Source organism: Halorientalis salina (genome assembly GCF_005049285.1).
GTDB lineage: Archaea > Halobacteriota > Halobacteria > Halobacteriales > Haloarculaceae > Halorientalis > Halorientalis salina.
Genome location: NZ_SOSC01000004.1, coordinates 110,577 through 166,067 on the forward strand (window position 1 = coordinate 110,577; position 55,491 = coordinate 166,067).

The window sequence follows — 55,491 nt, forward strand, 5'->3', positions numbered from 1 at the left end:
ACGCTCGGCCGCGTCGGCAACTGAGCCGTCACTCGAAGTGGCCCTCCTCTTTGTACTGCTGGCCGTGTTCGACGTACAGTTCGTGGACGCGGCCGATTTCGGCTCGCTGAGCGTCGGTGAGCGGCTTCGTCTCGGCCGGCGCGCCGTAGGCGAGGTGGCCCTCGGGAATCGTCTGGCCTTCGGTGACCAGGCTGCCCGCGGCGACGAGACAGTCCGACTCGACGGTCGCGCCCTTCTGGACGGTGCTCGACATGCCGACGAGCGAGTGGTCCTCGACGGTCGCGTAGTCGACGACGACGTTGTGGCCGATGGTCACCTCGTCGCCGACTGTCGCGCCGTGGAGCATCGAGAACTCCTGGACGTTGGTCTCCGCGCCGACGGTCGTCGGGCCGCTGTCGCCGCGCAGACAGACGAACGGCCAGAGGCTCGCGTTCGGGCCGACGGTCACGTCACCGACGAGGTAGGCCATCTCGGAGACGAAGGCTGTCGAATCCGTTTCGGGGGTCGTGGCTGCCAGTGAACGCTGCATGCCGCCGAATTCGGCGCTCCCCGGATTAACAGTTTCGGGGCGACTGCTGCCGTCAGTCGGCGGCGCCTGCCGTCGGTGCCCCTCGGTCGACGCGGCGTTTCGACGCGGCGACGACCAGCGCCAGCGCGGCCATGGCGAGAATCAGCAGTCGCATCGCGGTCGTGATCGCGTACTGGTCGCTGACGACGCCCATGATCACCGGAACGACCGACAGGCCGAGGAAGTTCGCACTGATGGCGATGGCGTTGACGGGGCCGCCGTGGTTCGGCACCGTATCGATGCCGAAGGCCGAAAGCGTCGGAAAGAACCCGGAGACGAGGAATCCGATCACGAAGACGCCTGGGAGCAGGCCGTAGCCGTCGCTGGCGAAGAAGACGAACGCGAGGGCCGGCATCGCGGCCAGCGCGAGCGAGAGAACCAGTGTGAGTGGCTCGATCCGTCCCGCGAGCCGACTGTAGACGAACCGTCCGGGGATGTACGCGACCAGAAACCCGGAGAGCACGACGTTGGCGGTCGTCTGCGGGACGTACTGGCTCGCGTAGTAGGGCAACCAGGTGAAAAAGCCGCCCTCGATACCCCCGCTGAAAAAGAGTGCCAGCGCCATGCCGGCGATTCCGGGTCTCCGGAACAGCCCCCTGAGTTCGCTCAGCGAGAACGGGTCTCCCTTCTCTCTGGTCGACGGGAGTTCGAGTCGGGTGATGAGGCCAAAGGCCGGGAGGAAGACGGCCGCCAGTATCAGGAAGGTCACGCGCCAGTCGCTGGTCGTGAGGACCTGGTTGACGAACAGCGGGCCTGCCGTGGCACCAACGGCCCACGTCAGGGCGTAGAGATTGAACAGTCGTCCGCGATTCTCCGGGTAGAGGGAACTCAACAGCGGCCTGTCCAGGCCGCGGAATATCCCGATCGTCGCGCCCTGCCCGAGCAGGAAGACGAGCAACAGCGCGTACGTGGGGACCTGGCTCAACAGCGCCAAAAACAGCACCGTCCCGCCCGCGCCCAGCAGCAGGAACCGACGGGTATCGAGCCGACTCGCCGCGAACCCGACGGCCACTGCCGCGAAGAGATAGCCGAGCGTTCCGGCCGGCGCGACCAGCCCCAGCAGACTGTCCGACACCGTGAACGACTCCTTGATACTCGGCAGCAAGGCGCCGCGAACCTGCGTCGTCATCCCGTCGCCGACGACGAACAGGAACAGCGCCGCTGCCCACAGCCTTCGCTTACCCATGTCGCTACGATACATCGTAGCGCCTGGGATAAAAAGTGATACGGCCCCGTCCTCGTCCGGGGTTTCACTCATTCAAAGTCGCACGGCCGTAATTATCAAAAGAAAAATATTAGGCCTACTTTAGACACCTCCATTTCGTATGCGATTAATGATTGGTTTGGCACGCGATTCGCAGTCGTCTCGTAGCGTCTTTCGAGGCTAAGGAGCCTCTAGAGTGAAATATACGTGGGAATCGAACCGGACATCTCTTCCGATCGGTTCGCACTGCCGGTGTTCGGTACGGAATCTAACATATCTGCGTCAAACGCCATTATTATGGGCTTTCGAGGGGGAATAGGGCGAGAACGGGGGTGGTGCTGATTCAGCACACGACGATACATGTCGGAACGAGGATAATACGTGGAGCTGACATATTCTCCAACTGAAGAAACAGTTAGATATAATAAATGATGGCCACTTTCATCTACGGGAGTGGGGAATCTAGTTGCGTCACGTGACCGTGGTTATCCCCGTGCTGAGGGCACGTCCAGCGGAACAGCGACCAGGTCCCAACCTGGAGTAGTATTGTGGTAAAAGAAAAATACTACGACACAGTATAACATCGATACGTCTGTATAAGGCCTAATATATCGCTATCATTGTTTGAGTCTGGAACGAGATTTCGATAAAACAACAATATCGACCCAACGTTTATTGCTGCTCGGCCCGCCTACTCTGGCAAGAACATGTCGAGTGTCACGGAGATAACGCCCGAGGAACTGTACGCGAAGATGGAGGCGGGCGAGTCGGTGACGGTCGTCGACGTGCGCCAGCCCCACGAGTTCGAGAAGTGGCGCATCGAGGGGCCGAGCGTCGAGACGATCAACGTGCCGGACCGGAAGCTGACGCGGACGGACCCGGCGGACGTGCTGGCGGACGTCCCGACGGAGACGGTCGTGACGGTGTGTGGCACGGGCAAGATCAGCCGGGGCTCGGCGCGACACCTCCAGCGGGCCGACGTCGACGTCAGGAACCTCGCCGGCGGGATGGAGGCGTGGGCCGACCTCTCGGCGGCCACGGAGCTGACGACGGACGCGGCCGCGACGATCGTGCAGTTCCGCCGGCCCTCGAGCGGGTGTCTCTCGTACCTCGTCGTCTCGGCGGGGGAGGCGGCCGTGATCGACCCGCTACTGGCGTTCGCCGACGAGTACGTCGACGCCGCGGCCGAGTACGGGGCCGACCTCACGTACGCCGTCGATACGCACGTCCACGCTGACCACGTCAGCGGGGTCCGGGCGCTCGCCGAACACACCGACGCGACGGCGGTCGTCCCCGTGGCGGCGACGGACCGCGGCGTCGAGTACGACGCTCCCTACGAGACGATCGGGGACGGCGAGGCCCTGGCGGTCGGCGAGAGCACCATCGAGGCGATCCACACCCCCGGCCACACGTCGGGGATGACCGCGTACTACGTCGACGAGGCGGTCTTGTTCACCGGTGACGGCCTGTTCGTCGAGAGCGTGGCACGCCCGGACCTGGAGGCCGGGTCGGAGGGCGCGCCGGAGGCGGCCACCCAGCTGTACCACTCGCTGCAGGACCGCGTGCTGTCGCTCCCGGACTCCACGGTCGTCGCCCCCGGCCACTACAGCGACGCCGCCGAGCAGGCGGCCGACGGCAGCTACACGGCGACGCTCGGTGAGGTGGCGGACGCGATGGACGCCCTGTCGATGCCGGTCGACGAGTTCGTCGAGTCGGTGCTCGCGGACATGCCACCGCGACCCGCGAACCACACGCAACTCATCGCGAGTAACCTCGGGCAGCGTTCGCTGTCCCGCCAGCGCGCCCTGCAACTCGAACGGGGGCCGAACAACTGCGCCGCGACGACGGACGCGATGACGGAGTGACGCCCCTGGCCGCCGGCGTCACTCGTCGCTTCCCGCGCGGACCGAGAGAACGGGGGCTTCGGCAGTCCGAACTACGTGTTCGGTGACGCTTCCCAGGAGGTACCGGTTCAGCCCGGTGCGGCCGTGTGTGCCCATCACCACGAGATCGACGTCGTGGTCGGTGACGTAGTCGCGGATCGCCGTCTCGGGGTCGCCGCGGCCGACGCTGCCCTCGATGGCGTCGACGTCGGCGGCCTCGGCGCGGAGGATGGCGTTGTCGAGGATTTCCTTCCCGGCGTCGTCGAGTGCCGCCTCGTCGACGACCGCGGTCCAGGGTTTGCTGGTGTCGACGAGCGTGATGAGGTGGAGCGTCGCACCGGTCTCGGCCGCGAGGTCGATCCCGCGGGCGACGGCGGCATCGGCACTCCGGCTCCCGTCGGTCGGGACGAGCACGTCGTCGAGAGCCAGGTTCTCCGGGAGGCCGTCGCCCTCGTGGACAGTCAGTACCGGCACGTCGGATTCCCGGAGGGTCCGTTCGGTGACGCTCCCCAGGACCAGTCGGTCCAGGCCCGTGCGGCTGTGGGTCCCCATGACGACGAGGTCGCTGTCGTGGTCGGTGGCGTGGTCGATGATGGCCTCGTGGACGGGTCCGCTCGATTCCACGATCTCCGCGTCGACGTCGACGCCGGCCTCGCTGGCCATGTCGGTGATCTCGTCGACGGCGCGCTCGCCAACGGAGGCCAACGCGTCCGTGCCGTCGACGTCGGCTCCGGGCGGCAACTCGTCGAGTCCCAGGACGTACAGGGCCTGGACGGTCGCGTCGAAGCGGCTGGCGAGTCTGATGGCGCTCTCGGCGGCGTTCCGTGCGATAGCGCTCCCGTCCGTCGGCACGAGAATCCTGTCGAACATACCTGTACAAACGACCGCCGGGGATTTGAGTGCGGGGGCTGTCGAGCGGCCAAACCCACATTTAACAGCGGGCGCGGTGACTACCCGTCCATGACCGAACACATTCTGGTCGCCGTCGACGGCAGCGATGGCCAACCCGTCGCGATGGCTCACGCACTGGCGGTGGCGACCGCCACGGGCGCGACAGTCGACGTCGTTCACGTGATCGACCGCGGACTGACCGCGCTGGTCTCGATGACCGACGAGGGGACGCTACGCGAGCGGGGGCGCGAGATCCTCGCCAAAGCCGAATCGCAGGCGGCCGACGCCGGCGTGTCAGTCGAAACCCATCTCACCGACGGGACGCCCAGCACGGCGATTCTCGAGTTCGCGGCCGACCGGGACAGCGACCTCGTCGTCGTGGGTCGACACGGTCCACACGGCGTGCGGGAGCGACTGCTCGGGAGCGTCGCGGACAAGGTCCTCCGAAAGGGGTCCGTCCCGGTCCTGACCACGTCGTACGACGACGAGACCGACCCCGAGGCCGTGGCCATCGAGCGGGTGCTCGTCCCGACCGACGGGAGCGAGGCGGCGGCCGTCGCGGCACCGACCGCCGCGACGTTCGCTGGGCGGTTCGACGCGACGGTCGACGTGGTGTCCGTCATCGACCTGCTCGTCGAGGCCGGCCCCTTCGACGCCGGCGGCGTCTCCGAGGAGTTCGTCCAGAAGCTGGAAGGGAACGCGGCCGACGCCGTCGAGGGCGTCGCCGATCGGCTCCGCGACACCGACCCCGACGTCGGCGTCGAGACCGCCGTGACTCGCGGTCGGCCCCACGAGGAACTGAGCGCGTACGTCGCGGACAACGACATCGACCTGGTCGTGATGGGGTCGCACGGCCACTCCGGCGTCAGTACGGGGTTGCTGGGGACCGTCACGACGCGGCTCCTGCAGTCGGTCGGCGTGCCCGTGCTCGTGGTTCCGCCCGAGGCGTGACGGGTTCCGGCACCCGAACACTAATCGGGCGCTCGCCCCTCCTTCGGTCTGTGACAGCCGATACCAACAGACAGTGGATTCTTGACAGTCGCCCCACCGGTGAACCGACGATGGAGAACTTCGAACTCGTCGAGAACGATGTTCCCGACCCCGGCCCCGGCGAGGTGCTGGTCGAATCCCGCTATCTCTCGGTCGACCCGTACATGCGTGGGCGGATGCGCGACGCCGAGTCCTACGCCGAACCGTGGGACGTGGGCGACGTAATGAAAGCCGCCGTCGTCGGCGACGTGGTCGAATCGAACCACCCCGACTTTGAGTCCGGCGACGTGGTGACGGGCGAACTCCGCTGGGCCGAGTACGCCACCGCCGACGGTGACGCTCTCCAGCCCGTGGACCCGGACCTGGCCCCCGTTTCGACTGCGCTCGGCGTCCTCGGAATGCCGGGTCGGACGGCCTACTTCGGCCTGCTCGAGGTGGCCGAGCCCAAACCCGGCGACACGGTGCTGGTCTCGGGTGCGGCCGGGGCCGTCGGATCTGCCGTCGGCCAGATCGCGAAACAGAACGGCTGTCGCGTGGTCGGCGTCGCCGGGGCCGAGGAAAAGACCGACTGGCTGACCGACGACCTGGGCTTCGACGCCGCGATCAACTACGAGACCGCCGATAACCTCTACAGCGCCGTCGGCGAGGCCTGTCCCGAGGGCGTCGACGTCTACTACGACAACGTGGGCGGCGAGATCACCGACGCCGCCTTCGCGAACCTCAACGAGTTCGCTCGCGTCGCGGTCTGTGGTCAGATCTCCCTGTACAACGCCACCGAACAACCCGTGGGACCGCGGAAACTCGCCACGCTCATCGAGAAGAAGGCCCGCGTCCAGGGGTTCATCGTCAGCGACTTCGCTGTGCACTTCCGCGAGGCGACCGAGCGACTCGCCCAGTGGGTCGCCCAGGGCGACCTCCAGTACGAGGAGACAGTAACGGAGGGCTTCGAGAACATGCCCGAGGCGTTCCTCGGCCTCTTCGAGGGTGTCAACATCGGCAAGCAGCTCGTGAAAGTCGAGGACTGAGAGGACAGCCAACACAAAGTCTTTACCGGGACGCCACATCCGGTTGCCTATGCAACATTTCTGTCGTCGCCGTACCCTTGCGCTCGTCGGTGCTGGGCTCGGAACAGCGATTTCCGGGTGTCTCGACGGCGACGAAAGCGGGGGATCGACGCCTGGAGCCCTGTCCGGGCACGTCAGGCCGGACGGTGACCCTCCGGCAGTGCCGCCAGCGCTGACCTGTGAGGACGAGGGATTCGAGCGGCTTCAACAGTCGTATTTCAGCGAGCAGTCGCTTTCCTGGGGCGACACTAGCACGGAAGATGAAACGCCCCAGTTTGCGCTTCGGGTCGAGCGACTGGAATACGACTACGGCGAGACAGCGACGATCGAATTCACCAACGTCAGCGACGAGGTGCAAACGACCGGGAATCGCCACAAGTACAGTATCGAAGTCAAGACTGAAGCTGGCTGGCAGGACGTGCGGGGAAAAACGAGTGACCGCGGGTTTGAGTATAATGATCTGGGCATCGAGCACCAGCCAGAGGAGGGCTTCGAGTGGACGCTCGAACTCACCGAGGACGGCGTCATGGCCGGACACACCCACGAGGACCGACTCACGGTCTGTCCGGACCTGCCCGCCGGCCGGTATCGCTTCGTCTACTGGGACCCGGCCGTCGCCGTGGCGTTCGACCTGATGCGCTGATCCCGGGTACCGGCCCGTCTCGCCGCGACCACCGAACCCTTGTCCGGACGACCCCTCGATTCCCTGATGACTGACGACCTTTTCACACCGCTTTCCCTCGCCGAAACCGAGATTCCGAACCGCGTGATGGTGTCGCCGATGTGTCAATACTCCTGCGATGACCGGAACGGCCTCGCGACGGACTGGCATTTCCAGCATCTCACGAGTCGCGCCGTCGGCGGGGCCGGCGTCGTGATGACGGAGGCGACCGCCGTCGAGCCCCGCGGGCGCATCTCCCCGGAGGACCTGGGCATCTGGAGCGACGAGCACGCCGACGCGCTGGCCGACACGACGGCGTTCATTCGCGACCAGGGCTCCGTTCCCGCGATTCAGCTGGCCCACGCCGGGCGGAAAGCGTCGACGAGCCGACCCTGGGAGGGGCACGACCCGCTCCAACCGGCCGACGGCGGCTGGGACGTGGTCGGACCGACCGACGAGCCCTACCCCTACGAGGGCGACGTGCCGACGACGCAGGCGATGACGACCGAGGACATCGCGGACGTCCGGGAGTCGTTCGCGGACGCGGCCCGTCGGGCACGCGATGCCGGCTTCCAGATCGCGGAGGTCCACGCCGCACACGGCTATCTCCTCCACGAGTTCCTCTCGCCGGTGACCAACACTCGCGACGACGAGTACGGCGGGAGCTTCGAGAACCGCGTCCGGTTCCCGCTGGAAGTCGTCGAAGCCGTCCGAGAGGTCTGGCCGTCGGACCTGCCGGTGTTCGTCCGCATCTCCGCGACCGACTGGCTGCCCGATCGCGAGTCCTGGACCGTCGAGCAGTCGATCCGCTTCGCCGACCGCGCCGCCGACGCCGGGGCGAACCTCGTCGACGTCAGTTGCGGGGGCATCCACCCCGAGCAACAGGTCCCGTCGGCGGGACCGGGCTACCAGATCCGCTACGGGCGACAGATCCGGGAGGGCGTCGAGTCGGACGTGGCCGTGGGTGCTGTCGGCGGCATCACGACGCCCGAACAGGCCGACTCGCTCGTTCGCAACGACCGTGCGGACCTGGCAATCGTCGGCCGCGAACACCTCCGTGACCCCTACTTCACGCTCCACGCCGCCCAGCAGTTGGGTCGCGAAGACGAGGTCGAGGTGCCGCCCCAGTACCACCGCGCGTTCTGACGCGTCCCGGCGAGCAATCGCGACTGCGGGGCCGAACGCCGGACGGGCGGCCCGCGAACAGGTATTTACCGCTCCCGTCCCTAGCCGAAGTGATGTCGAGGCCGACAGCCTCCGTCCCGAGTAACCTCCCGGATCCGGCTGCGTTGACTGACGCGTTTCACGTCTACGAGGTGGAGGTCGACGACGGAAACGTCCGCTACTACGGGGAGCCACTGGACGGCGAGGACACGGTCGTCCAGCGGCTGGCTCCCCGCTTTCGCGACCGGGGGTACCGGATCGACCTGCGTTACGAGACCGGCGAGCACGTGCTGGTCGCGACCGAGCGCTCGCTGGCCGTCGACACCGTTCCGTGGACGAACGTCGTGCTGTTCCTCGCCACCGTCGCGACTACGCTGCTGGCCGGCGCGCGCTGGTACGGCCTGCCGGTCTCCGACGCGCCGCTGCGCGTCCTCGAAGCGTGGCCCTTCGCCCTCGCCGTCCTGTCGGTGCTGGCGATCCACGAGTTCGGCCACTACGCCCTGAGCCGCCACCACGAGGTCGAGGCCTCGCTGCCCTATTTCATCCCGGTCCCGAACCTCCTGGGGACGCTCGGGGCACTCATCCGCATGAACGACCACATCCCCGATCGGGAGGCGCTGTTCGACATCGGCGTCGCCGGACCGCTCGCCGGACTGGCAGCGACCGTCGTCGTCACCGCGATCGGCGTCTCGCTGCCGCCCGTCGAGGTGGCCGGCTCGGAACTCGTCCAGCAGACGGAACTGGGCTATCCGCTCCTCATCCAGGGGATCGCGGCGGCGCTCGGCCAGCCGCTCGCGTACAGCGACCCGTCGCTGATGGTCAATCCCGTCGTCATCGGCGGCTGGGTCGGCGCGTTCGTCACCTTCCTGAACCTGCTGCCGGTCGGGCAACTCGACGGCGCACACGTCACTCGCGCGCTGGTCGGCGACCGGATGGACGTCGTCGGGAAACTCGTGCCCGCGGCGCTGTTCTCGCTGGCCGGCGGGTTGCTGGTGTTCGCCGACGGACAGGCCGCGTTCATCTGGGTCGTCTGGGGCTTTTTCGCCCTGCTGTTGGCCCGCGTCCCCGGCGCGGAACCGATCGACCAGTCGTCGGTCGGTCCCGGCCGGCAGGCGATCGGCGCGCTGACGCTCCTGCTCGGCCTGCTCTGTTTCACGCCGATTCCCATCGTCGTCTCGGTGTGAGACCCGGACTGCCCGGAAACCCCCGATGCTCTTGTGGGATCCGACAGTCGTGTTAACCCGAGCTATGGCAGCGACTGACAGGAGCGCGGTCGTCATCGGCGCGTCGTCGGGGATCGGCGAGGCAGTCGCCCGTGAACTCGCCGCGGAAGGATACGAACTCGGACTGACCGCCCGCCGGCAGGAGAAACTGGAGGAACTCGGCGACGAACTCCCCACGAAGGCCTACGTCGCGCGGATGGACGTAACCGAACCCGAGGCCGCTCGCGAGGCCTTCGTCGACCTGGTCGAGGCGATGAATGGGGCCGACCTCGTCGTCGTCAACGCCGGGATCGGCCGCCAGAACCGCGACCTCGACTGGGAACCGGAACGGGACACCATCGACACGAACGTCCGCGGGTTCACCGCGCTGGCGACCGCCGCCATGACCCACTTCGAGGACCAGGGCCACGGCCACCTCGTCGGCATCTCCTCGGTCGCCGCCCACGCCGGCGACGGCACGATTCCGGCCTACAACGCCTCGAAGGCGTTCGTCTCGAACTACCTCGACGGCCTTCGCTACCGGGCTCACTCCCGCGATGCGGACCTCACGGTCACGACGATCGAACCCGGCTTCGTCGACACGAAACTGGCCGGCGGGGACTTCTGGAAGGCCTCGACGGAGACGGCGGCCAGACAGATCGTCGACGCCATCGAGGACGGGAAGCGCCACGCCTACATCACCCGTCGCTGGCGACTGGTCGCGCTCGCCGTCGACCTCATGCCCGATTTCGCCCTGAAACGGGTGTTCGGGTGACCTACAGTTTGTACCCGATGTCCGCGGTGAGTTCCACGTCGCTCTTCCGGAAGGTCCCGGTCCCGCGGGCGAGTTCGTTGCCCTCGTCGTCGTAGGCGACCGCGCCCGCGACGAGTTGACTGGGGTTGTCGTTGAGCACCTCGCCCTCGGCGCGGATCGTACCCTCCGAGACGGGTCGTTCGAGGTAGAGGTTGAAGTCGGTCGTCAGGACGAACACGTCCTCCACCAGCGAGTTCGCCGCGAAGAAGGCCGCGTCGTCCAGCGCCTTGAAGTAGTACGACCCGTGGACGCCGCCGAGCGCGTGGTAGTAGTCCTCGGAGATCGGCAGTTCCAGGGTCGCGCCCCCCTCCCGGACGCTCAGGTCCGCGGGGACGTGCTCGTTGACGTTCGTCGCGTGGTACATCGATTCGAGTTTCCGGTAGTGGTCCTCGTTCATGGGAGTCCCTCCGCGAGTCGCTCGGCGTCGTCGGAATCGTGGCCGCAGTACACGTCGGCGTCGTGTCGGCGCTCGATGTCGCGAAGCCAGCGCAGGCTCTCCTGCCAGTCGCGTTTGCTCCAGAGCAGATCGCCGCCCATCGGGTGGCCGTCGTCGTAGTTCTCCCGGACGTACGCCTGGTCGCCGGCGAGGACGACCGTGCCGTGGCCGTCGAGGTCGAGTTTCGTTCCCAGGAGTCCCGGCGTGTGGCCGGGCAGGTGCAGGAACTCGACGTCCTCGAAGTGGGTTTCGCGGTCGCGGTGGATCACCTGCCAGTTTATGTCGTGGTCGAAGTCCGCGCGGACGTACGCGTCAGAGCCGTGGTCGGTGCTGGCGCTGTAGTAGGCGTATTTCAGTTCGGCCTCGTGGACGTAGACGGGCACGTCGGTCCCGGCGAAGTTGTGCAGGCCGCCCGCGTGGTCCAGGTGCAGGTGGGTCTGGACGACGGCGTCGATGTCGTCGACACCGTACCCCGCGTCGTCCAGTGCGTCCGGCAGCGCGTGGTCGTCGGCGTCGAAGTGCTCGAAGGCCGCGTACAGCTCGGCGGGCCAGTAGCCGTCGCCGGCGTCGGGATGGGAGCCGGTGTCCCAGAGGATCGTCGCTTCGGGGTGGTCGATGACCAGGTTGTACACCGGGCCTTCGCCCCGCAGCAGATCGGGGTTCGGCTCGTCGGCGGTCCCCACGACGGCGTTTTCGAGCATGAAGTTCGCGTCCGCTCGGATCGTCCCTCTGTCGACGAGCGTCACCGTCGCGTCTACCATGGCCTGTACGTCTGGTGACGGTCTGTTAAGCTTTGCTCCGATCTGCCGACCAGCTTTTTATAAGCGGCGGCTGAACGTGTGTATCGTTACCGATACGATCGGACGAGATTACCAATCTATGACACCTGACCGCCTCGACGCATACCGGTTCGACGAACGCGAGTGGGAGAGCTACGACCAGCTGCTGGAGGCCTTCGAGTGGGAGGTCCCCGAGCAGTTCAACATGGCCACGTACGTCTGTGACCGCTGGGCATCGGAGAAGGGCCGGGTTGCACTGTTCGGCGAGAACGCCGCCGGCGAGACGGAGACGTACACGTACTGGCAGTTCCGCAACGTCACGAATCGGCTGGCCAACTACCTCCGCGAGCGGGGCGTCGAGCGGGGCGACCGCGTCGGCGTGAACGCCCCACAGCGCCCGGAGACGATGTTCGCCCACGTGGCCTGCTGGAAACTCGGAGCGATGTCGGTGCCGCTGTCGACGCTGTTCGGCCCCGACGCCCTGCAGTATCGCCTCGACGACTGCGATGCGGTGGCCGCGATCGTCGACGAGACGAACGTCGACAACCTCCGCGAGGCGCGCGCGGACCTCCCGGAACTGGAGACCGTCCTGACCGTCGGGGACGTCGACACGCGTGACGACGAGGCCGACCTCTGGAGCGCTATCGAGGGGTACTCCCGGGAGTTCGAGACGGTCGCGACCGACGCCGAGGACGACGCCATCCTCATCTACACGTCGGGGACGACGGGTGACCCGAAGGGGGTGCGACACGTCCACCGGATGTTGCTGGGGCACCTGCCGCTTTTCGTCACCACGTTCGGGAACATGGAACTGCGGGACGGGGACGTCTACTGGACGCCCGCCGAGTGGGCCTGGATCGCCTCGCTGTTCGACGTGGTCGTCCCGGCGCTGTACTACGGGAAGCCGGTCGTCGCGTACAACGGCGGCCAGTTCGATCCCGGCGTCGCTTTCGAGGTCATCGAGCGATACGGGGTGTCGAACTTCTTCGCCCCGCCGACGGCGCTGCGGATGATGATGCAGGTCGAGGACACGGACGGGTACGACGTGGGCACGCTCCGGACCATCGCCAGCGGCGGGGAGTCGCTCGGCCAGTCCATCGTCGACTGGGCCGAGGACGTCTTCGGCGGCGCGACCGTTCACGAGGGCTACGGCCAGACCGAAGCGAACGTCCTCGTCGGCGGCTGTACCGCCCTCACTGAGTTCAAAGAGGGCTACATGGGCCGTCCCGCACCGGGCCACGAGATCGCCATCGTCGACCCCGAGACCGCCGAACCGACGGTCGACCGCGGCGAGGTCGGCGAGATCGCCGTCCGGTACGAGGGCGATCCGGTCTGTTTCAAAGAGTACTGGAACAAGCCCGAGAAGACCGCCGGGAAGGTCCGGAACGGCTGGCTCCTCACCGAAGACCTCGGCGTGATGGACGAGGACGGCTACGTCGCCTTCAAATCGCGCAAAGACGACGTGATCATCTCGGCCGGCTACCGGATCGGCCCCGAGGAAGTCGAGGACTCCGTCGCGGGCCACGAGGCGGTCGCCGACGCCGCCGTCATCGGCGTGCCCGACGACGAGCGCGGCCAGGTCCCCAAGGCGTTCGTCGTGGCGTCGGGCGATCGGGACCCCGACGACGACCTCCGGGAGTCGATCAGAGCCCACGTCCGCGACCGACTCGCCAAGTACGAGTACCCACGCGAGATCGAGTTCGTCGACGCCCTCCCAAAGACCGCGACCGGGAAGGTGCGGCGGGCGTCCCTGCGCGACTAGCCCCACGCGCGACGGGCACGTCGCCGCGATGCCGACGCCTCACTCCCCGAAGCGGGTGACCTGCTGGAGTTCGGACTCGTCGACGTCGGCAAAGGCCTCGCGGGCGATGGTGCGCTTGTGGACCTCGTCGGCCCCGTCGACGATGCGGAACTGGCGGATGTCCTCGTAGAAGTCCGCCACGGGAAGGTCCTTGGCGATGCCGTTGCCGCCGAGGAACTGCAGGGCCGTGTCGACGGCCTCCTGGGTGACGTTCGCGGTGAAGACCTTGCTCATCGACACCGCTTCGCGGGCCTCCTTCCCCGCCGAGATCTGATCGGCGGCCTGCCGGACCAGCGACCGGGCGGCCGCCAGTCGCGTCTCCTGTTCGGCGATCTCGAAGCGCGGGGCCTGCTTGTCGGCCATCGACGAGCCGAACCCGTCGCGTTCGTGCATGTACGCCTTCGTGATGTCGAGTGCGCGCTCGGCCATCCCCGAAAAGCGCATGCAGTGGGTCAGCCGGGCCGGACCCAGCCGCTCCTGGACGTGAGCGAAGCCCTTGCCCTCCTCGCCGAGCAGGTGTTCCTCGGGGACTCGGACGTCGTTGTACTTGATCTCGGCGTGGCCGACGCCGTGGACGTCGCTGCCGACGTGGGGGATGTTCCGGACGATCTCGACGCCGTCGGCTTCCTTGGGCACGAGGAACACCGAACACCCCTCGTAGGGGTGAGCCTCCTGGTCGGTGCGGGCGAACACGAGCAACACGTCGGCCTGAATGCCCTTGCTCGTCCACCACTTGTGGCCGTTGATGACCCAGTCGTCGCCGTCCTTTTCGGCGGTGGTCTGGAGCATCTTGGGGTCCGAGCCGCCGCCCTGCATCGGCTCGGTCATCGAGAAGCCCGACGCGATCTCGCCTTTGACGAGGGGTTCGAGGTACTGCTCTTTCTGTAACTCCGAGCCGTGGAGTTCCAGCAGGTGCATGTTCCCCTCGTCGGGGGCGTCGACGCGCATCGCCATCGCGCCCAGCAGCGACCGACCGGCTTCCTCGAAGGTCGGGAGGGTGTCGCGGAAGTCGTAGCCCATGCCGCCGTATTCCTCGTCGATCTGTGGCGCGTAGACGCCGTACTCGCGGGCCGCCTCCCGGAGCTCGCGGATGGTACCGTCCGAAACGGTCATGCCGGGGTCGAGTTCGCGCTCGGCCGGGATGACCACCTCTTCCATCAGGTCGTGGGCCCGGCCTGCCAGTTCTTCCGCCGCCGCCGAGTCGCTAAAGGATAGCATGTCTGCCAACTGTTCAGTCCCGACGGTAATAAGAATCGGGGCAAACTCTCACAATGTTAGAATATGGCTGCCCCACTCTCACGATGTTAGGGGCTGGTGGCACAACGCATTTCTCGGCCGCGGTCCAGCCCCCACCTACCGTGTCGAAGGACGCTCCCCGGACCCGCCCCGAACTGCTGGACCGAGCGGCCGCCTACGCCGAGACGGTCGACGTCGACGTGCCCGTCGAGGACCTCGAATGGACGATTTCGGAACGAGCCAAGCGCCGGGCCGGGGGCTGTCGGTACGATCCCGAGACGGGCGACATCACCGTCGTCCTGACCTGGGATGCCTACCAGGCGTTCGGCTGGGCGGAGTTCACCGGGACGATCCGGCACGAACTCGTCCACGCCTGGGAGTTCCACCGCTTCGGCGAGTCGGGCCACGGCGAGCGCTTTCGCCGGCAGGCGGACCGACTCGACGCGCCGCGGCACTGCCGGACGTTCACCGACGGGCGACTCGAACTCGTCTGCACCGCCGCGGACTGTACGTGGCGACCGGACCGCCACCGCGCCTCCAAACCGGTGAAGTTCCCCGACGATGGGTACCGGTGTGGCGAGTGCGGCAGCGCCTACGAGGTCCGCCACGTCGACTCGGGCCGCACCTGGCGGACTCACGAGGGGTACCGGCGCGCACGCGACGCACTGGGCGACGACTGGTAATAAGATTGACAGGGAACGATACAGTACCGCTCCGGAGACTATAGGGGGTCGTTTCGTGAGCGTTCGCTGCTGCCGTCAGTGGCCTCTCGTCTAGCGGTTCTCGACCCGAAGGGAACGGGTTCGAACCCAAGCGTTACAACCGTGCTCCCGAAACTGTCGGTGTGAGTGACACTGCGAGACTCGACGGTGACGTGGCCCTCGTGACGGGGGCGTCTTCCGGAATCGGACGAGCAACTGCCCAGGCGCTGGCCGCCGAGGGGGCGGCAGTCGCCGTCGCCGCCCGACGCGAGGAGCGACTCGCCGAACTCGTCGACGACATCGAGGACGCGGGCGGGACGGCACTCGCCGTTCCGACGGACATCACCGAGACCGACGAGGTCCGCGAGATGGTCGAGACCACGCGCGAGGAACTCGGCGGGCTGGACATCCTCGTCAACAACGCGGGCGTGATGCTGCTGGCACCCGTCATCAGGGCTGACGTCGCGGACCTCCAGCAGATGCTCGACGTGAACCTCAAGGGTCTGATGACGGCGACCAGGGAGGCCCTGCCCGGACTGCTCGACCAGGACGAGGGTCATATCGTCAACATCTCCTCGGTGGCCGGTCGGACGGCGAACGAGGCCTCGGCGGGCTACTCGGCGACGAAGTTCGGCGTCAACGCCTTCTCCGAATCCCTTCGCAAGGAGGTCACGGACAGCGGCGTTCGCGTGACCGTCGTCGAACCCGGGGCAGTCGAGACCGAACTCGGCGAGCACATCCCCGACGAGCAGGTCCGCGAACGGTTGTCCGAGATGGTCGGGGAGATGACGGTGCTACAGCCGGACGACATCGCGTCGGCGATCACCTACGCGGTCACGCAACCGCCCCGCGTCAGCGTGAACGAACTCCTGATCCGGCCGACCGAACAGCAGTAACTCGTACTGCCGGACAGCAGTCCCTGAAGCGTCGACTGCATAGACTGGGTGACGAGCCGCTGTACGTAGCCCGTCTGCGGATTCGGCTGTGATAACTTCTGTCCGGCAGTATCAGAACGGCCCCAGACCGAAGTAGAGGACGACGCCGAAAAACAGGGCGGCCAACAGCAACAGCGCCATGAGGTAGTCGAACAGGCCGGAGGGATCGGTGAGGCTTGGGAGGTGCATGGTACTGATACCACCTCCACCGTCATTGCCCTCCGGATGTTACCACTCACTTTCATTTCTGCCGACGGGCCTGGCACGTGCCAGCAGTCGACGTATCATCCGGTCCGATCAAACGCCCCCATGGCAAGTGTGCGGATCGGCTCGGTACTCGGTATCCCGATCAAACTCGGACTGTCCTTCCTGCTCGTCGTGCCGCTGCTCGCCTATCTCATCGGGACCCAGATCGAGATGACGACGACGCTGCTCAACGGCCTCCTGGGGGGCACCATCGACCCCACGCCGCTGACGGTCGGATTCCTGCCCTGGCTGCTGGGGCTCGCTGCCGCCCTCGGGTTGTTCGCGGGCGTTTTGCTGCACGAACTCGGCCACTCGGTCGTCGCCCGCGGATACGGCGTCCACATCGAGGCCATCACCCTCTGGTTTCTGGGCGGCCTCGCGCAGTTCGAGGAGTTCCCCGACCGCTGGACCCAGGAACTGGCCATCGCCATCGCCGGGCCGATCGTCAGCCTGGTCGTTGGCGTGGCCTGCTACGGCGGGTTCGCCCTGTTGCCGGCCGAGTTCCCGGCCACCCGGTTCGTCCTGGGCTATCTCGCGGTGTTGAACGTCGTCCTCGCCGGCTTCAACCTGCTACCCGGCTTTCCGATGGACGGCGGGCGCGTCCTCCGGGCGCTGCTCTCGCGCAACCGCTCGCGCCTGGACGCGACCCGCATCGCCGCAGGAGTCGGCAAGGCCTTTGCCGTCCTGCTTGCATTTGCAGGCATCCTCAGTTTCAACGTCTTCTGGATCGCCATCGCCTTCTTCATCTATCTCGGAGCGACCAGCGAGACCCGCCAGCTCATCATGCAGGATGCCTTCGAGGGTATCGACGTCGAGGACATCATGACGCCCGTCGCCGACCTCGATACCGTGACCCCTGAGACCACCCTCTCGGAACTGCTCGAACGGATGGTGACGGAGCGCCACACGGGGTATCCGGTCGTCTCGGGCCGCGATACGCGACACGGTGAGATTCGCGGACTCGTCACGCTCGAAGACCTCCAGACGGTCGACCCCGACCAGCGCGACGCGGCCACGGTCGGAGACGTGATGTCGACGGACCTGGAGACGGTATCGCGGACTACCGACGCCGAGGACGCCGCCACCCGGATGCAGCGACGCGGCGTCGGTCGACTGCTCGTGACCGACGACCACGGCGAGCTGGTGGGACTGATCTCGCGGACCGACCTGATGACGGTGTTCGAGATCCGACAGACCGGGCGGTCCGAGGAGGCGGTCGAGCAGGCGATCCCGCGGTAGGGCTTTCAGGACGTTCGGACCCAGTTTGGGGATCGATTCTTGCTGAACGCAGTGAAACAGTGGTTTCTGGCTTGTGTTACGACCTCACGTGATGAATACATGGCTCAAATGTAAAATTTTGTACACGAGGATGGGGGTCGTCTGATTCGGTCTGTACAGGTAACAAGCGTATCGCTTGATCTGTTGCATCTACGTCAACTCTTTAATTTCTAAACTACCGAATTGCGACGACCCGAACTGCGTGGTCCCAAACTGACCAATGTACTCGAACTTACCGAGGATGAACCCTGCCCGTGCCAGTGTGACTACAAGATTAATGACCCAGACAACAACGGCTAGCGCTACACCTTCACCGTATCCGATATACTCTATTATCTCCTCAGCTCCTTGTCCAAGCTCATCTGTTACAACATCGAAAACAGGATCGGTGGAAGTGTCAGAGAAGTACTGGTAAAGCGGTTCTAAAATATCATACCAGTCTTTGTGAAGGAGTACTCGTTTTGGACTGTCGTCAGGAATCTTAATTGGTGGCCGATTCATTTTCATATGTCTCGCTTTGGGATCAAATTAGAAATATCTGTTTCGAGTAGATAATTTATCTGCAGTTCTGCTGACTGGCCGATTTCTCGAAATCGGTGTGAAACCAACGATGGTCAACTGCTGACTTCATGCTCTCTATTCTGCAGCATGCTCCTGACAGAAGTTAGGCAGATGATTAGATCCGCCACTAAGTCTCAAACGTGTATGAGCACGAACCGACTCGGTTGGAGACAGCACTACACCCAGCATGATAGCTCCCGCGTGCCCGGGGCGCGCCGTCCAAGGAGTGTAGTGAGCAAGCGTCCGCCGAACGAGCGGAGCGAGTGAGGCGGTTCTCCGGACGCGAGCGAACGGAGTGAGCGAGTCGTCCGGCAGTTTTAGTCCAGGTTTTGCGACCGAGTGGTTCCCGCAACGAGTGCCGAAGGCACGAGTGAGGAAACCCGAGGGAGTAAAAAGTGGGAACCCTGATGTAGGCGGCGGTACCAGAGTGGGTAACGGCGAATTCGATGTCGCGGAGATATGATCACTCGCGGGTGCAGGAGTACTGGCAACACGTCTGGGATCGGGAGGGCGTCTACGACTGCCCGGACGACGCGGACGATCCGACGTACGTCCTCGGGATGTTCCCCTACACGTCGGGCGCGCTCCACATGGGCCACGTCCGGAACTACGCCATCACCGACGCGTACGCGCGCTACCGGCGGATGTGTGGCGACGACGTCCTCCATCCGATGGGCTGGGACGCCTTTGGCCTCCCCGCGGAGAACGCCGCCTTCGAGCGCGACACGGACCCCGAGTCCTGGACGCGCACCTGTATCGACCGGATGCGCGACGAACTGGAGACGATGGGCTTTGGCTACGACTGGTCCCGGGAGATCACCACCTGTGACCCCGAGTACTACCGCTGGAATCAGTGGCTGTTCACCCGCCTCTACGACGCCGGACTGGTCGACTACGAAGCCGCCACGGTCAACTGGTGTCCCGACTGTGAGACCGTGCTGGCCGACGCCCAGGTCGTTTCCCACGAAGGCGACGACGCCGATGTCTGCTGGCGTTGCGAGACGCCCGTGGGTCGGCGCGAACTCGACCAGTGGTTCTTCACCATCACCGACTACGCCGCGGAACTGCACGCCGGCCTGGACGACCTGGAGGAGTGGCCCGAGGGCGTCCGGGACATCCAGCGCAACTGGATCGGCCGCCAGGAGGGGGCAGCAGTCACGTTTGCAGTTGAAGGTCGTGGCAACGTGGACGCCTTCACGACCCGACTCGACACCGTCTTCGGCGCGACTTACGTCGCGCTTTCGCCGGGCCACGACCTCGCGGCGACCATCGCCGAGGACGACGAGACGGTCGCAGAGTACGTCGCGGACGTTCGCGAGAGCGACCCCGGCGACGCCGGGATGTCTGGCGTCGACACCGGCCTGACCGCGACCCATCCGCTGACCGGCGAGGAACTGCCGGTGTACGTCGCGGCCTACGTCCTGGACGACGTGGGGACGGGCGCGGTGATGGGCGTGCCCGCTCACAACGAGCGCGACCACCGCTTTGCCGCCGAGCAGGACCTCCCCGTCCGGGAAGTCGTCGAGCCCATCGGCGAGACAGACGAGACGGCCGCCGCCCCCTTCACCGGCGACGGGATGCTCACGAACAGCGGCGAGTACGACGGCCTGGCGAGTTCGGCCGCCCGCGAGCAACTCGTCGACGCCAGCGACGCCATCGAATCGGACGTGACCTACCGACTCCGGGACTGGCTTATCTCCCGCCAGCGCTACTGGGGGACGCCCATCCCGATGGTCCACTGCGACGACTGCGGGCACGTCCCGGTTCCCGACGAGGACCTGCCCGTCGAACTGCCGGAGTTCGTCCAGACGACGGGCAACCCGCTCGAAGCCAGCGAGGCGTTCGTCGAGACGACCTGTCCGGAGTGTGGCGGTCCCGCCGAGCGCGAGACCGACACGATGGACACCTTCGTCGACTCCTCGTGGTACTTCCTGCGGTACCTCTCGCCGGACTTCGAGGAGGCCCCCTTCGACAGCGAGACGGCCGACGAGTGGCTCCCGGTCGACGTGTACGTCGGCGGCGAGGAACACGCCATCCTGCACCTGCTCTACATCCGCTTTTTCACGCGGGCGCTGGCGGACCTGGACCTGCTGGACGTTCGCGAACCGGTCGAGCGGCTCGTCAACCAGGGGACGGTCCTCCACGGCGGCCAGAAGATGTCGAAATCGAAGGGCAACGCCATCGCGCCCCACGAGTACGGGGCCGAGACCACTCGACTCTTCGTCCTCTCGGCGGCCCATCCACAGCAGGACTTCGAGTGGACGGTCAAGGACGTGAAACAGTCCTACGAGTTCCAGCAGGAACTCTACCGGATGGTGATGGCCTTCGCCGAAAACGAACACGAGACCCGGACGGAGAGTACGAGTCACGACGCCTACCTCGAACGGGAGATCGACCGGACCGTCGCGGCGGTCACCGAGGAGTACGAGCGGTTCCGCTTCCACCAGGTCGTCAACGAACTCCAGCGCTTTGCCCGCCTGTTGCGCCGCTACCGGGAGTACGACGCTCCCTACCGGTACGCCTACAGCCGCGGGCTGCGGGCGCTGTCGGCGATGGTCGCGCCCATCGCGCCCTACCTGGGTGAGGAACTGTGGAATCACCTCGGAGAGGACGGACTGGCCGCCGAGGCCGACTGGCCGACGCCGCTGCACGACGTCGACGACTACCGCGTCGAGCGCGGCCTCATCCGGCGGACCCTCGACGACGTGCGCGACATCACCGACGTCGTCGACATCGAGGACCCCGAGGCCATCGAGATCGTCGTCGCCCAGAACTGGAAGTATCGGGCTTACGACATCGCCCGGGAGGCCGACGCCGAGACGGCCGTCGTCGGCGAGATCATGGACGACGACGTGGTGGGCGAGCACGGCGAGGCGGCCGCCGACTTCGCGGCCGACCTCCAGGAGCGCCAGGCGGAACTCGAACCGACGATGGACGCAGAGCGCGAACTCGAGATCTTGGAGCAGGCCGCCTGGCTCTTCGAGGACGAGTTCGGCGCTGCCGTTACGGTACGGACGGCGACCGACGGCGACGACCTGGCCGCGAAGGCCAAGCCGAACAAGCCCGCGATCCACATCAGCTGATCGGCACCTATCATAATCGATAACTATTTTTGTCGACTGGACGAGTGCCCGTGTGACATGGCAGTCTCGGTTCGCGGCACGGTTCGGGGCATGGGTACACGGGCGAATCCGGCGTTCGCCGTCGGAGCCGTTGCGATTCCGGTCGCGGCCCTCGCATACGCGCTGACGGCCGGGACGCTCCAGCAGCACACCTACGTGCACGTCATGGCCGGCGCGCTGTGGACGGGGATCGACCTGTTCATGGCGATGGTGCTGGGGCCGGTGCTGGGCGGCCTCGCCGTCGAGGAGCGGTCGAAGGTCTTCCAGCGGTTCACGCCGAAGATGACGTTTCTCCTGCCGACGCTGGCGCTCGTTACTATCGCCGGCGGCATCACGCTCGCCTTGCGTGGCCCCTGGGCGTTCCCGCACGCCCACGTCTGGCTGGCGCTGCTCACGGCCGCGACGCTCCTGCCCGCCCTCCTCCTCATCGGCCGGCAGTTCGACGCCTTCCGCGACTGGCGGTGGCTCGCCCTCTTCGGTGTTGCCCTCGTGGGAAGTGGGGCGTACCTCGCGGCGACGCTGCCGGACTTCGCCATGACGCGACCGGTCTTCGTCGCCACGCTCGCGATCATCACCGTGCTCTCGGTGGTCGGGTTCGGCGTCCTGATGCCGGGAGAGATCCGGATGTATCTGGAGATGCGCTCTCCCGACCCGGATCACGAACTCATCAGCAAGATCGGGATGCGAAACGCGAAACTCAGCGGTATTCAGGGCCTGTTCCAGTTGGCTATCATCGCCGTGATGGTCTATCTGCGCTGGGGCGGGTTCTAGCAGGGGTTTTATTTCGTCCGGCGCGTCCGACATGTCATGGACCGTGAACGGACGCGTCGCGGTGTGCTCGCCGCCCTCCTGACCGGCGGGATCGCCGGTGCCGTCGGCAGTCCCGCCCGCGGGTATCTCGACCGCTTCGCCCCGTTTAGCGGGGACGTCTGGGACACGGTCGGCGATCCCCTCCCCAGCGACGTGGAGAGTCCCTACGGGTCGGCGACGGTGCGATACGACGACCGGGGCGTCCCGCACGTCGAGGGCGATAGCGAACGAGCGCTGTACTTCGCGGCCGGTTACGTGCAGGGTGCCGACCGCCTGTTCCAGATGGACCTCCAGCGCCGGCAACTGCGCGGCGAACTCTCGGCCGTGGTCGGCGAAGCGACGCTGCCCTCCGACCGGTTCCACGTCGCGATGGACTTCGCCGGGGCCGCCGAGGCGACCTGGCGACGCACCGAGGGGTCCGAGACCGCGGCCCTCGTCTCGGCGTACGTCGACGGGGTCAACCGTCACGTCGGCGGCTCCCGGCCGCTGCCGATGGAGTTCGACCTGCTCGACTACGAGCCCGAGCCGTGGACGCCCGCCGACGTCTTCCTGGCGGAGAAACAGATCGGGTGGACGTTGACCGGTCGGTTCCGGTCGCTCCGTCGGGAGACGGTGGCCGCGGCGCTCGGGGCCGACGCCGCCGAAACCCTGTTTCCCGAGCGCATGGACCACGACGCCGCGATCCTTCGGGATGGAGGCTCCCAGGCGGCCAGCGGTGACGGGACGCGGTCGGCGGTGGGCGACGGGTCGACGCAGACTCATCCCGAACTGACCGACTGGCTCTCGTCGTTCGAGTCGCCCGCCGGTGTCGGCTCGAACTCCTGGGTGGTGTCGGGCGAACACACGGCCTCGGGGTCGCCCATCGTCGCCAACGACCCGCACCTCTCGCTGATGGCACCGCCGGTCTGGTACGAGATGGGCCTCTCGGGACCGGACACGAACGTTCGGGGGGTCACGTTCCCGGGCGTCCCGTTCGTCGTCATCGGGGAGAACGACGCCGGTGCCTGGGGCTTTACGAACACCGGGACGGACGTCATCGATTTCTACGAGTACGAGACGCGCGACGGGGCGTACCGCTACGGCGACGAGTGGCGGGCGTTCGATACCGAGGAGCGGACCATCGCGGTCGCCGGCGGCGAGGACCGCACCGTGACGGTCCGGAAGACGGTCCACGGGCCGATGCTCGGCATCGAGGCCGACGGAGACGAGTTACGGACGGAACTGGGCGTCGCCTGGACTGGCCTGGCCGCCACGCGAACCATCGAAGCCATCAGGGGACTCAACCGAAGCGAGGGGCTCGCGGACGCACTCGATGCGGTCCGGAAGTTCGATCTACCGACCCAGAACTTCGTCTACGCCGACGGCGAGGGCAACACCCACTACCGCGTTGTCGGGAAGGTACCCATCCGTCGAACCGGGACCGAACAGGTGCCCGCCGACCGCGTGTTCGACGGCTCAGCCCGCGAGGGCGAGTGGGCCGGCTACACGCCATACGACGAGACCGAGTGGGACGGCGAGGGGTTCATTCCCTTCGAGGAGATGCCGCGCGCCGACCAGCCCGACTCCCTCGGCACTGCGAACCAGCGCATCCTCGACGGCGCCGACTACCCCTATTACTTCGAGTGGCCCTACTCCGCCCCGTTTCGCGGCATCCGGCTGTGGGACCGACTCGACTCGCGAACGGCCAGTTCGGACCCGGTCGACCCCGAGTTCATGCGGGCCGTCCAGCGCGACACCTACGACGAGCGTGCCGCGCGGTTCGTCCCGGTGCTGCGGGAGGCTCGCGAGGCGGTCGACGACGACGCTGCCCGGTCGCTGCTCGACGACCTGGAGGGGTGGGACTACCGGATGGACCGCGATTCCCGGGCGGCGCTGGTCTTTGCGCGCTTCATGTCTCACTACGCCGACGAGGTCTTCGAGCCGCGACTGCAGGAGTCCCTGGGCGACCGCCGTGACCTCACGGAGTACTACGGGAACGACTGGGTGCTGCTCACGCTCCCCGAGGACTCGGCGTGGTTCCCCGACGGCCGGGACGCCGCCATCGCGGCGGCCCTCGCGACGACGGCGACGGAACTCGACGAGGAGGGCTGGGAGACGTACGGCGACTACAACACGACGACTATCGACCACCCCTTCGACCGCTCGTGGCTGAACTACCCTCGGTATCCGACCGACGGCTCCGCCGCGACGCTGAACAACTTCCGCAAGGCGTCCGGGTTCGGCAGCAGCTGGCGGATGGTCTGTCCGATGGACGACTCGACCCGCTCCACGGGCGCGTTCCCCGGCGGCAACGACGGCTCGGTGTTCTCCGATCACTATGCCGACCAGCTGCGGGCGTGGGCCGACGGGGAGTACAAACCGCTCCCGCTCGACGCCGGGGGCGACGTGATCGTCCGCTTCACGGAGGGCGACGAATGAGCGACGGACCCGGGGTTGGCGCACGTCTGGAGGGCCTCCGGGCGGACCGGTTCAGGCGACGGCTCGCGACCGCAGGGGCCGTTGTCGTCGGGCTCGCGACGGTCTGGCTGCACTGGGCCGGCCTCGTCGTCGGCGGGGCGCTCGTCGCGTTCGTCCAGCCGACGGTCCGGCGGGGACTCGTCGCCGGCGTCGGCTTCGGCGTCCTCGCGTGGCTCGCCTTCGCCGGCTGGCTCGCCTCGGCGGGGTCGCTCGACCTGTATCTCGGCATGGGGCAGGTGTTCGCGGTCAGCACTGCGATCACGCTGGCCGGGAGTCTCCTCGGTGCGCTCGCCCGCGGCGTGCGCTGACCGCGAGCCCCGCCAGTCCCGCTGCTATCATGTATCACTACGGCTATAAGACGGTTCGCGACCTACGAGGTGTATGGTATTCGAGAACGTGACGCTGTTCGAGGTACACGTCGACGGGACTGAACTGGATGCGTTCTTCGGTGGTGGCGAGGACGTCGAGGGCGACGCGGTGCTGGCCGAAACGGACGGGACTGGCGTCGACGACGCGACCGAGGTCGCCGAGGGGAAACCGGGCGCGAGTCGGAAGCGACGGTACGTGGCCGTCCTCGGCCTGGCCGTCGTCGGGGGCGTCGCGGCACGTCGACTCCGCCGCCGTCGCGCTGGTCGCGCGGTCGGCGTCGATGTCGAAGCGGCCGAGTCCGACGGGACCGGCGGTGCCGTCGCACCCGGGGAAGCGGTCGAACAGTAATCGACACGTCCTCGACCCCTTCGTTTCCGCTCGAAACGCCGACCCTTCTCCGACTTTCACCTTAGCTGACACCCTGTTTCGGGCGGGCGTATCGGGCGACCCTTTTTACCGAGCGGTCCCCAGGTATCCGTAGGCGCTGGCCTGGGGTGACACTGAATCGATGTCGGATATCAGCTTTCGTCGTGCGACGCCGGCCGACGCGGGGGAGATCCTGGGGATCAAGCGGACGGCCATCGAGGAGTTGGAACACTGGCAGTACAGCCCCGAGCAGATTCAGGCGTGGGCACCCAAGGAGAGTTATCGCGACACGTTCGAGCAGGCCATCGACGACGAGCAGTTCGTCGTCCACGTCGCCGAGGCCGCCGGGACCATCGTCGGCTACGGGGCGTTGAACGTCCCCAGCGAGCGCATCGACGCGGTGTACGTCCACCCGGACCACCACGGCAACGGCATCGCGACGGTGCTGGTCAAACACCTGGAACTGTCCGCCGAGTTCCAGGGTGTCCTCGAACTCGACATCATGGCGGCGCGAAACGCCGTCCCGTTCTACAGGTCCGTCGGCTACTGGCGACTCGACGCCGAGGTGACGACCATCGACGACGTCGACCTCGAATTCGTCCGGATGCGCAAACGACTCGACGAGACCGACCCCGACGAGTGGTTCGACGCCGACTTCGCGGACCTCCCCGCCGAACCGGCGGCGTGGGTCGACACCGACGCCGGCGAGGACGGTGAATCGTTCGATACGGAGGCCGCCGACGAGGGCGAGGGGTGGTTCACCGCCAAAGCCGTCAGCGACCCCGACGAGTGGTTCGGGAACTGACCGGCGGGTCGGCGGTCGCCGTGAGACGCTTGGACTCCCTACTCGTCTCGAAGCACTGCGGCGATCGCTTCGAGTTCTGCCTTGCGGAACGGTCGTTGGGCGTCGGCCGGGTCGTCGTGCTCCCGTTCGTCGATCTTCCAGAGGATTCCCGCCCGCATCTGCGGTTTCGGGGGCAGGGTCTGGTGATCGATGTCGTACTCGACGGCGTCACAGATGGCGGCGAGGGCCTCCTTCGTGAAGGCGGTCGATTCGACGCGCTCGTATCGCCCCACGGCCTCACGTATCTCGTTGCGGAGGTCGTCGACCGTCGGCGTCATGGTTCGGTCCCCGCGACCGGTTCGAAGACGTCGGCGTGCAGGCGGTCGACGACGGTCTCCGAGAGGTCCTTGAGGTTGACCGCGTCCTCGCGGTTGTAGGAGACGAGCGTCTCCAGGGAGCCGTCTTGCCCGCGCTCGTGTTCGCGCCAGAGCCGCACCGCGTCCCGGCCGGAGATGTCCGGACGGTCGCGCTCGATGCCGATGTCCTGTTCGATCTGTTTGAGGCCCCCGGAGAGGCCCAGTTGCTTGCAGGGGTACATCAGATCGAGATGCGGGTGATCGAGCGAGAGGTCGAAGGAAGTCTCCAGGAAGGGCACGTCGAAGCGCGCGCCGTTGAAGGTCACGAGGAGGTCGGCGTCGGCGAACATCGCCCGGAGGTTCGCCGCCGAGAGGTCGTCGCCGCGGACGAGCGTCGTGGTCTCGCCGGCCTGGTGGGCGCTGACGGTCGTCACCGTATCGCGGTGTTCGTCCAGCCCCGTGGTCTCGATGTCGAAAAAGCAGGCGCTCTCGCGGAAGTTCTCGTAGAGCCGCCAGCGCTCGCCCGAGGGGAACGCCTCGTCGAAGTAGCGAGCGTCGTCGGCGGCGAGACGGTCCCGCGCGGTGTCGATGAACGACTCGATGCGGTCGGCCGTCTTGGTTCCGACTGCCCGGCCCTCGAACTCGTCCCAGTGGGTCACGCCCGACTCCCAGAGCGTCCGCTCGGTCTTTTCTCCCACGCCCCGAACCGGGATGAAACTGTTCTCGATGCGCACAGTGGGACTCGGGCGGCCGCTCCTCTAAAGCGTATCGTTGCCGCGGGCAAAAACCGAGAGTGAGATGGCAGCCGGATTCGGGGGGTGGGGGGTGGGTGAATCCGCTGCCAGTCACGGACCACCGCCAAATGGGGTGACTGACGCATCCGAGTGGTCGCGGTACCGATACCGTCCGTGACGTGATAAACTTGGGTCGACAGACAAAAGGTTGTTCCGGTTCGGGGTGGCGCGACCGCAGCGGCGGTCGGGACAACTGGTTTGGCCCTGCCGGCCCCAGTTCCGGGTATGACCACGTATCTCGTCGCAACGGCGTCGGTCCACACCACGGCGGCGGCCTGTGACTACCTGGGCGAGCGGGTCACGCCCGACGACACCGTGTTCGTCGTCAGCGTCAGCGAGGATGGGATGGAAGCGCGTGATGCGGGCGACGCGACGAACGTCGCGCGCACGCGGCTGGTCGAACCAACAGTCGAGACCATCACCGCAGAGGGCCGACCGAGCGACGTGGTCCAGGACCTCGTCGCCGAGCGCGGCGTCGACGTGGTCCTCATCGGGCCACGTCGGGGCGACCCCGACGCCGCGCCGGGGCTTGGTGGGACCGCCGCGGACCTGCTCGTGAGTCTGGACGTCCCGGTGGTCGTGGTGCCGCTGCCGGACCTCGACTGAGGGGTTTCGAGTGCCGTACGCTTAACACGGAGGACGATGGAGTGGGGGGTATGTCGGGGTCAGAGCTGGCAGCGCGGGTGACGTCGGTCCTGGACGTCGACGCCGAGGCGTTCCAGGCCGAAGCCGAGCGCGAGGCCGAGGAACTCAAAGCCGAGGTCGTCGACGGCACGTTCGACAACGCCCAGTCGATCATCGGACTGGAACAGGAGCTGTACGCCGTCGACGACCGGACGGACGCGCTGATGCGCGTGCCGCGCCGGCTGCTCGACCGCATCGGGTTCGAGAAGGAACTCGGCCTGCACAACGCCGAGATCCAGACCTCACCGGTCCCCCTGTCGGCGTACGGCCTGAAAGCACAGGAGGCGGAACTGCGCGCCCACATCGACGCCGCCGAACAGGCGGTCCAGCGCGAGGGTATCCAGCTGGTCAGCGACGGGCTCTGGACGGTCCCGCCGCTGGGCGAGACGGCGACGGACTACCTCTGTGGCAACATCGAGGCCGACGGGATCCCCGCGAGTGAGGCGAGCGGGGGCTCGAAAGACGAGCGAAGCGAGTCTTTCGGTGTTCGTGTTGCGACCAACATGAGTGACAGCGTCCGCTACCACGCGATGGCCAACACCGATTACCCCTCGGGGCTGCGCGTCGACGCCCCACACGTCACGCTCGAAGCCGAGACGGTGATGCCCGAGAGCCTCATCACCTCGATCCAGCCCCACTACCAGGTCCCCCACGCGCCGGACCTGCCCGAACACTTCACCTACGCGCTGCGGGTGGCGGGGCCGCTGGCGGCGCTCGGTGCCAACTCCCCGTTTTTCCCGCCCCAGATGTACGACGACGTACCGGCGGGCCAGATCCTCGCCGACGCCTGGATGGAACACCGCATCACCGTCTTCGAGGACGTGCTCAATCCACAGACCGGGGACGGCGACCCGAAGGTGTGTTTCCCGCCGGACTTCGAGACCGTCGAGGACGCCATCGACGACATCGCGGCCGACCGGACCATCGTCCCGATGGACATCCCGGAGGGCCAGCGCTTCGACGACCGCTTCCGGCACTTCCGGCACAAACACGGCAGCTACTGGCGGTGGGTCCGACCGGTGTTCGACGGCCCCAGTCGCTCGTCGGCCAACGCCCGCATCGAGTTCCGCCCGCTCTCGGCCCAGCCGACGGTCCGCGACGCCGTCGCGTTCCAGGCCGTCTTCGCCGGCCTGATGGAGAGTCTGCCCCGCCGCGAGCACCCGGTCAAGCGCCTGGACTGGCAGACCGCGAAGGCCAACTTCTACGCCGCCGTCTGTGACGGGCTCGACGCCGAGTTCACCTGGATCAACGCCGATTCCCAGCGGACCCAGTCGGTCGACGAGATGTACGGCGAACTGTTCGAGTACGCCCGCGACGGCCTGGAACTGGCCGGCCTCTCGACCGAGGAGGCCCACGAGTACATCCGCCCGCTCCGCGAGCGCGCCGACCGCCGGACCACGCCCGCCCGCTGGAAACACGATCACGTCAGCGAGGCCGTCGAAGCGGGCACGCCCCTGACGGAGGCCATCTGGGGCATGCAGGCCGAGTACGTCCAGCGGCAGGACGAGACACTCGTCGAGGGCTCCTTTGCGGACTGGCTATGAATCCGCTCTATCTCCGACTGTGTGCCCTCGGGTCCGCGCTCGCCGGCATCGCACACCTGCTGGTTCCCACGCTGTTGCTGGATCTGGCCAGCATGGGCTACGATCGCGTGCTGGCGGTCGACTTCGAACCCCGCGAGAACGCGACTGCGCGCGTGCGACTCCTCGGCGTCGCGTTTGTCCTCGCCGCACTCGTCCTTCGCAGGCTGGCACGTGCTGTGGACGATGGGTCGGCGAGTTAGTCGACCGCTCGCTCGACGTAGTCGACGGCCTCGACGGGCGTCTCGACCGGTTCGACGCCCGGGACGTCGTGGGTACCGATCCCCGCGACTGGGCGGCCGAAATCCAGGGCGTGGCCGATCTCCGAGAGCGTCCCCGTCGACCCGTCGATGGCGACGACGGCGTCGCCGTTCAGGACCACCTGGACGTTCCGGGCGTTGCCCATGTCAGTCGCGATGGCTGTCTGGACGTGGTCGTTGGCCGCCTCGCGGTCCGGCCCCGGCAGGATGCCGACGGTGTGGCCGCCCGCCTCGCAGGCACCCTCACAGGAGGCTGCCATCACGCCACCGAGGCCACCACAGACGACGGTATGGCCCCGCTCGCCGAGTTCCCGGCCGACGGCGACGGCTGTCTCGTAGGTCTCCTCGTCCACGCGGCTGCCGCCGATGACGCTCACGCGCATACTCGCGAGTCTCCTCTCCAGGTCCCTAAACCGCACCGACACGCGCCGGGCGTGACGACCCGTCCCGGGTCAGCGGGTTACCACTCCATGCCGCCGTTGACCGGGACGATCTGGCCGGTCATGTAACTGGAGTCCTCGCTGGCGACGAACCGTACGATGCCCGCGATGTCCTCGACCGTCGCGAACCGGTTGAGCGGGATGCGGTCGAGGATCTTCTGCTGGACGCGGTCGGACACCTCTTCTAACATGTCCGTCTCGACGAAACCCGGCGCGACGCAGTTGGCCGTCGACCCCGTACTGGCCAGTTCCAGCGCCAGGGTTCGGGTGAAGCCGAACAGCCCCGACTTCGTCGTCGCGTAGTTGGCCTGGCCGTAGTTGCCCTGCTGGCCGACGACCGAGGAAATGTTGATGAGCCGGCCCTCCTCGGCCGCCTTGATGTCGTCGAACAGGCAGTGCGTGCAGTTGAACACGCCGCCGAGGTTCACGTCGATGACTCGATCCCAGTCCTCCCGGGTCATGTTCTCGAAGGTTCGGTCGATGGTGATCCCGGCGTTGTTCACCAGCACGTCGACCGAGCCGAACGCGTCGTGGATCTCCCCGCACATCGCCTCGACTTCGTCGTAGTCCGCGACGTTCCCCTGAACCGCGATCGCCGACCCGCCCTCGCGCTCGATTTCGTCGACGACCTCCCCGGCCGCCGCCTCCGACGACCGGTAGTTGACGGCCACGTTCGCCCCGTGACGCCCCAGTTCTTCGGCGATACCGCGGCCGATGCCACGCGAGCTACCCGTGACCACGCAGGTCTGGTCGGAAAGCATACCCACCTGTTCGACGGCTGGCGGGAAAAGAATATCTGCGACGTGAACCCGGACTCGTCCGCTGTATCCTTCGTAGGAAAAATACGGTCGGAAAGCGAAGTCGGCCTGCCGGACTCGCTCAGGCGGCCTGGTCGATCCAGTCCCGTGCGCGGTCCGCCGAGACCTGTGCGGCGTCGGCGACGGTCGCAGCGTCGGCGTCGGCGAGGTCGGCGACGGTTTCGATCCCGGCCTCGCGCAGGCGATCGGCGTAGGTCGGGCCGATGCCGTTGACCCCCTCGACGTCGGCCGCGTCCTCGTCGGCCAGCGTCGCCTGCTCGTCGGTGTCGCCCTCGTCGCCAGTCGTCTCCTCGGCGTCCGACTCTCCGTCCGTTTCGACGGCCTCGTCGTTCGACTCGTCGATCTCGATCTCGGCGGCTTCGGCCTCGTCGATGGCCTCCTCGTCGGCACCCTCGTTGCGTTCGTGGAACCACTCGCTGACCTGGGGCCAGACGTTCTCGTGGGACGACCCCGAGACCGACAGGCCGATGTGGCCGGTCGGGTACTCGATGGTCTCGACGTCGTCGCTGCCGACCACGTCGTTGAACGGCTTGGAGGCCGCCGCGGGGATGAGGTGGTCGTACTCGCCCATGATCTGGAGGATCGGCATGTCGATGTTCCCGACGTCGACCCGTTCCCCGTCGAGTTCCAGTTCGTTCCTGTAGAGGGCGTTCGACTGGTAGATGTCCCGGAGGAACTCCTCGTAGGCCGCCCCGGCGACGTCGATCCCCTCGTCTAACCACCGCTCCATGCGGGCGAAGTTCTCCACGAAGTCCTCGTCCTCTAAGTTGTCGTAGAGGCGGATGTACTTCGAGACGAAGTTGTTGACGGGGTCCATCAGCGCGAAGCCCACGTCGAGCATCTCCGCGGGCATGTTGCCGAACGCCCGGGTCACGTCCTCGGGGTCGTAGTACTCGTCGCTCCCCCACTCCTCCAGGACGCCGCCGGTGTCCTCGAAGTAGAGGCCCGCTGCCATCAGCGCGAGCGCGTTGACCTTCTCGGGGTGGAGCGCGGCGTACATCGCGCTCATGGTCCCGCCCATGCAGTAGCCGAGGATGTTGATGTCCTCGCGGCCGGCCCGCTCGGCGACCTCCTCGACGCAGTTGTGGATGTACCGGTTGACGTAGTCGTCGAGCGTGAGGAACTGGTCCATCCGCGAGGGCTCGTTCCACTTGATGAGGTAGACGTCGTGGCCCGCTTCGAGCAGTCGGCGCACGACCGAGCGCTCGGGCTGGAGATCGAGGATGTACGGCCGGTTGATCAGCGCGTAGACGACGAGGATCGGGATCTCGCTTCGGTCCTCCTCGGGAACCTCGATGCCGGCTTCCTCGGGCTTGTAGTGGATCAGTTCCAGCTTGTTCTCCGTGTAGACGACCTCGCTGGGGGTCTGTCCCACGTCGATGTCGGCGAGCGGGCCGGCCCGCTCTGGGGCGACCGACGCCTTCTCGACGCCTTCGGTCATCGCTTCGATGCCCTTTCGCTGGACGTCGAGCGCGGCTTGGAGCGGGTTCATCATAGCTCGTCGAGTATCTCGTCGAGTTTCTGTTCGACCGCGTGCTGGCGGCGTTCCAGTTCGACCAGCCGTTCCCCGACCTCCATCACGTCGTCGCGGGACGGCATCCCCATCTGCTGGATGGTGTCCTGGGTGATGTCGTCGGCCTCGTCCTGCATGTCCATCATGGCCTCGACGAGCTGGCCGTTGGCCGCGGCGAAAGCGGAGGTACCCATGACTTCCTTGAAGGCCTCGTTGGCCGACTGCAGCCAGATGTCGCGGATCTCGCTCGGTTCGACGTCCTCCCCCTGGGCGGCGTCGGTGGTCCGCTCGAACATCTTGTCGGCGGCGTCCATCCAGACCTCGTAGGCCCGGTTGTAGCCCTCGAAGCCCTCGGCCATCTCGTCTTCTTCCGGCAGCGACCCCTCGACGGCGTCGGCCCAGGACTCCATGAAGGCCGCCTGGGCCTTCATGTTCTCCTCGACCGAGTCCGCGACCGCCTCGTTCATCTGCTCGACCATCTCGCTCCAGTCCTCCATCGCGTCGTTGGTTGTATCGCTCATGAGTGGGTTTCTCCTAGTCTTCGTATATAAAAAGTCGAGTTATTTGAAGCCGGCGGCTACGCTTCGATCTGCTCTGCGGCCTGGTCCTGGACGTCCTGGACCTGTTCCTGGACTTCCTGGACCTGCTCCTGGACCTGCTCGACCTGCGTTTCGACCTGCTCGACGGCTTCGAGGGACTGGGCTTCCATGTCCTCGTGGGCTTCCAGCACCATCTCGATCTGCTCGTTCATCGCCTCGACGTACTCCTCGGTGAGCTCGTCGTAGGCGTCGACGCCCTCGTCGTACTCCTCGCTGAAGGTCTCGAAGGCTTCGGCGTGGTTCTCCAGCAGGAAGTCGAACTGCTCGTCGACGGCGTTGCGGATCTCCTCGACGGAGTCCTCGACGCCGGGGACCATACCCTCGACGGTGTCGAGGTAGCCGTGGATGGCCGACTGGGTCAGCTCGACGCCGCGGCGCTGGGCCGACTCCTGGCTCTCGAAGCTGTCGCGGACGGCCTCGCCGACGTTCTGCTGGAACTCGACGGTCTGCTCGAAGGCCTGCTGGCTCTGCTTGATCGCTGCGCGCTGCATCTCGAAGGTCGTGGTGACGGGTGAGGTGTATTCTACCATGGTTTCACTCGGAATCGCGGTTACGCTTGACCGGGATCACGACGGTCTGGACGATGTCGCCTTCCGCGATGTCGAGCGCCTCTCGCTCGGCATCGGGAATGCTGATGCGGCCACCGCTCTGGACGCGGGTCTTGAACGTCGCCATCTGGCTCATCGCGCCCAGCTGGGGGACCCCCACACCGGAGGTGCTGGCCCCGAGCAACTGCTGGATGAACTCCTGCTGTTGCTCGACTGCCTGCTCGCTCGCCTGCTGAATGCCCTTCATCATCGACGGCGGCCACATCAGTCCGTCCGGACTGTCGTTCTCGTCGGTCATCTCTTCGCACCTCTCTACACCAGTTGACACCATAAAGGTTATCATTCTCACCACTCGTTACCATTCAATGGAAGCAGATGGTAGATAACCACCACTCCGGGGCCGTCACCCCGGTCCACGCGCGGGCAAACGTCACTTCAATTGTCCATTCTGTGGGCCGGAGACGGCCTCAGACGGCCGCTGAACCGATCGAACCACCACGCTTTAATATAGCCATCTCCAAACGAGGGTGTCAATGAGCTCCAATCCCCACCGGAGCGCGCTGCTGGATACGTGGACCGAGACGTCCTCGCACTTTTTCAATAGCATGCTGGAGGCCAACCGCGCTGCCTTCGCGGCCTTCGGCGTCGGCAAAGACGAGGAGGAGGACGGACCGGCCATCTCCGCACGCGACCGGATCGAACCCGACGAGGACCTCGCCGAGTGGTCCGTCACCCTCTCCGAGGAGGACCGGACCGAACTGGGCGTCGGTGACCGCGTCGAGTTCTCCAAGACCATCACCGACGAGGACGTCAAGTCCTTCGCGGCCGCGAGCGGCGACACGAACCCGCTCCACCTGGACGACGAGTACGCCGAGACGACGCGGTTCCGCGGGCGCATCGCCCACGGGACCCTCGTCGGCGGCCTCATCAGCGCCGCGCTGGCCCGACTCCCGGGTCTGGTCGTCTACCTCTCCCAGGATCTGGAGTTCCACAACCCGGTCCGCATCGGCGACCGCGTCACCGCCGACTGCGAGATCGTCGAGGACCTCGGGAACAAGCAGTTCCGCCTGACGACCCAGGTGATGGACGGCGAGGAGACCGTCATCGACGGCGAGGCGGTCGTCCTCATCGACGAACCACCCGAATAACCGGTCCACACAGCGCGCTCGCCGCGGACAGTCGTTTCTGCCTGCCCGTGCTTCCGGAGCCTCCGGACCCTTTTCGACTCTCGTCGCGACCCGCGCGACGCCTCTGTTTCTTCCATCACTCCGGCGCGCCGAAGCTGTTGCCCTCGTAGGCACCGTCTTTCGCTAACCGTCCGCGCTCGCGGACGACGCTCGGCGTGCGACACCGTCCCTCGGCACCGGTCGCCTGCGGGACGGTGCAGTTGTTACAGCTCCGACAGATCGCGTCCTCGCCGGCTAGCAGCCGCGCCCCCAGTCGCGGCTCCGCGTAGAAGGGCCGGCCCATGCCCACGAGGTCGGCCGCCGGTCGGTCCGGGCCGTCGCCGAGCAGTCGGTCGCACTGGGTGCGCGTCCGCACGCCGCCCTCACAGCAGACGACCACGTCGTCGTGGCCCTCGGCGTGAAGTCGCTCCCGAACGCGTCGGCAGAACGTTTCGTTCCAGCCCGGCTCCCGCTCGAAACGCCTCGCCTGTAGCCAGTTCAACAGCCGGACGACACGGACGCGGAGCCGACTCCCGAACGCCGCGTCGTAGTCTGCCTGGAGGTCCTCGGCGGTCCAGGCGCGGTCGGGGAACTCCCCGCGGACGAGGCTCATGTCCCAGACGACTGAACACTCGACAGGGACCACGCCGTCGAAGCCGGCCTTGGCGAGCCGAGCGGCGATGTCGACGCCGTCGGCGAGCGAGAGGTGCCGGCGGACCGTCGGCGGGGCGGCCGTTTCCGCCGGGACCTTCGTGATGAGCGGAACGTCTCCAACCCGGTCGCGTATCTCGTCGTGGACCCGTTCGAGAAACGTGACGCCGTCGGCGAACTCGTCGTCCCGGTGGTTGTAAAACGGCGAGAGGAACTGCTGGATGATGCCCATGTTCGCCCCGGCGAGGTGGACGCCGTCGTATCCCGCTTCGACCGTGCGCTCGGCGGCACGGCCGAAATCCTGCGCCAGGCCCTCTACTTCCCCGGTCGACAGAACGTGCGGGGTCAGGTCGACGAAGCCGACCCGATCGAGCAGGCGGAGCTGCCAGGGCGGGCGCGAGACGACCTGCTGTTCTGCGTCGGGGTGTCGGTCGCGATACTCCGCGTGCCAGGTCTCCATGCTCCGCAGGCCGCCTTCCGCCAGTTGCACGAAGACGCGCCCGCCGTGGTCGTGGATGGCGTCGGGTAGCGCGCCGAGGTCGTCGACGAACTCCGGGTCGTGGACGCGGGTCATGTTCGGGGCGGCACAGCCGCCCTCGTCGCGGACCAGCGTCGCCCCCTGGTGGATGCAGCCGACGCCGCTTTCGGCCGCCGGCGCGAGTTCGTCGACGAGCCGGCTGACGGCGTCGGGCCCGTTGCCCGCACACTCGAGCAGCGGTGTGCGGTAGAGCCGGTTTCGCAACTCGACGCCACCGACGGCCACGGGGTCGTCGAGTGTTACCATGGCTCAATGTGGACTGGCCACGGAGTAAGACCTATCGACGGCCGGGTTCCGTTTCGCGACAGCCGGGCTCCCTCACCGCTCGACGGCCAGCAGCGCCACGCGCTCGCGAACGAGCGCCGGCAATCCGGCGTCGGTCGCCTCCGTCTCCAGCTCGCCGACGTCGAAGAACGTACGGACGCGCCCCTCGTCGTAGGCCCCCAGGGTTTCGGCCGGTGTGAGCAGTTCGCGGACGGCGTCGGCGGCCCCGGCCTCGTCTCCGTCGCCGTGGACGAGGGCCACGACCGGACAGTCGCCGGCCGAGACGCCGATCTCCAGCGCTCGGTTGATCTGGCGGCGGCCGGCCGCGTAGAGCAGGATCTCGACCGCGTGGTCGTTCGCGATGGCCTCGCCACGCGTTCGGGCGCGGTCGGCCAGTTCGACGGCACGTTCGAGGTGCGCCCGGTCGACGACGTACCGCGCGTCGAACGCCTGGACGGCGCAGTCGAACTCGGTACCGATCTCGCCCAGGCGCGCGACGAACGCGTCGACGTCCTCGACCGTTGTCCGTCCCTCGATCACCTCCATTCAGAAATCACCCAGGCTCGACTGGTCGTCCGCGCTCTCGTCGCCGGATCCGGTACGATCGTTCGCCGACGCCTCCTCGACCCCCTCGATCTCCGCCGGTTCAACGCCGTCCATCGAGGGGTCCTGTCGGCCGGCGTTTTCGAGGACGTTCTCGGCGGTCTTCTCGCGGCCGCGCAGTGCCCCGAGGACGACCGACTTCTCGGCCTCCCGGAGGTCCGCACGAGTGCGGATGCCCGCGTCGTGGAGCCGCCGCGCTCGCTTGCGCCCGACGCCCCGAACGCCCGCGAGGTCGACGAGTTCGGCCCGCACGCCGTGTTCGACCCTGGTCCGGGCCTCGCGGACGGCCGGCGCACAGTCGAGCCCGAGTTCACTGGCGAGGGACTCGGCCGCGCCGAGCAGCCACTCGGCCGTGTCGACCTTCCCGCGGATGTCGCCCGGGCCGATGCTGTAGCGGTCGGTGATCTCGCTCTCGTCGATCTCGCTGGCCCAGTCTTCGAGCAGGCGGGCCGTCTTGAGCGCCGACAGCCAGTCGTCGAACCGCTCCTCTCGTTCGTGGGGCGTCGAGCCGAGCAACTCCGCCTCCCGCTCGTAGGCCAGTTCCGTGTACTCGTCCTCGTCGCCGCTTCGCAGGTACAGTTCGTACATGTCCGGCGTCCGCGCGACGAGGTGGTACAGCCCCAGCGCGCTCGGCGGTCCCCGGTCGGCCGTCCCCTCGTCGTCCTCGACGAGTTCGCTGGCCTTCGTGAACCCGGCGGACTCGGCTTCGTCGCGGCTGGTCGCCGTTCGCGACCCGCCCCGTTCCCAGTCCCGCAGACCGTCGATGATCTCGGCGGCGCTCATCGGGTCGAGGTACAGTCGCGAGACCGTGTGGCCGAGCCCGGTCGCCTGTAACTGATCCCCGTCCCGTTCGAGGAAGTCGTTGACTTCCAGGTAGTCCAGCATCCGGTCGGTCACCCGCTCTAGCTCCCCGCGGTCGGCGTTCTGTGTGGCGTGGAGCGTCCGTTCGAGGAACTCCAGGACGCCCTCGCGGGAACTGGCGAAGCCCGACGCGACGGTGGCGAGCAGGTGCGTCCGTAACGCCGGTTCGGCTGCCAGCTTCGAACGGACGGGTTCGGGGTCGGCCCAGACGTATCGCTCGAACAGTTCGTCCAGTTCGTCGTGGCTGTTGGCGATGAGGACGGCTTCGCCGTAGGGGTCCAGCCCCGGCCGGCCGGCCCGCCCCATCATCTGGTGGACTTCGAGCACCGAGAGGGGTTGCATGCCGCCGGCGGTGCCGTCGTAGCGCCGCCAGTCCCGGACGACGACCCTGCGCGAGGGGGTGTTGACCCCGGCGGCGAGCGTCGGCGTCGCACAGACGACCTTCAGCAGGCGGTCCCGGAACGCTTCCTCGACGAGCGATCTGTGGCGACTCGAACAGCCGGCGTGGTGGAATGCCGCGCCCCCCTCGACGGCGTCCGCCAGATCGTCGCTCGTCTCCGTATCGCTGACCTCACGAATCTCGTCGGCCACCTCCTGGAGCCGGGCGCGTTCCCCGTCGTCGAGGAACTCCGAGGTGGTCCCCGTCAGCCGGCGGGCGGCGGCCTCGGCGTTCCGGCGGGAGTTGACGAACACGAGCGTCGAGCCGTCGTCGGCAAGCGTGTCCCGGACGATGGCGGCCGTCTCGTCCTCGTTGTTCCGCACCTCCAGGCGCTGCTGGCTCCCGTCTTCGAGGTGGAGCGCCTGGCCGAAGTGAACGCCCTTCTGGAGCTCGATGGGTCGCCAGTCCGAGTCGACGAGTTCGGCGTCGAGCCAGTCGGCGAGTTCGTCGGCGTTGCCGATGGTCGCCGACAGCGCGACGGTCTGCAGGTCGGGGTTCAACTGGCGGAGCTTCGCCAGCGTGACCTCCAGGGTGGGGCCGCGCTGGCCGTCGTCGACGAGGTGGACCTCGTCGGTGACCACACAGGAGAGGTCGTCGATCCAGGGGGCGTCGTTCCTGACGAGGGAGTCGACCTTCTCGCTCGTGGCGACGATGACGTCCGAATCGGCGAGCCACTCCCCGTCGGACTCGTAGTTGCCCGTCGAGACGCCCACGTCCACGCCGTACGCCTCGAACTGCTCGAACTCCTCTCTCTTCTCGGAGGCCAGTGCCCGGAGGGGGACGATGTAGAGGGCTTTCCCGCTGGACCCGGCTCCCGTCGACGAGCCCTCACGCTCGCCGCTGGCTGCGCCGTCGCCGGCGACCTGCGAGAGCATGGCGAGTTCGGCGACGAGCGTCTTCCCGCTGGCGGTCGGCACGCTGGCGACGAGGTTGTCGCCGGTCGTGACGCCCGCCTCGACGGCCTCGGCCTGTGGGGGATAGAGCGCCTCGATGCCCGCGTCCTGTAGGTGTCCGGACAACCACTCGGGCACCCCAGGGATCTCCGCGACGTCCATTATGGACCCCTTACCGCGTCACCGGATTTAAATCTCCGCTCCATGGTCGCCGGTACTCGGTCGATACCCGATTGCGAACGAACGTCGGGTTCCGACAGGGTTATGAGTGGATTCATGTTGCTCGCGGTTTAATTCGCAGTATGGACTCGCTGAAGGTCGACGTGCGGAAACTCCATCTCTTCAACGGGCTCGCCAAAGAGGGGGCGACCACCGTGGCGGCGCATCTCCAACAGATGAGTGGGATCGAGACCGACGCCGCCGTCTCGAAGCTGAACTTCCTGGACTTCGAGGACGTACAGACCCATCTGCAGACGAAGGCCGGTACCGAACCCCAGGTCGGCATCTACGTCGAACTGGAGGACGAACCACACGGCTATCTCCTCTTTATGGTCCCGATGACGCAGGCGAAGAACCTCGCCAACGCGATGCTCGGCCAGGAGATGGACGCCGACAGCGGTGGTGGCTTCACCGACATGCAGAAATCAGCCATCCAGGAGGTCGCCAACATCATGACCTCGGGCTTCATCGACGGGTGGGCGAACGTCCTCGGGACCTCCATCAAACACTCCCCGCCACATTTCGCCTTCGGCCAGAGCGCGGCCATCCTCGAGGAGATCTCGGACTGGCCCGGCAGCGACATCGTGTTCGTCATCGATTCCCACATCACGGCCCCGAACGTCGACCTCGACCTGACCTGCTACACCTTCCCCGAACTGGAACCGCTCGTCGATCTGATCCACGACATCGACATCGACGAGATCACCGACGAAGCCCAGGCACCGGCCGATTTCTCCGATTTGTCCTGATCGCCGCCGCCCGTTCGTCGCCAGGCCTATGGCCACGTCCCGCGAAGACCGACCATGCGAGTCGAGTACGACAAGGACACCTGTATCGGGATGTTCCAGTGCGTCGCCGAGTGGGACGCCTTCGAGCGCGACGAGGACGCCGGCAAAGCGGTGCTCGCCGACAGCGAGGAGACCGACGGGGACCTGTTCGTCCGCGAGGTCCCCGACGACGCCGAACTCGACGCGAAGTTCGCCGCTCGGGCCTGTCCCGTCGACGCCATCGCCATTTACGACGACGACGGCGAGCAGTTGATTCCCTGACCGGACTGCGCGCCGCTCCGAAACTGACAGGGGACTCCCACCCTAGCCCCCGGTAGATGGGGATTCGTGCCGCCGTCCGCGACGCGCTCAAGTCCTTCCCCGCAGTCCTCGCTCGCCTCGGACTCGTCGACCGGGAGAAGGGGACGGAGGCGTTCGACCTGGCGCTGCCGGTGATGGTCACCGGCGGCCTGCGCATCCTGTTGCGCATCGCCGACTTCCTGATGGTCGGCATCGCCATCGGCGACACGGCCATCGCCGCGCTCGAACTGGGCTTTCAGTACTACTTCATCGGCTTCGGCCTCTCGCTGGCGCTGTCCTCTGGTACGATCAGCGTCGTCTCCCGGCTGCAGGGCGCGGACGACGCCGACCGGGCGGACCTGGCGGTCAAGCAGTCGCTGTGGCTCTCCTTTGTCCTGTCGCTCCCGCTCACCGCCGTCTCCTGGGTCTACGCCGAACCGCTCATCGGCGTGCTGACCGACGACCCGCGGACGGTCGAACTCGGGGCGATCTACCTCCAGATCGTCATGCTGTCGCTCGCGTTCCGGTTCTGGAGCATGATCGCCGCTCGCGCGCTGGCGGGCAGCGCCGACACCCGGACGCCGATGTACGTCCGCCTGCTGACGCTGCCGACGAACGTCGTCCTCAACGCCGTGCTCATCTTCGGCCTGGGGCCGTTCCCCGAACTCGGGGTTGCGGGGGCCGCCTGGGGGACTGCCGTCGCGAACGCGCTCGCGGCCGTCGTCTTCTTCGGCCTGCTCGTCTCCGGCCGGTACGTCGTGCGGTTCCCGCTTTCGGGTCCCCAGGTCGATCTGGGGCTCTGCCGGGAGATCGTCCGCGTGGGCGCGCCGCTGGGCGGGATGCGCCTGCTCCAGTCGTTCGGGCGGTTCCCGTTCCTGTTCGTCCTCGGGGTGCTGGGGACGCCGGTACTGGCGGCCTACGCCATCGGGCGGCGGGTGATGCTGCTGGCGCTGATGCCGGCCTGGGGGTACTCGACGGCCGCGAGTACCCTCGTTGGGCAGTCCGTCGGCTCGGGCGAGGAGACCGAGGCGACGGCCTACGGCTGGCAGACGATGCGCATCGCGCTGGCGACCCAGTTGCTCGTCGGCGCGGTCATCGTCCTGGCCGCCCGTCCCATCGCGATGGCCTTCGGCACCGCCTACCCGGACCTGGCCGTCCAGTTCATCCGCGTCTTCGGCGTCGCCGTCGCCGGATTCTCGATCTCCCGGACTATGCGCGGGAGTCTCCGGGGGGCGGGCGACACGCGCTGGCCGCTCTACGGCACGTTCGTCGGCTCCTATCTCGTTCGCCTCCCCATCGCCGTGCTGGCGTTGCCGGCGGGCTTCGCCGTCACGGTCGCCGGCGTCACCGTCTCGCCGGGGCTCGGCCTCGGTCTCCCGGCGATCTTCCTCGCGCTGGTGGGCGATTTCTACGTGAAAGCCGCGGTCAACACCGCGCGGTTCTGGAGCGGGAAGTGGCGCGGCGTCGCCCGCGCGGCCGGCGTCGGGACGGCCGGTGACGATTAGCGGCCGCTACGGCGGAGAAATGAAGCTTTTAAATCGGTGCTGGCGGAACGGACGAGTATGAGTCAGGCAACCAAGATCGTGCTCGCGTCGCTCGCCGTCTTCGGACTGCTGGCCGTTGCGATGATCGCCAACGCCGCGCTCGCGTGATGTTCGGCGAGTACGCCGTCGATGCCGGCCCGGCCGCCGCGGAACTCCCGGCGGTCCGTGCGGCCCACGCGCCCGGCGCGCTCGTCGTCGAGTGCGAACGGGACTTCGAGACGCTCGATCCCGCTGTCGCGGAGGAACTGGCGCTGCTCACCGACGCGCTGGAGCCCCACACGTACCCGGCCGAGTGGGTGCCCGAGAACGCGCCCGAGTTGCTCCACCGCTACGCCGGCGACGAGTTCACCGTCGGGATGCCCGGCGACGGCGGCGTCGCATGGACGCGCCAGACTGATCCCCCGACCGTGTTCGTCAAGCCGCGGCTGGAGGGGTCGCCCGACACCTTCGTCGCGTTCCTGCTGGCCGAGGCGTTCGTCGAGATCGGGCTGGGCGTCCCCGAGCAGTTCCTGGGCTTTTTCGAGGACCAGTACGCCGAACTGGCGGCGGCCGTCCCGCTCTCGGCCGCCGACACCTACCAGCTCGCCGCCGCGCTCTACACCGCCTACGTCGGGCTCCAGACCCGCGAGGTCTTCGCCGAGTGGGACGACGAGTTCTCAGTCCTCTACGACGCGTGGGTCGACGCCGGCGAGCGCCTGGAACCGCGCCTGAGCGGGCTTTCGGGGGAAGTCGCGCGGGGAGAGACGGCGTTCCCGGCGGCCGCGGAACTGGCCTGTAGCGCCATCAAACACTCCGTCGCCGGTGCTCCCGAGGACGGCGTCGAAGTGCCGCCGCCGTTCGCGGCGCTGGACACGAGCGCGTATCTCGATCACGGGCCGACCTACGCCGTCGAGTGGGCGCGCAAGACCTTCGAGAAACTCCCCGACTGATACTGCCGGACAGAAATTCTCACGGCCGAATTCTCGGACGGGCGACGGAACGCGACTCTCTCCCAGTCTACGCAGGCCACGCTTAACAGACTGCTGTCCGACAGTCTGAGCCTCGGGCCGTGGTCCACCAAGCCCAAACCTCAACCGTCTCGACGCCGTTACCGTTCACTGGGACTTCCCGGTCCTGAACGAGCGAACCAGAGGTTCGATCATGCGGAAACAGGAACTCATCCACCTGCACGCACTGTGCCTTCTCCTGCGCGAGCGACTGGAGGACCGAGCGGCGATTCCGCCCGAGACCGTCGCCCGCTACGACGACTCCCACCTCGGTCCCACCGCCGTCCACCGGCGGAAAGCCGAACACCGGGACGCCGTTCTCGCCCTGCTCGACGGTCTCTCCACTGCCGTCTCCGAGACCGACCGGACGCCCGACGAGGAGCGGCGCGATCAGCCTCGCCGGGCCGACGCCGGCGGAAACGACTAGAACTCGCTTTCGACGGTTCCGTCCTCGGAGAGTTCGATGACGCCGTCGAAGCGGTCGCGGTAGCCGGCGACGACGTCCTCGTCGTGGACCTCCTCGGCCAGATGGAACAGGCCGACCGCGTCGTGTTCGTCGAGCAGCGCCAGCAGTTCCTCGACGGCCTCGCGGGTCCGCTCCTCGTCGGCGTAGTAGGCCATCTCCGTCACCGAGTCGATCGTCACCCGGAGCTTCCCGTCGTGGCTTTCGAGGAACTCGCGGGTCGCGTCGACGATGCTGTCGAAGTCGTCGGGCGAGGAGACGTAGCGGACGTTGTCGCTCCGCCGGCGGGTGTACCCACGCTCGATGGAGAGCGTATCGAGGATCGTGGCGCTGTCCTCGTCGACCTCGTAGTATTCGAGCTTCTGCTCGACCTCGCGGGCGGTGGTGCGAGTCGAGACGATCAGCATGTGGTCGGTGTCGGTCGCGAGAAAGTCGGTGTCGATGCGGTCGGTTTCGCCCGTACTCGGATGGAGCAGGAGCACTCCGATACCCCCCTCGATAGTGTCCGGCGCGTTCTCGATCCCGAGCTGATAGTCCATGTGGCCTACGAATGCGGGACCGGGCGTTAAATTTGCTGGTTCAGACGACTTTGGCGCGATCAGAACACGCTGTCTGCCGTCGCGGCCCCGACGACGCTGAAGATCGCGCCGACGCTGATGGCGCGGGCGGTGACGGCCATCTGTGCGAGTCCCTCCAGGTCGCCGAGGAACGTCTCGGGGGCGGTGAAGGCGACGGCGAGGACGGCAACCGATCCGTAGGCGACGCCCATCAGCGAGACGAATCGGACCGGGATGCCGGCGACCTCGGCCTCGCGGTCGGGGTCCCGGTTGTCATCGGCCTTGTAGAGCGCGCCGTAGCCGATGGCGGCGACGATGGCGACGGTGACCAGCGCGTGCAGGACGGTCATGTTGCGCGCCAGCACCCACACCTCCTCGGTGACGACGAACGGGCCGGCCAGCAGGAACCCGCCGACGACCTGCTGGGCCGTGTCCGCGACCTTGTACCGCGGCGCGCGTGCCATGCCCGTGACACGCTCCCCCAGCGATAAAACGGTCCCGGGTCGGCGTCGCCCGACACCGAACCGGTTATGCGGCCGCCGCCGCTTACAGCGGACATGAGCGTCAGCGAGGAGTTCGACCGGTGGGCCAGCGAGGGCCGGGACAGGGGCATGGAGGAACGCCACTGGCACACCGCGAAACACGCCCTCGCTCGAATCCCCGTAGAACCCGGCGACACCGTCCTCGACCTGGGGTGTGGCAGCGGCTACGCCGGCCGCGCGCTCCGGGACACCAAGGACGCCGGCCGCGTCTACGGCATCGACGCCGCCCCGGAGATGGCCCGCAACGCCCGATCCTACACCGACGACCCGCAGGTGGGGTACGTCAACGGCGACTTCGAGCACCTCCCCTTTGCCGACGACAGCATCGACCACTGCTTCTCGATGGAGGCGTTCTACTACGCCGCCGACCCCCACGCGGCGCTGGCGGAACTCCATCGCGTCATCCGTCCCGGGGGAACCTTCTACTGTGCGGTGAACTTCTTCGAGGAGAACGTCCACTCCCATCACTGGCCCGACCTGGTCGGGGTCGACATGGTTCGGTGGTCGGCCGCCGAGTACCGCGACGCCTTCAGGTCCGCCGGCTTTCACGTCGCCGCCCAGGACAACGTTCCCGACCGCGAAACCGAGATCCCACCGGCCGAGGAGTTTCCAACCGAAGACTGGGAGACGCGCGATGCGATGGTCGAGCGATACCGTGTCTACGGGACGCTACTGTCCGTCGGGGTCGTCCCCTGATCTGGCCTCCCGACCCCCTCGTTTCGCCTGCAGATCACGCTCTCCGGGTTGTCGAACCACACGACGCGAACGGGTCCGTCGGGTTGACGTATCCCTTATCAAAGGTTTTGCATTGGGGGTGAGAAGGGACCGTCGTGCCTTCGGATCGCCGTCGTCGTCGCCGCGTGTTGCTAGGGGTACTGCTCGCGGTGGCACTCGTCGCGATGTTCGTCCTCGCCCGTGTCCTCGCCACGGTGTTTTTCGCCATCACGGTCGCGTACGTCCTCTATCCCGTCCGGCAGTGGGTGCTCAACCGCGGTCGCGGTCGACGGGTCAGCGCGGCGGTCGCGACGCTGGTCGGCTTTCTGGCCGTCCTGCTGGCCGTCGTTCCGATCGTGGGGGCCCTCTACGGTCGCCGCCGGGAGTTCATCTCCTTCATCCGCGAACTCCCGCCGGAAGTGCCGGTGTCGGCCTACGGGTTCGAGTACACCATCGACGTGAGCTACGTTCTCGGACTCATCCAGGACGGCCTGACCACGATCGCCGTCGGGTTCGCCAGCGCCGCCCCGGTGGTCGCCCTGCAGGGGGCGCTGTTCGTCCTCCTGGTCTATGCACTCCTCTTGCGACCGCACGACATCCGCGCGGCGGCGTTCGCCTTCTTCCCCGTGGGCTATCACGACGTGGTCATCTCCTTCCACGAGCGGGTGCGCGCGACGCTGTACGCCATCTACGTCCTCCAGGCCGCGACGGCGTTCGGGACCTTCCTCATCGCCTACGTCGTCTTCGCGATGCTCGGCTACGACTCGGCGCTGACGCTGTCGGTCCTCTCGGGGCTGCTTCAGTTCATTCCCGTCCTCGGCCCCAGCGTCGTCGTCCTCGGGCTGGCGGGTTATCAACTCGTCCTCGGGAACACCGGTGCGGCCATCCTCGTGACGGCGTTCGGCCTCATCCTCGTCGGCTTCCTCCCCGACGCCATCATCCGGACGCGCCTGGCGGCCTTCACCGCTGGCATGCCCGGGAGTCTCTACTTCGTCGGCTTCGTCGGCGGCATCCTCACCATCGGTATCGTCGGGTTCATCGCCGGCCCGCTCGTGGTCGCGCTGTTGCTCGAAGCGGGGCAACTCCTCTCGGCGGAGATGGGCGTCGAACCGGCCGAGGAGGGGTAGGTCACCGACTTCTCACTTCGTCGGGTGCGCTCGCTGGCGCTGCGCGGGACGCAGTGCCGGAAACTCGAGGCGGTGAAACCGCTCGCACCGCCCGTAAACTGGACTACAACTGCTGCGAGCGAGCAGAGTGATACTGCCGGACAGACGTACGTGGATCACCGACTGCGTAGATTGGCTGGAGAGCCGCTGTACGTCGCTCGTCTACGGATCCGGTTGCGAAACTTTCCGCCCGGCAGTACGAACCAGCCGTTTACCAGGCCAGGTACCAAAGCCGAACTCCGCCGAACGAAGCGAGTGGGTCGTGAGACTCGGGCCAGACAACGGGGAGAGTCATTTGACTTGTTCCTTGATTTCTCCGTGATACAAACGAATACTACCAACAGAGTCATAATTATCCGTCCAGGTACATGACGTAACGGGCCCTGTACCCACGAGTACCGACACTATCTACGTCCAGACATCTATGTCCTCACTGTTCGGGATCGTCGCTGTCGCGCTCGTTGCATCGCTTTTTATGTCATTTACCGTTGGGGCAAATAGCAACTCTGCCCCGATCGCGCCGGCCGTCGGGGCGAACGCACTGTCCACCCTGCGAGGGGCGCTGCTGGTCGGAATTGTCGCCGCCCTCGGGGCTGTCGCGCAGGGTGGCAGTATCTCGGAGACCATCGGCCACGGACTGGTAACTGGTGTGACGATCACCCCACTGGCCGCTACTGCGACGCTGCTCACGGCAGCCACACTCATCACCATCGGGAACTCTCGCGGCTACCCCATTCCCTCTGCATTCACGGTGACTGGAGCGGCAATCGGTGCGGGTGTCGCACTGGGCGGCGGCTTTGCGGTCGTGACGTACGCCAAGATTCTGGGGTTCTGGTTCGCGATTCCGGTCGTCGAAGGCGTCCTCGCGTACGGTCTCGCGTGGCTGTTGCTGGACGAGACGGTCTCGGATACGCTGAGTATTCCGCTGCTCGCCGGCGGTGTCGGCTACGCACTCGCCAATATCCAGTTGTCGTTTCTCCCGGCTCCACAGAGGGAGCAGGGGTCGATCGCGGGCGTCATTACCCGCCAGTTCAACGTCGCATCGACAGGGGTTGGCGAGGTCGGAATCGTACTCGTTGGGGGTGTGATCGGTCTTCTCACGGTCGCAGTGGTCTACTGGCAGCTCCGGCGTGACGTAACGACTGGAATCAACCGGATGCTGGTCGCGCTTGCTCTCGTCGTCGTTTTCACCAGCGGCGGGTCACAGGTCGGACTCGCCACGGGGCCGCTGGAATCCGTCTTTGAATCTTCGCTCGGTCTCCCTGCTGTATACCTGCTCGGGCTCGGGGGACTCGGCATTCTGTTTGGTGGCTGGTTCCGGTCGCCGCGCCTCATTCAGGCCGTCGCCCGTGAGTACGCGTCACTCGGCCCGAAGCGGTCGATCGCCGCGTTCATTCCCGCATTTCTCATCGCTCAGGCCGCAATCATCCTCGGCTATCCCATCTCGTTCAACAAGGTGATGATTTCCAGTATCGTCGGGGCTGGACTGGTTGGCGGCTCGTCGAGCTCTGACGGGGTGTCCACCACGAAGACGGGATACACGGTCGGGGCGTGGGTCGCCTCGATGGTTGGCGGTGGCGCGATCAGCTTCGCGCTCTACCACGTGCTCGCTGCACTACCCGGTCTGGGGTAGTCACACGTTCTGGAGGGTGACGAGATCTTCGACCGCTGCGCTTTGCTTCATCGCTGTCCACGTCTCAAAATCGGTCGTCCGCGCCACGAACGCGTCGCGTTCGTCCGCCGAGAGCTGTTGAATGCCCCCGAGAGTGTCGTCGTCACACGGGCTGGCTACACAGAACTCGTCTACCGAGCCAAACTGTGTACGGCGACGGATGAACGACTCTGAGGCGACCCGCTTGCGAGAACTGGAAACCCAGGTCTCCAGTGTGAATGCCCGTTCGATTGCTGTTGTGAGACTGGTGTGCAGCGACTCGTGGGTCTTGACCCCTGAGTCAAGAACCATACCGAGTGCCTGTGTCCCAAGCGACATAAATCCGGCGGCGGGACGGCCTTGCTATCGCTCGAAGCGATTTATTAGACCGTTCTCAATACACTCAGAATCTAACGAGAGGCTGCTGCTCACTCCTGCCGGCGACTGAGCAAGCGAACGACCGAATCGGAGAGGCTGGGCGACCTACGTCCCCGTTTCCAGCGGGCGGCCCTCGGCCTCCCACTCGGTGAGGCTCCCCTCGTAGAAGGCGACGTTCTCGTAGCCCAGATGCCGGAGGACGGTGTAGGTGTGGCTGATGCGCCGGGCCGTGTTGCAGTAGAGGACGATCCGGCTGTCGCGGGTGACTCCTCGCTCGTCGAGAATCGTCTTGATCTCCTCACGTGGTTTGAGCCCCCGGCTCTCCTCGTCGACCAGTTCCTGCCAGTCGAGCCGGACGGCCCCGGGGATGTGGCCCTCCTCGAACTCCCAGTCCTCGCGGGTGTCCACGATTACGGTGTCGGACTCGACGGCGTCGGCGACCGCCTCGGCGTCGACCAGCGGCGTCTCCTCGGCCGGGAGCAGCGCCGCCTCGTAACTCGTCGGTTCGACGTCGGTGGCCTCGCTCGTCGTCTCGTGTTCGAGTTGCCACGACGAGAAGTCCCCGTCGAGCAGGTGGAGTTTCGCCGGGTCGTGGCCGTACAGTTCGGCGGTGACGAGAAAGCGGGCGGCGAAGACGCCGTGGGTGTCGTCGTAGGCGACGATTTCGTCGCCGTTCGCGATACCCGCCTCCGAGAGCAAGGACGCGAACCGCTCGCTCCCGGGGAGCATCCCCGCCTCGCCGTCTCGCCCGTCCTCGCCCTCGTCCGCATGCTGGCTGGCCCGGAACGCGTCGAAGGGGACGTTGACCGCACCCGGCACGTGTCCGATGCCGTCGAACTCCCAGGCGTCCCGGACGTCGACGATGGCCACCTCGTCTGATCGCTCCGCCACCCAGCCCGCCGGAACCACTACCTCGCTCATATCCGTCCCTACGGTGCCCGCCGTTTCAAGGTTTCAGTTCCCCGTTCTCGGAGATGGTGGCAACTATCTCCGCTACTGTCGGGACAGGTTGCCGCCGCAGAGCGGCCGCCCCGAGCGGGCACTGCAGAGCCGTCCGTTCCCGGGTCTCGTTCCCGCTCGCGTCCCGACCGACGCGAAACTATCGGCAACATCTGCCTGTACGGGGGATGAGTGGCGGAACGTGCCGGGTCGCGGAGGATTATATGGCTACTGTTGAAAGGGATAGACGGATATGAGCGACTACGCCAAAGACGTTCTCGTCTCAGCGGACTGGGTCGAAGAGCGTCTCGACGACTTCGAGAGCGACGACCCCGACCTGCGACTGGTCGAGGTCGACGTCGACACCGAACTGTACGACGAGGGTCACGCCCCGGGTGCCATCGGCTTCAACTGGGAGACCCAACTGCAGGACCAGACGACCCGCGACATCCTCGACAAGGAAGACTTCGAGGACCTGCTGGGTTCCCACGGCATCAGCGAGGACTCCACCGTCGTCCTGTACGGTGACAACTCCAACTGGTTCGCCGCCTACACCTACTGGCAGTTCAAGTACTACGGCCACGACGACGTCCGTCTGATGGACGGCGGCCGCGAGTACTGGGACGCCAAAGACTACCCGACCACCGACGAGGTCCCGGACTTCTCCGCGGTCGACTACACCGCCTCCGGCCCGCGCGAGTCCATTCGGGCCTACCGCGAGGACGTCGAGAACGCCATCGAGCGCGGCGTGCCGCTCGTCGACGTTCGCTCGCCCGAGGAGTTCTCCGGCGAGATCCTCGCGCCCCCGGGCCTCCAGGAGACCGCCCAGCGCGGCGGCCACATCCCCGGTGCCAGCAACATCTCGTGGGCGGCCGTCACGAACGACGACGGCACCTTCAAAGACGCCGACGAGATCGAGGAGCTCTACGCCGAGGAAGGCATCGAGGGCGACAGCACCACGGTCGCGTACTGCCGCATCGGCGAGCGCTCGTCCGTTGCGTGGTTCGCGCTCCACGAACTGCTCGGCTACGAGGACACCATCAACTACGACGGGTCCTGGACCGAGTGGGGGAACCTGGTCGGCGCGCCTATTGAAAAAGGCAACTGAGCGGCGAGGCCGAGTGAATACGAGGCCTCGAGTCGGAACGGCGCGGGCGACTCGTTTTTTGACCCGATCCACCGAGTGCGGTTTGTCCCGCTAGAAGACACTTATGCGCGGTCGACGAGGCCTCAGTATGTTCAGGCGGACGCTACTGCTCGTCCTGGTCGTCTCCGTCGCGGGCTGTCTCGACGGCGGGACCGGTGGGAGCCCCACGGCGTCGGCGACGGAGCTGACGCCCTCGGAGTCGCCGACCTCGACGCCGACCGACACACCCGACGTAACGACCGCCTACGGCACCGACTGTCCGTACGTCGTGACCGTCGACCCGGCGACCGACAGGCAACTGTCCGATACTGACCGGACGCTCGACTACGCGAACCTCTCGACCGAGCGCCAGCAGGAGTTCGACCGGGCGCTCGAAAACGGCTCGGTCGAGATGCCGACGCTTCCCGACGCCTGGTCGAGTCCGGTCCTCGTGCACTACGAGGGCGAGCGGTACTACGTGGTCGCGGCGGTCTGCTAGTCCCGGTGTCGATGCTTACAAGCGGTCGCCGCGTGAACGGACGGACATGGATACCGACGCCTTCCTCGACGCGGTACGGGACGAGACCAAGACCGAACTGTCGCGGCTGGGCTCCTCGAAATCGCTGTACGCCGACACCGAGGGCGAGATGGACGAGGGGCCGGTGCTCGCGGCCGTCGCCGACCACCTGCACCACGCCGCCGAGACGTTTGGGACGTGGGCCGACGAAGCCGACGGGGCTGCCGGCGACTGCTTCGCCGACCTCGCCGACACTGTGGGCGAGCAGTACGGGACTGTCGCCGACGAACACGGCGATCACGAACCCGGCGAGGCCCCGGCGATGGTCGAGTACCTGGCCGGGCTCGAGACGACCACCGAGCGCCTCGCCGGGGTTGTCGGCTGGGCGCTGGTCACGGAGCACAAGATCGGCCAGGCCGTCGGCTTCTTCGTCGGGCAGGCCTCGCCGCAAACGGCGAGCACCTTCCGCGAGGTTCGGGGCGCCGTCGAGGACGCCATCGACGCGGGTGCGGAGACGCTCACCGAGGTCTGCGACGGCGACGACGACTGGGACCTGGCCCAGGGGGCCGCCGTCGAGACGATCGAAGCCGCCTACGACGAGTACTTCGACACCCTCGAAGCGCTGGGCGTCAACCCCAAACCGGTCTGCTGAGTCGCCATTTCTGATTTCGGCAGCTGATAACATTGTTCACGATTCCACTGTAGTCAGCGAACACTACCGCCGTCGCGAGTATCAACACTTACCGTCGTCAAGCGAGCACGGGGGACCGTGCGCATCTGGAGGGACCCGACGAAGCGACGCTGGATCGCCTGGACGGCGCTTGCGGCAGCCTACGCGCTGGTGAGCGTACACCGCCTCTCGACGGCCGTCCTCGCCGAGCAGTTGACGGCCGCCTTCGGCACAACGGGGGCGGCGCTGGGGACCCTCCACGCCTCGTTTTTCTACATCTACGCCGCGATGCAGTTGCCGGCGGGCGTCGTCGCCGACCGCGTGGGGAGCAGGCTGGCCGTCGTCGCCGGTACCGTGGTGATGAGCGTCGGCGCGCTCGTCTTCGGCAGCGCCCACAGCTACGCCGTGGCCTTCCTGGCGCGGGCGCTGGTCGGCTTCGGCGGGAGCCTCCTCTTTATCGCCATCCTCCGGTTCTGTGCCAACTGGTTCCGGCCCGGCGAGTTCGCACGGATGAGTGGGCTGACGATCGCTGCAGCGGGATTCGGCGGGATTCTCGCGACGACGCCCCTGGCGCTGGTCGTCGCCGCGACGGACTGGCGGTCGACGATGCTCGGCCTCGGGTTGCTGGGCTTCGGCCTCGCCGCGGTGGCGTCCCTGCTTTCGCGTGACTCGCCGGCCGAGGCCGGCCTGCCCGAGATCGACGGCGTCCCGATGGCTCGGACCCCCTCGCTCCGTGCGGTCGCCGGGAACGCCCGGGACGTGCTGGGCGAACTCGAGACGTGGCTCGTCGGCCTCATCCTCTTCGCCGGGACGGGCGTGAACATCACCGTCTTCGGGCTGTGGGGCGTCCCCTACGTCGTCCAGACCTACGGGCTGTCGGTCACCGAGGCCTCGACGTACACGCTGCTCGGGAGTCTCGGGCTGTTGTTCGGGCCGCCCCTCGTGGGCTGGTTCTCGGACCGGACGGGCCGTCGGACGGTGCTGATCGCCGTCGGGCAGGGGATCATCGCGGTCGGCTACGCGGGACTGGCGGCGGTCGGTCGCCCGCCCCTCCCCGTGGTCGGCCTGGTGTTTTTCGCCTCCGGCTTCCTCGCCGGTGCCTACGCGCTGGGCTATACCGTCGTCAAGGAGCGCCACGTGAGCGGTGCCAGCGGCGTCGCAACCGGGACCGTGAACACGGTCGCCTTCTCGGGCGCGGCGCTCCTCCCGACGCTGATGGGACTCGTCCTCGACGCCTACTGGACCGGCGAGACGCTCAGCGGCGCGCGCGTCTACTCGGTGTTCGGCTACCGTGTGGCGTTCGCGCTGGTGGCGGTGGCCTGTCTCGTCGCGGCGCTGGGCGGGTTGTGGCTCCACCGCCTCGAAGCGCGGCCCTGATATTTTTCGATTTGCTGTCAATAATAGGACCTGCTCTCGACGCCCCGCTCGCCGACGACCCGGCGGGCTTGGGCCGCTTAGCTCCGCCGGTCGGTTGCGTGTCTGCCGCCACCGGGTGCCCCGGTCGGTTTCGTCGGGCGGTGGCTCCTTCTCACCGGCTGGGTCTGGACGACGGACTGTGACGCCGGCCTGACCCCGTCCGGGAGGACGTAGCCGAGTCTGTCGTGGGGGACGAACCCGATCTGCTCCGGTTCGTCGCTGTAGCGGTCGTCGTCGTCGTCGGACCCCTCCCCGTACAGTTTGACGCCATACTCGGTCAACTCGTAGCTGCGACACGTGAACACGGTTCCGTCGGTACAGATAACCTGCATAATTCGTCGTCGAATACGACGGCGAGACAGTTAGCGTTCGGCCTGGTGGGTTCGACGGCACAGTCGCCAACCGCGCGCCTGAAGGGGCTCCAGCCCGTGACTCATCGCAATGAGCGACACCTCCGGCAGCCCCCTCAGTCCGGACCGTCCCGACGTGGACCGGGATTTCCGCGTCGACGCGCCCTTCGATCCCGCGGGCGACCAGCCCGAGGCCATCGAGCAGTTGGCCGACGGCTACCACCAGGGGATGGACACCCAGACCCTGCTGGGCGTCACGGGGTCGGGCAAGACAAACACCGTCTCGTGGGTCGTCGAGGAGATCCAGAAACCCACGCTGGTCATCGCCCACAACAAGACGCTGGCCGCCCAGCTCTACGAGGAGTTCCGCGAGCTGTTCCCCGACAACGCCGTCGAGTATTTCGTCTCCTACTACGACTACTACCAGCCCGAGGCCTACGTCGAGCAGACGGACACCTTCATCGACAAGGACGCCTCGATCAACGACGAGATCGACAGGTTGAGACACTCGGCGACCCGCTCGCTGCTGACCCGTGACGACGTCATCGTCGTCGCGTCGGTCTCGGCGATCTACGGCCTCGGTGACCCGCGCAACTACGTCGACATGTCCCTCAAGATCGAGCAGGGCCAGGAGATCGACCGCGACGAACTCCTGGGTCGGCTGGTCGACCTGAACTACGAGCGCAACGACGTGGACTTCACCCAGGGCACCTTCAGGGTGCGGGGCGACACCCTCGAAATCTACCCGATGTACGGCCGCTACGCCGTCCGCGTGGAGTTCTGGGGCGACGAAATCGATCGACTGGTGAAGATGGACCCCCTGGAGGGCGAGGTCAAGAGTCAGGATCCTGCAGTACTGATACACCCCGCGGAGCACTACTCGATCCCCGAGGAACGGCTCCAGCGGGCCATCGGGGAGATCGAGGACCTCCTTGAAGAGCGGGTCCGCTACTTCGAGCGCCAGGGCGACATGGTCGCCGCCCAGCGCATCGAGGAACGGACCACCTTCGACCTGGAGATGATGAAAGAGACGGGCTACTGTTCGGGCATCGAGAACTACTCGATTCACCTCTCGGACCGGGACTCGGGCGAGGCACCGTACACGCTGCTGGATTACTTCCCCGACGACTTCCTCACGGTCGTCGACGAGTCCCACCAGACGCTGCCACAGATCCGCGGGCAGTTCGCCGGCGACAAGAGCCGGAAAGAGAGTTTGGTCGAGAACGGGTTTCGACTGCCGACGGCCTTCGACAACCGTCCGCTGACCTTCGAGGAGTTCGAGGACAAAACCGATCGGACGCTGTACGTCTCGGCGACGCCCGGCGACTACGAGCGCGAGACGAGCGACCAGATCGCCGAACAGATCGTTCGGCCCACCCACCTCGTCGACCCGAAAGTCGAAGTCGCCGACGCGACCGGCCAGATCGACGACCTGATGGACCGGATCGACGGGCGCATCGAGCGCGACGAGCGGACGCTGGTGACGACGCTCACCAAGCGCATGGCCGAGGACCTCACGGAGTATCTGGAGGAAGCGGGTATCGACGTGGCCTACATGCACGACGAGACGGACACCCTCGAACGCCACGAACTGATACGCTCGCTCCGCCTGGGCGACATCGACGTGCTGGTCGGCATCAACCTGCTCCGGGAGGGGCTGGACATCCCCGAGGTGAGCCTCGTGGCCATCTTGGACGCCGACCAGGAGGGCTTCCTTCGGAGCGAGACCACGCTCGTCCAGACGATGGGCCGGGCGGCCCGGAACGTCAACGGCGAGGTCGTCCTCTACGCCGACGAGGTGAGCGACGCGATGGCGTCGGCCATCGACGAGACCCAGCGCCGCCGGGAAATCCAGCA

General features: G+C 66.8%; 57 protein-coding genes (1 of these 57 cut by a window edge). 34 read left to right on the forward strand and 23 right to left on the reverse strand.

Features of this window, described 5'->3' with window-relative positions:
* Window positions 1-28: 28 nt before the first annotated feature.
* Together E2481_RS09860 and E2481_RS09865 are read right to left on the reverse strand one after the other, a co-directional pair.
* Entirely contained in the window at window positions 29-529 is a 501-nt protein-coding gene (locus tag E2481_RS09860; protein WP_136716971.1) for a gamma carbonic anhydrase family protein, read from the reverse strand.
* A 52-nt stretch (window positions 530-581) separates the two neighbouring features.
* Window positions 582-1,754 carry an MFS transporter gene (locus E2481_RS09865; protein ID WP_169302415.1) on the reverse strand — a complete coding sequence of 391 codons (1,173 nt, stop codon included), beginning with the start codon at window positions 1,752-1,754 and terminating at the stop codon, window positions 582-584.
* 725 nt (window positions 1,755-2,479) lie between these two features.
* Here E2481_RS09865 and E2481_RS09870 point away from each other — a divergent pair.
* Entirely contained in the window at window positions 2,480-3,637 is a 1,158-nt protein-coding gene (locus E2481_RS09870; RefSeq protein WP_136716973.1) for an MBL fold metallo-hydrolase, read from the forward strand.
* An 18-nt stretch (window positions 3,638-3,655) separates the two neighbouring features.
* Here the strand turns inward: E2481_RS09870 and E2481_RS09875 are convergent, their stop codons facing one another.
* Window positions 3,656-4,525, reverse strand: a complete 870-nt coding sequence (locus E2481_RS09875; protein WP_136716974.1) for a universal stress protein — start codon at window positions 4,523-4,525, stop codon at window positions 3,656-3,658.
* Between the two features lie 90 nt (window positions 4,526-4,615).
* Here E2481_RS09875 and E2481_RS09880 point away from each other — a divergent pair, with 90 nt between their 5' ends.
* The 6 genes from E2481_RS09880 (at window position 4,616) to E2481_RS09905 (ending at window position 10,402) form a co-directional block, all read left to right on the forward strand.
* Window positions 4,616-5,497, forward strand: a complete 882-nt coding sequence (locus E2481_RS09880; protein WP_136716975.1) for a universal stress protein — start codon at window positions 4,616-4,618, stop codon at window positions 5,495-5,497.
* Window positions 5,498-5,607: 110 nt separating this feature from the next.
* Window positions 5,608-6,561 carry an NADP-dependent oxidoreductase gene (locus tag E2481_RS09885; protein ID WP_250137793.1) on the forward strand — a complete coding sequence of 318 codons (954 nt, stop codon included), beginning with the start codon at window positions 5,608-5,610 and terminating at the stop codon, window positions 6,559-6,561.
* Between the two features lie 49 nt (window positions 6,562-6,610).
* A complete protein-coding gene (locus E2481_RS09890; protein WP_136716977.1) occupies window positions 6,611-7,243 on the forward strand; it encodes a hypothetical protein in 633 nt (210 codons plus the stop codon).
* Between the two features lie 66 nt (window positions 7,244-7,309).
* Window positions 7,310-8,407 (forward strand): NADH:flavin oxidoreductase/NADH oxidase, encoded by a 1,098-nt coding sequence (locus E2481_RS09895; protein WP_136716978.1) that lies wholly within the window; start codon window positions 7,310-7,312, stop codon window positions 8,405-8,407.
* Between the two features lie 92 nt (window positions 8,408-8,499).
* On the forward strand, window positions 8,500-9,609 hold the full coding sequence (locus E2481_RS09900) for a site-2 protease family protein (protein ID WP_136716979.1): 1,110 nt from the start codon (window positions 8,500-8,502) through the stop codon (window positions 9,607-9,609).
* 64 nt (window positions 9,610-9,673) lie between these two features.
* The gene (locus E2481_RS09905) at window positions 9,674-10,402 is read left to right on the forward strand and encodes an SDR family NAD(P)-dependent oxidoreductase (RefSeq protein WP_136716980.1); all 729 of its coding nucleotides are present in this window, start codon (window positions 9,674-9,676) and stop codon (window positions 10,400-10,402) included.
* A 1-nt stretch (window position 10,403) separates the two neighbouring features.
* Here E2481_RS09905 and E2481_RS09910 read toward each other — a convergent pair whose 3' ends face one another.
* The gene (locus tag E2481_RS09910) at window positions 10,404-10,838 is read right to left on the reverse strand and encodes a PaaI family thioesterase (RefSeq protein WP_136716981.1); all 435 of its coding nucleotides are present in this window, start codon (window positions 10,836-10,838) and stop codon (window positions 10,404-10,406) included.
* Window positions 10,835-11,638: an N-acyl homoserine lactonase family protein gene (locus E2481_RS09915; protein ID WP_136716982.1), complete on the reverse strand. Its 804-nt coding sequence runs from the start codon at window positions 11,636-11,638 to the stop codon at window positions 10,835-10,837. The genes E2481_RS09910 and E2481_RS09915 overlap by 4 nt, the downstream gene beginning before the upstream one ends.
* Window positions 11,639-11,756: 118 nt before the next feature.
* Between E2481_RS09915 and E2481_RS09920 the strand changes: the two genes are divergently transcribed.
* A complete protein-coding gene (locus tag E2481_RS09920; protein WP_136716983.1) occupies window positions 11,757-13,418 on the forward strand; it encodes an acyl-CoA synthetase in 1,662 nt (553 codons plus the stop codon).
* A gap of 39 nt (window positions 13,419-13,457) precedes the next feature.
* Here E2481_RS09920 and E2481_RS09925 read toward each other — a convergent pair whose 3' ends face one another.
* Window positions 13,458-14,675 (reverse strand): acyl-CoA dehydrogenase family protein, encoded by a 1,218-nt coding sequence (locus E2481_RS09925; protein WP_136716984.1) that lies wholly within the window; start codon window positions 14,673-14,675, stop codon window positions 13,458-13,460.
* A gap of 140 nt (window positions 14,676-14,815) precedes the next feature.
* On the opposite strand from E2481_RS09925, the gene E2481_RS09930 reads away from it, so the two are divergent.
* From E2481_RS09930 to E2481_RS09940, 3 genes are all read left to right on the forward strand, one after another.
* Window positions 14,816-15,376 carry a SprT-like domain-containing protein gene (locus E2481_RS09930; protein WP_250137783.1) on the forward strand — a complete coding sequence of 187 codons (561 nt, stop codon included), beginning with the start codon at window positions 14,816-14,818 and terminating at the stop codon, window positions 15,374-15,376.
* A gap of 161 nt (window positions 15,377-15,537) precedes the next feature.
* The gene (locus tag E2481_RS09935) at window positions 15,538-16,290 is read left to right on the forward strand and encodes an SDR family NAD(P)-dependent oxidoreductase (RefSeq protein ID WP_136716986.1); all 753 of its coding nucleotides are present in this window, start codon (window positions 15,538-15,540) and stop codon (window positions 16,288-16,290) included.
* Between the two features lie 348 nt (window positions 16,291-16,638).
* Window positions 16,639-17,814: a CBS domain-containing protein gene (locus tag E2481_RS09940; protein ID WP_136716987.1), complete on the forward strand. Its 1,176-nt coding sequence runs from the start codon at window positions 16,639-16,641 to the stop codon at window positions 17,812-17,814.
* 189 nt (window positions 17,815-18,003) lie between these two features.
* On the opposite strand, the gene E2481_RS09945 is transcribed toward E2481_RS09940, so the two are convergent.
* On the reverse strand, window positions 18,004-18,360 hold the full coding sequence (locus E2481_RS09945) for a hypothetical protein (protein WP_136716988.1): 357 nt from the start codon (window positions 18,358-18,360) through the stop codon (window positions 18,004-18,006).
* Window positions 18,361-18,860: 500 nt separating this feature from the next.
* Between E2481_RS09945 and leuS the strand changes: the two genes are divergently transcribed.
* The 6 genes from leuS to E2481_RS09975 all read left to right on the forward strand — a co-directional run bounded on the left by leuS (window position 18,861) and on the right by E2481_RS09975 (window position 26,343).
* Window positions 18,861-21,497, forward strand: a complete 2,637-nt coding sequence (gene leuS / locus E2481_RS09950) for a leucine--tRNA ligase (protein WP_136716989.1) — start codon at window positions 18,861-18,863, stop codon at window positions 21,495-21,497.
* Between the two features lie 90 nt (window positions 21,498-21,587).
* The gene (locus E2481_RS09955; protein WP_136717153.1) at window positions 21,588-22,307 is read left to right on the forward strand and encodes a hypothetical protein; all 720 of its coding nucleotides are present in this window, start codon (window positions 21,588-21,590) and stop codon (window positions 22,305-22,307) included.
* A gap of 36 nt (window positions 22,308-22,343) precedes the next feature.
* Window positions 22,344-24,764 (forward strand): penicillin acylase family protein, encoded by a 2,421-nt coding sequence (locus tag E2481_RS09960; RefSeq protein WP_136716990.1) that lies wholly within the window; start codon window positions 22,344-22,346, stop codon window positions 24,762-24,764.
* Complete coding sequence (locus E2481_RS09965) at window positions 24,761-25,111, forward strand: hypothetical protein (protein ID WP_136716991.1); 351 nt, start codon at window positions 24,761-24,763, stop codon at window positions 25,109-25,111. Before E2481_RS09960 ends, E2481_RS09965 begins: the two co-directional genes overlap by 4 nt.
* 73 nt (window positions 25,112-25,184) lie before the next feature.
* A complete protein-coding gene (locus E2481_RS09970; protein ID WP_136716992.1) occupies window positions 25,185-25,520 on the forward strand; it encodes a hypothetical protein in 336 nt (111 codons plus the stop codon).
* 160 nt (window positions 25,521-25,680) lie between these two features.
* A complete protein-coding gene (locus E2481_RS09975; RefSeq protein WP_136716993.1) occupies window positions 25,681-26,343 on the forward strand; it encodes a GNAT family N-acetyltransferase in 663 nt (220 codons plus the stop codon).
* Between the two features lie 38 nt (window positions 26,344-26,381).
* Here E2481_RS09975 and E2481_RS09980 read toward each other — a convergent pair whose 3' ends face one another.
* Together E2481_RS09980 and E2481_RS09985 are read right to left on the reverse strand one after the other, a co-directional pair.
* A complete protein-coding gene (locus E2481_RS09980) occupies window positions 26,382-26,660 on the reverse strand; it encodes a hypothetical protein (RefSeq protein WP_136716994.1) in 279 nt (92 codons plus the stop codon).
* The gene (locus tag E2481_RS09985; RefSeq protein ID WP_136716995.1) at window positions 26,657-27,412 is read right to left on the reverse strand and encodes a ribonuclease H-like domain-containing protein; all 756 of its coding nucleotides are present in this window, start codon (window positions 27,410-27,412) and stop codon (window positions 26,657-26,659) included. The genes E2481_RS09980 and E2481_RS09985 overlap by 4 nt, the downstream gene beginning before the upstream one ends.
* Before the next feature lie 285 nt (window positions 27,413-27,697).
* Between E2481_RS09985 and E2481_RS09990 the strand changes: the two genes are divergently transcribed.
* Genes E2481_RS09990 through E2481_RS10000 form a run of 3 tightly spaced genes read left to right on the forward strand, consistent with a single transcriptional unit; the run spans window position 27,698 to window position 29,939 of the window.
* Complete coding sequence (locus tag E2481_RS09990; protein ID WP_136716996.1) at window positions 27,698-28,078, forward strand: universal stress protein; 381 nt, start codon at window positions 27,698-27,700, stop codon at window positions 28,076-28,078.
* A gap of 50 nt (window positions 28,079-28,128) precedes the next feature.
* Window positions 28,129-29,700: a hypothetical protein gene (locus tag E2481_RS09995; protein WP_136716997.1), complete on the forward strand. Its 1,572-nt coding sequence runs from the start codon at window positions 28,129-28,131 to the stop codon at window positions 29,698-29,700.
* Window positions 29,697-29,939, forward strand: a complete 243-nt coding sequence (locus E2481_RS10000; protein ID WP_136716998.1) for a hypothetical protein — start codon at window positions 29,697-29,699, stop codon at window positions 29,937-29,939. Before E2481_RS09995 ends, E2481_RS10000 begins: the two co-directional genes overlap by 4 nt.
* On the opposite strand, the gene E2481_RS10005 is transcribed toward E2481_RS10000, so the two are convergent.
* From E2481_RS10005 to E2481_RS10030, 6 genes are all read right to left on the reverse strand, one after another.
* A complete protein-coding gene (locus E2481_RS10005) occupies window positions 29,936-30,379 on the reverse strand; it encodes a TIGR00725 family protein (protein ID WP_136716999.1) in 444 nt (147 codons plus the stop codon). The two genes, E2481_RS10000 and E2481_RS10005, sit on opposite strands and share 4 nt — an antisense overlap.
* A 77-nt stretch (window positions 30,380-30,456) precedes the next feature.
* Window positions 30,457-31,197 (reverse strand): beta-ketoacyl-ACP reductase, encoded by a 741-nt coding sequence (locus E2481_RS10010; protein WP_136717000.1) that lies wholly within the window; start codon window positions 31,195-31,197, stop codon window positions 30,457-30,459.
* A gap of 118 nt (window positions 31,198-31,315) precedes the next feature.
* On the reverse strand, window positions 31,316-32,749 hold the full coding sequence (phaC, locus tag E2481_RS10015) for a class III poly(R)-hydroxyalkanoic acid synthase subunit PhaC (RefSeq protein WP_136717001.1): 1,434 nt from the start codon (window positions 32,747-32,749) through the stop codon (window positions 31,316-31,318).
* Complete coding sequence (locus E2481_RS10020) at window positions 32,746-33,288, reverse strand: poly(R)-hydroxyalkanoic acid synthase subunit PhaE (protein WP_136717002.1); 543 nt, start codon at window positions 33,286-33,288, stop codon at window positions 32,746-32,748. Before E2481_RS10020 ends, phaC begins: the two co-directional genes overlap by 4 nt.
* 56 nt (window positions 33,289-33,344) lie before the next feature.
* Window positions 33,345-33,896: a hypothetical protein gene (locus E2481_RS10025; RefSeq protein ID WP_136717003.1), complete on the reverse strand. Its 552-nt coding sequence runs from the start codon at window positions 33,894-33,896 to the stop codon at window positions 33,345-33,347.
* Window positions 33,897-33,900: 4 nt separating this feature from the next.
* Window positions 33,901-34,212, reverse strand: a complete 312-nt coding sequence (locus tag E2481_RS10030) for an AbrB/MazE/SpoVT family DNA-binding domain-containing protein (RefSeq protein ID WP_136717004.1) — start codon at window positions 34,210-34,212, stop codon at window positions 33,901-33,903.
* A 235-nt stretch (window positions 34,213-34,447) separates the two neighbouring features.
* Between E2481_RS10030 and E2481_RS10035 the strand changes: the two genes are divergently transcribed.
* Complete coding sequence (locus tag E2481_RS10035; RefSeq protein ID WP_136717005.1) at window positions 34,448-35,062, forward strand: MaoC family dehydratase; 615 nt, start codon at window positions 34,448-34,450, stop codon at window positions 35,060-35,062.
* Window positions 35,063-35,177: 115 nt separating this feature from the next.
* On the opposite strand, the gene E2481_RS10040 is transcribed toward E2481_RS10035, so the two are convergent.
* The 3 genes from E2481_RS10040 to E2481_RS10050 form a co-directional block, all read right to left on the reverse strand.
* Window positions 35,178-36,515, reverse strand: a complete 1,338-nt coding sequence (locus tag E2481_RS10040) for an oxidoreductase (RefSeq protein WP_136717006.1) — start codon at window positions 36,513-36,515, stop codon at window positions 35,178-35,180.
* A 72-nt stretch (window positions 36,516-36,587) separates the two neighbouring features.
* A complete protein-coding gene (gene cgi121 / locus E2481_RS10045) occupies window positions 36,588-37,079 on the reverse strand; it encodes a KEOPS complex subunit Cgi121 (protein WP_136717007.1) in 492 nt (163 codons plus the stop codon).
* On the reverse strand, window positions 37,080-39,491 hold the full coding sequence (locus E2481_RS10050) for an ATP-dependent DNA helicase (RefSeq protein ID WP_136717008.1): 2,412 nt from the start codon (window positions 39,489-39,491) through the stop codon (window positions 37,080-37,082).
* 140 nt (window positions 39,492-39,631) lie between these two features.
* Here E2481_RS10050 and E2481_RS10055 point away from each other — a divergent pair, with 140 nt between their 5' ends.
* The 5 genes from E2481_RS10055 (at window position 39,632) to E2481_RS10075 (ending at window position 43,572) form a co-directional block, all read left to right on the forward strand.
* The gene (locus E2481_RS10055; RefSeq protein WP_136717009.1) at window positions 39,632-40,297 is read left to right on the forward strand and encodes a chemotaxis protein CheC; all 666 of its coding nucleotides are present in this window, start codon (window positions 39,632-39,634) and stop codon (window positions 40,295-40,297) included.
* A 54-nt stretch (window positions 40,298-40,351) separates the two neighbouring features.
* Window positions 40,352-40,597, forward strand: coding sequence for a ferredoxin (locus E2481_RS10060; protein ID WP_136717010.1), 246 nt, complete (start codon window positions 40,352-40,354; stop codon window positions 40,595-40,597).
* A gap of 56 nt (window positions 40,598-40,653) precedes the next feature.
* The gene (locus E2481_RS10065) at window positions 40,654-42,120 is read left to right on the forward strand and encodes an MATE family efflux transporter (RefSeq protein WP_136717011.1); all 1,467 of its coding nucleotides are present in this window, start codon (window positions 40,654-40,656) and stop codon (window positions 42,118-42,120) included.
* A gap of 146 nt (window positions 42,121-42,266) precedes the next feature.
* Complete coding sequence (locus E2481_RS10070; protein ID WP_136717012.1) at window positions 42,267-43,088, forward strand: DUF7089 family protein; 822 nt, start codon at window positions 42,267-42,269, stop codon at window positions 43,086-43,088.
* Between the two features lie 211 nt (window positions 43,089-43,299).
* Window positions 43,300-43,572 carry a UPF0058 family protein gene (locus E2481_RS10075; RefSeq protein ID WP_136717013.1) on the forward strand — a complete coding sequence of 91 codons (273 nt, stop codon included), beginning with the start codon at window positions 43,300-43,302 and terminating at the stop codon, window positions 43,570-43,572.
* Here E2481_RS10075 and E2481_RS10080 read toward each other — a convergent pair.
* A complete protein-coding gene (locus tag E2481_RS10080) occupies window positions 43,569-44,147 on the reverse strand; it encodes a DUF7090 family protein (RefSeq protein ID WP_136717014.1) in 579 nt (192 codons plus the stop codon). The two genes, E2481_RS10075 and E2481_RS10080, sit on opposite strands and share 4 nt — an antisense overlap.
* A 59-nt stretch (window positions 44,148-44,206) precedes the next feature.
* Window positions 44,207-44,629 (reverse strand): DUF2391 family protein, encoded by a 423-nt coding sequence (locus E2481_RS10085; protein WP_136717015.1) that lies wholly within the window; start codon window positions 44,627-44,629, stop codon window positions 44,207-44,209.
* 93 nt (window positions 44,630-44,722) lie between these two features.
* On the opposite strand from E2481_RS10085, the gene E2481_RS10090 reads away from it, so the two are divergent.
* The 3 genes from E2481_RS10090 (at window position 44,723) to E2481_RS10100 (ending at window position 48,220) form a co-directional block, all read left to right on the forward strand.
* Window positions 44,723-45,403, forward strand: coding sequence for a class I SAM-dependent methyltransferase (locus E2481_RS10090; protein ID WP_136717016.1), 681 nt, complete (start codon window positions 44,723-44,725; stop codon window positions 45,401-45,403).
* Between the two features lie 134 nt (window positions 45,404-45,537).
* Window positions 45,538-46,548: an AI-2E family transporter gene (locus E2481_RS10095; protein ID WP_250137785.1), complete on the forward strand. Its 1,011-nt coding sequence runs from the start codon at window positions 45,538-45,540 to the stop codon at window positions 46,546-46,548.
* Between the two features lie 463 nt (window positions 46,549-47,011).
* Entirely contained in the window at window positions 47,012-48,220 is a 1,209-nt protein-coding gene (locus E2481_RS10100) for an inorganic phosphate transporter (protein WP_136717017.1), read from the forward strand.
* Here the strand turns inward: E2481_RS10100 and E2481_RS10105 are convergent, their stop codons facing one another.
* The gene (locus tag E2481_RS10105; protein ID WP_136717018.1) at window positions 48,221-48,550 is read right to left on the reverse strand and encodes a hypothetical protein; all 330 of its coding nucleotides are present in this window, start codon (window positions 48,548-48,550) and stop codon (window positions 48,221-48,223) included.
* Window positions 48,551-48,721: 171 nt separating this feature from the next.
* Window positions 48,722-49,537 (reverse strand): sulfurtransferase, encoded by an 816-nt coding sequence (locus tag E2481_RS10110; RefSeq protein ID WP_136717019.1) that lies wholly within the window; start codon window positions 49,535-49,537, stop codon window positions 48,722-48,724.
* Window positions 49,538-49,808: 271 nt separating this feature from the next.
* Between E2481_RS10110 and E2481_RS10115 the strand changes: the two genes are divergently transcribed.
* The 4 genes from E2481_RS10115 (at window position 49,809) to E2481_RS10130 (ending at window position 53,245) form a co-directional block, all read left to right on the forward strand.
* Window positions 49,809-50,663: a sulfurtransferase gene (locus E2481_RS10115; protein WP_136717020.1), complete on the forward strand. Its 855-nt coding sequence runs from the start codon at window positions 49,809-49,811 to the stop codon at window positions 50,661-50,663.
* A 127-nt stretch (window positions 50,664-50,790) separates the two neighbouring features.
* Window positions 50,791-51,180, forward strand: coding sequence for a hypothetical protein (locus tag E2481_RS10120; protein ID WP_136717021.1), 390 nt, complete (start codon window positions 50,791-50,793; stop codon window positions 51,178-51,180).
* A 46-nt stretch (window positions 51,181-51,226) separates the two neighbouring features.
* On the forward strand, window positions 51,227-51,850 hold the full coding sequence (locus E2481_RS10125) for a rubrerythrin family protein (RefSeq protein ID WP_136717022.1): 624 nt from the start codon (window positions 51,227-51,229) through the stop codon (window positions 51,848-51,850).
* A 117-nt stretch (window positions 51,851-51,967) separates the two neighbouring features.
* Window positions 51,968-53,245 carry an MFS transporter gene (locus E2481_RS10130; RefSeq protein ID WP_136717023.1) on the forward strand — a complete coding sequence of 426 codons (1,278 nt, stop codon included), beginning with the start codon at window positions 51,968-51,970 and terminating at the stop codon, window positions 53,243-53,245.
* A gap of 77 nt (window positions 53,246-53,322) precedes the next feature.
* Here the strand turns inward: E2481_RS10130 and E2481_RS10135 are convergent, their stop codons facing one another.
* Window positions 53,323-53,616, reverse strand: coding sequence for a hypothetical protein (locus tag E2481_RS10135; RefSeq protein WP_136717024.1), 294 nt, complete (start codon window positions 53,614-53,616; stop codon window positions 53,323-53,325).
* A gap of 109 nt (window positions 53,617-53,725) precedes the next feature.
* Between E2481_RS10135 and uvrB the strand changes: the two genes are divergently transcribed.
* Window positions 53,726-55,491 carry the 5' portion of an excinuclease ABC subunit UvrB gene (uvrB, locus tag E2481_RS10140; protein WP_136717025.1) on the forward strand. It continues 298 nt past the right edge of the window, so only the first 1,766 of its 2,064 coding nucleotides appear in the window; the start codon lies at window positions 53,726-53,728; the stop codon falls past the right edge of the window.

Bases quoted from the DNA above. Each gene is read 5' to 3' on its own strand.
- E2481_RS09860 (WP_136716971.1), bottom strand. From the start codon at position 529: ATGCAGCGTTCACTGGCAGCCACGACCCCCGAAACGGATTCGACAGCC.
- E2481_RS09865 (WP_169302415.1), bottom strand. From the start codon at position 1,754: ATGGGTAAGCGAAGGCTGTGGGCAGCGGCGCTGTTCCTGTTCGTCGTC.
- E2481_RS09870 (WP_136716973.1), top strand. From the start codon at position 2,480: ATGTCGAGTGTCACGGAGATAACGCCCGAGGAACTGTACGCGAAGATG.
- E2481_RS09875 (WP_136716974.1), bottom strand. From the start codon at position 4,525: ATGTTCGACAGGATTCTCGTGCCGACGGACGGGAGCGCTATCGCACGG.
- E2481_RS09880 (WP_136716975.1), top strand. From the start codon at position 4,616: ATGACCGAACACATTCTGGTCGCCGTCGACGGCAGCGATGGCCAACCC.
- E2481_RS09885 (WP_250137793.1), top strand. From the start codon at position 5,608: ATGGAGAACTTCGAACTCGTCGAGAACGATGTTCCCGACCCCGGCCCC.
- E2481_RS09890 (WP_136716977.1), top strand. From the start codon at position 6,611: ATGCAACATTTCTGTCGTCGCCGTACCCTTGCGCTCGTCGGTGCTGGG.
- E2481_RS09895 (WP_136716978.1), top strand. From the start codon at position 7,310: ATGACTGACGACCTTTTCACACCGCTTTCCCTCGCCGAAACCGAGATT.
- E2481_RS09900 (WP_136716979.1), top strand. From the start codon at position 8,500: ATGTCGAGGCCGACAGCCTCCGTCCCGAGTAACCTCCCGGATCCGGCT.
- E2481_RS09905 (WP_136716980.1), top strand. From the start codon at position 9,674: ATGGCAGCGACTGACAGGAGCGCGGTCGTCATCGGCGCGTCGTCGGGG.
- E2481_RS09910 (WP_136716981.1), bottom strand. From the start codon at position 10,838: ATGAACGAGGACCACTACCGGAAACTCGAATCGATGTACCACGCGACG.
- E2481_RS09915 (WP_136716982.1), bottom strand. From the start codon at position 11,638: ATGGTAGACGCGACGGTGACGCTCGTCGACAGAGGGACGATCCGAGCG.
- E2481_RS09920 (WP_136716983.1), top strand. From the start codon at position 11,757: ATGACACCTGACCGCCTCGACGCATACCGGTTCGACGAACGCGAGTGG.
- E2481_RS09925 (WP_136716984.1), bottom strand. From the start codon at position 14,675: ATGCTATCCTTTAGCGACTCGGCGGCGGCGGAAGAACTGGCAGGCCGG.
- E2481_RS09940 (WP_136716987.1), top strand. From the start codon at position 16,639: ATGGCAAGTGTGCGGATCGGCTCGGTACTCGGTATCCCGATCAAACTC.
- E2481_RS09945 (WP_136716988.1), bottom strand. From the start codon at position 18,360: ATGAAAATGAATCGGCCACCAATTAAGATTCCTGACGACAGTCCAAAA.
- leuS (WP_136716989.1), top strand. From the start codon at position 18,861: ATGTCGCGGAGATATGATCACTCGCGGGTGCAGGAGTACTGGCAACAC.
- E2481_RS09955 (WP_136717153.1), top strand. From the start codon at position 21,588: ATGGGTACACGGGCGAATCCGGCGTTCGCCGTCGGAGCCGTTGCGATT.
- E2481_RS09960 (WP_136716990.1), top strand. From the start codon at position 22,344: ATGGACCGTGAACGGACGCGTCGCGGTGTGCTCGCCGCCCTCCTGACC.
- E2481_RS09965 (WP_136716991.1), top strand. From the start codon at position 24,761: ATGAGCGACGGACCCGGGGTTGGCGCACGTCTGGAGGGCCTCCGGGCG.
- E2481_RS09970 (WP_136716992.1), top strand. From the start codon at position 25,185: ATGGTATTCGAGAACGTGACGCTGTTCGAGGTACACGTCGACGGGACT.
- E2481_RS09975 (WP_136716993.1), top strand. From the start codon at position 25,681: ATGTCGGATATCAGCTTTCGTCGTGCGACGCCGGCCGACGCGGGGGAG.
- E2481_RS09980 (WP_136716994.1), bottom strand. From the start codon at position 26,660: ATGACGCCGACGGTCGACGACCTCCGCAACGAGATACGTGAGGCCGTG.
- E2481_RS09990 (WP_136716996.1), top strand. From the start codon at position 27,698: ATGACCACGTATCTCGTCGCAACGGCGTCGGTCCACACCACGGCGGCG.
- E2481_RS09995 (WP_136716997.1), top strand. From the start codon at position 28,129: ATGTCGGGGTCAGAGCTGGCAGCGCGGGTGACGTCGGTCCTGGACGTC.
- E2481_RS10000 (WP_136716998.1), top strand. From the start codon at position 29,697: ATGAATCCGCTCTATCTCCGACTGTGTGCCCTCGGGTCCGCGCTCGCC.
- E2481_RS10005 (WP_136716999.1), bottom strand. From the start codon at position 30,379: ATGCGCGTGAGCGTCATCGGCGGCAGCCGCGTGGACGAGGAGACCTAC.
- E2481_RS10010 (WP_136717000.1), bottom strand. From the start codon at position 31,197: ATGCTTTCCGACCAGACCTGCGTGGTCACGGGTAGCTCGCGTGGCATC.
- phaC (WP_136717001.1), bottom strand. From the start codon at position 32,749: ATGATGAACCCGCTCCAAGCCGCGCTCGACGTCCAGCGAAAGGGCATC.
- E2481_RS10020 (WP_136717002.1), bottom strand. From the start codon at position 33,288: ATGAGCGATACAACCAACGACGCGATGGAGGACTGGAGCGAGATGGTC.
- E2481_RS10025 (WP_136717003.1), bottom strand. From the start codon at position 33,896: ATGGTAGAATACACCTCACCCGTCACCACGACCTTCGAGATGCAGCGC.
- E2481_RS10030 (WP_136717004.1), bottom strand. From the start codon at position 34,212: ATGACCGACGAGAACGACAGTCCGGACGGACTGATGTGGCCGCCGTCG.
- E2481_RS10035 (WP_136717005.1), top strand. From the start codon at position 34,448: ATGAGCTCCAATCCCCACCGGAGCGCGCTGCTGGATACGTGGACCGAG.
- E2481_RS10040 (WP_136717006.1), bottom strand. From the start codon at position 36,515: ATGGTAACACTCGACGACCCCGTGGCCGTCGGTGGCGTCGAGTTGCGA.
- cgi121 (WP_136717007.1), bottom strand. From the start codon at position 37,079: ATGGAGGTGATCGAGGGACGGACAACGGTCGAGGACGTCGACGCGTTC.
- E2481_RS10050 (WP_136717008.1), bottom strand. From the start codon at position 39,491: ATGGACGTCGCGGAGATCCCTGGGGTGCCCGAGTGGTTGTCCGGACAC.
- E2481_RS10055 (WP_136717009.1), top strand. From the start codon at position 39,632: ATGGACTCGCTGAAGGTCGACGTGCGGAAACTCCATCTCTTCAACGGG.
- E2481_RS10060 (WP_136717010.1), top strand. From the start codon at position 40,352: ATGCGAGTCGAGTACGACAAGGACACCTGTATCGGGATGTTCCAGTGC.
- E2481_RS10065 (WP_136717011.1), top strand. From the start codon at position 40,654: ATGGGGATTCGTGCCGCCGTCCGCGACGCGCTCAAGTCCTTCCCCGCA.
- E2481_RS10070 (WP_136717012.1), top strand. From the start codon at position 42,267: ATGTTCGGCGAGTACGCCGTCGATGCCGGCCCGGCCGCCGCGGAACTC.
- E2481_RS10075 (WP_136717013.1), top strand. From the start codon at position 43,300: ATGCGGAAACAGGAACTCATCCACCTGCACGCACTGTGCCTTCTCCTG.
- E2481_RS10080 (WP_136717014.1), bottom strand. From the start codon at position 44,147: ATGGACTATCAGCTCGGGATCGAGAACGCGCCGGACACTATCGAGGGG.
- E2481_RS10085 (WP_136717015.1), bottom strand. From the start codon at position 44,629: ATGGCACGCGCGCCGCGGTACAAGGTCGCGGACACGGCCCAGCAGGTC.
- E2481_RS10090 (WP_136717016.1), top strand. From the start codon at position 44,723: ATGAGCGTCAGCGAGGAGTTCGACCGGTGGGCCAGCGAGGGCCGGGAC.
- E2481_RS10100 (WP_136717017.1), top strand. From the start codon at position 47,012: ATGTCCTCACTGTTCGGGATCGTCGCTGTCGCGCTCGTTGCATCGCTT.
- E2481_RS10105 (WP_136717018.1), bottom strand. From the start codon at position 48,550: ATGGTTCTTGACTCAGGGGTCAAGACCCACGAGTCGCTGCACACCAGT.
- E2481_RS10110 (WP_136717019.1), bottom strand. From the start codon at position 49,537: ATGAGCGAGGTAGTGGTTCCGGCGGGCTGGGTGGCGGAGCGATCAGAC.
- E2481_RS10115 (WP_136717020.1), top strand. From the start codon at position 49,809: ATGAGCGACTACGCCAAAGACGTTCTCGTCTCAGCGGACTGGGTCGAA.
- E2481_RS10120 (WP_136717021.1), top strand. From the start codon at position 50,791: ATGTTCAGGCGGACGCTACTGCTCGTCCTGGTCGTCTCCGTCGCGGGC.
- E2481_RS10125 (WP_136717022.1), top strand. From the start codon at position 51,227: ATGGATACCGACGCCTTCCTCGACGCGGTACGGGACGAGACCAAGACC.
- E2481_RS10135 (WP_136717024.1), bottom strand. From the start codon at position 53,616: ATGCAGGTTATCTGTACCGACGGAACCGTGTTCACGTGTCGCAGCTAC.